This is a genomic window from Blastococcus deserti, assembly GCF_042682525.1.
Lineage (GTDB): Bacteria > Actinomycetota > Actinomycetes > Mycobacteriales > Geodermatophilaceae > Blastococcus_B > Blastococcus_B deserti.
The window spans coordinates 23374-80140 of the sequence record NZ_JBHUHP010000011.1; the positions used below are offsets into that span (position 1 = coordinate 23374).

54 protein-coding genes and 3 tRNA genes (1 of these 57 cut by a window edge) are annotated in these 56767 nt (G+C 73.4%); 22 read left to right on the forward strand and 35 right to left on the reverse strand.

Annotated features, from left to right (window positions below; all coding sequences use genetic code 11):
- Positions 1–612 precede the first annotated feature (612 nt).
- The 8 genes from ACFSHS_RS13105 to ACFSHS_RS13140 all read right to left on the reverse strand — a co-directional run bounded on the left by ACFSHS_RS13105 (position 613) and on the right by ACFSHS_RS13140 (position 5976).
- Positions 613–786 (reverse strand): hypothetical protein, encoded by a 174-nt coding sequence (locus ACFSHS_RS13105; protein WP_376876547.1) that lies wholly within the window; start codon positions 784–786, stop codon positions 613–615.
- A gap of 77 nt (positions 787–863) precedes the next feature.
- Complete coding sequence (locus tag ACFSHS_RS13110) at positions 864–1637, reverse strand: nitrilase-related carbon-nitrogen hydrolase (RefSeq protein ID WP_376876550.1); 774 nt, start codon at positions 1635–1637, stop codon at positions 864–866.
- The gene (locus ACFSHS_RS13115; protein WP_376876553.1) at positions 1634–2836 is read right to left on the reverse strand and encodes a pyridoxal phosphate-dependent aminotransferase; all 1203 of its coding nucleotides are present in this window, start codon (positions 2834–2836) and stop codon (positions 1634–1636) included. Before ACFSHS_RS13115 ends, ACFSHS_RS13110 begins: the two co-directional genes overlap by 4 nt.
- Before the next feature lie 111 nt (positions 2837–2947).
- Positions 2948–3163, reverse strand: coding sequence for an RNA-binding S4 domain-containing protein (locus tag ACFSHS_RS13120; protein WP_376876556.1), 216 nt, complete (start codon positions 3161–3163; stop codon positions 2948–2950).
- A 15-nt stretch (positions 3164–3178) separates the two neighbouring features.
- The gene (locus tag ACFSHS_RS13125) at positions 3179–3898 is read right to left on the reverse strand and encodes an MOSC domain-containing protein (protein ID WP_376876559.1); all 720 of its coding nucleotides are present in this window, start codon (positions 3896–3898) and stop codon (positions 3179–3181) included.
- Position 3899: 1 nt separating this feature from the next.
- Positions 3900–4823 carry an aldose epimerase family protein gene (locus ACFSHS_RS13130; protein WP_376876562.1) on the reverse strand — a complete coding sequence of 308 codons (924 nt, stop codon included), beginning with the start codon at positions 4821–4823 and terminating at the stop codon, positions 3900–3902.
- 95 nt (positions 4824–4918) lie between these two features.
- Positions 4919–5389: a GNAT family N-acetyltransferase gene (locus ACFSHS_RS13135; RefSeq protein WP_376876565.1), complete on the reverse strand. Its 471-nt coding sequence runs from the start codon at positions 5387–5389 to the stop codon at positions 4919–4921.
- Positions 5386–5976, reverse strand: coding sequence for a TetR/AcrR family transcriptional regulator (locus ACFSHS_RS13140; protein ID WP_376876568.1), 591 nt, complete (start codon positions 5974–5976; stop codon positions 5386–5388). Before ACFSHS_RS13140 ends, ACFSHS_RS13135 begins: the two co-directional genes overlap by 4 nt.
- Positions 5977–6066: 90 nt before the next feature.
- On the opposite strand from ACFSHS_RS13140, the gene ACFSHS_RS13145 reads away from it, so the two are divergent.
- From ACFSHS_RS13145 to ACFSHS_RS13155, 3 genes are all read left to right on the forward strand, one after another.
- On the forward strand, positions 6067–7230 hold the full coding sequence (locus ACFSHS_RS13145) for an acyl-CoA dehydrogenase family protein (RefSeq protein ID WP_376876571.1): 1164 nt from the start codon (positions 6067–6069) through the stop codon (positions 7228–7230).
- A 53-nt stretch (positions 7231–7283) separates the two neighbouring features.
- Positions 7284–7763, forward strand: coding sequence for a pyridoxamine 5'-phosphate oxidase family protein (locus tag ACFSHS_RS13150; protein ID WP_376876574.1), 480 nt, complete (start codon positions 7284–7286; stop codon positions 7761–7763).
- A gap of 99 nt (positions 7764–7862) precedes the next feature.
- Positions 7863–8324, forward strand: a complete 462-nt coding sequence (locus ACFSHS_RS13155) for a DUF1707 SHOCT-like domain-containing protein (RefSeq protein ID WP_376876577.1) — start codon at positions 7863–7865, stop codon at positions 8322–8324.
- 27 nt (positions 8325–8351) lie between these two features.
- Here the strand turns inward: ACFSHS_RS13155 and ACFSHS_RS13160 are convergent, their stop codons facing one another.
- Together ACFSHS_RS13160 and ACFSHS_RS13165 are read right to left on the reverse strand one after the other, a co-directional pair.
- A complete protein-coding gene (locus ACFSHS_RS13160) occupies positions 8352–8714 on the reverse strand; it encodes a hypothetical protein (protein WP_376876580.1) in 363 nt (120 codons plus the stop codon).
- A gap of 90 nt (positions 8715–8804) precedes the next feature.
- A tRNA-Leu gene (locus tag ACFSHS_RS13165) sits at positions 8805–8887 on the reverse strand.
- Positions 8888–9096: 209 nt separating this feature from the next.
- On the opposite strand from ACFSHS_RS13165, the gene ACFSHS_RS13170 reads away from it, so the two are divergent.
- The 7 genes from ACFSHS_RS13170 to pknB all read left to right on the forward strand — a co-directional run bounded on the left by ACFSHS_RS13170 (position 9097) and on the right by pknB (position 18387).
- Positions 9097–9924, forward strand: coding sequence for an FhaA domain-containing protein (locus tag ACFSHS_RS13170; RefSeq protein WP_376876583.1), 828 nt, complete (start codon positions 9097–9099; stop codon positions 9922–9924).
- A gap of 16 nt (positions 9925–9940) precedes the next feature.
- On the forward strand, positions 9941–10405 hold the full coding sequence (locus ACFSHS_RS13175; protein WP_376876586.1) for an FHA domain-containing protein FhaB/FipA: 465 nt from the start codon (positions 9941–9943) through the stop codon (positions 10403–10405).
- Between the two features lie 73 nt (positions 10406–10478).
- The gene (locus ACFSHS_RS13180; protein WP_376876589.1) at positions 10479–11909 is read left to right on the forward strand and encodes a protein phosphatase 2C domain-containing protein; all 1431 of its coding nucleotides are present in this window, start codon (positions 10479–10481) and stop codon (positions 11907–11909) included.
- Positions 11909–13321 (forward strand): FtsW/RodA/SpoVE family cell cycle protein, encoded by a 1413-nt coding sequence (locus ACFSHS_RS13185; protein WP_376876592.1) that lies wholly within the window; start codon positions 11909–11911, stop codon positions 13319–13321. Before ACFSHS_RS13180 ends, ACFSHS_RS13185 begins: the two co-directional genes overlap by 1 nt.
- Positions 13318–14763 (forward strand): peptidoglycan D,D-transpeptidase FtsI family protein, encoded by a 1446-nt coding sequence (locus tag ACFSHS_RS13190; protein WP_376876595.1) that lies wholly within the window; start codon positions 13318–13320, stop codon positions 14761–14763. Before ACFSHS_RS13185 ends, ACFSHS_RS13190 begins: the two co-directional genes overlap by 4 nt.
- Positions 14763–16487, forward strand: a complete 1725-nt coding sequence (locus ACFSHS_RS13195; RefSeq protein WP_376876598.1) for a serine/threonine protein kinase — start codon at positions 14763–14765, stop codon at positions 16485–16487. Before ACFSHS_RS13190 ends, ACFSHS_RS13195 begins: the two co-directional genes overlap by 1 nt.
- A 154-nt stretch (positions 16488–16641) precedes the next feature.
- On the forward strand, positions 16642–18387 hold the full coding sequence (pknB, locus tag ACFSHS_RS13200; RefSeq protein ID WP_376876601.1) for a Stk1 family PASTA domain-containing Ser/Thr kinase: 1746 nt from the start codon (positions 16642–16644) through the stop codon (positions 18385–18387).
- An 87-nt stretch (positions 18388–18474) separates the two neighbouring features.
- Here pknB and ACFSHS_RS13205 read toward each other — a convergent pair whose 3' ends face one another.
- Both ACFSHS_RS13205 and ACFSHS_RS13210 read right to left on the reverse strand, forming a co-directional pair.
- Positions 18475–19149, reverse strand: a complete 675-nt coding sequence (locus tag ACFSHS_RS13205; RefSeq protein WP_376876604.1) for an aminodeoxychorismate/anthranilate synthase component II — start codon at positions 19147–19149, stop codon at positions 18475–18477.
- 59 nt (positions 19150–19208) lie between these two features.
- Positions 19209–19988, reverse strand: coding sequence for a DUF881 domain-containing protein (locus ACFSHS_RS13210; protein WP_376876607.1), 780 nt, complete (start codon positions 19986–19988; stop codon positions 19209–19211).
- A gap of 130 nt (positions 19989–20118) precedes the next feature.
- Here ACFSHS_RS13210 and crgA point away from each other — a divergent pair, with 130 nt between their 5' ends.
- Positions 20119–20391 carry a cell division protein CrgA gene (gene crgA / locus ACFSHS_RS13215; RefSeq protein WP_376876610.1) on the forward strand — a complete coding sequence of 91 codons (273 nt, stop codon included), beginning with the start codon at positions 20119–20121 and terminating at the stop codon, positions 20389–20391.
- A 648-nt stretch (positions 20392–21039) separates the two neighbouring features.
- Here crgA and ACFSHS_RS13220 read toward each other — a convergent pair.
- Positions 21040–22197 carry a thiolase family protein gene (locus ACFSHS_RS13220; protein ID WP_376876613.1) on the reverse strand — a complete coding sequence of 386 codons (1158 nt, stop codon included), beginning with the start codon at positions 22195–22197 and terminating at the stop codon, positions 21040–21042.
- 93 nt (positions 22198–22290) lie between these two features.
- Between ACFSHS_RS13220 and ACFSHS_RS13225 the strand changes: the two genes are divergently transcribed.
- Positions 22291–22704, forward strand: coding sequence for a PH domain-containing protein (locus ACFSHS_RS13225; protein WP_376876616.1), 414 nt, complete (start codon positions 22291–22293; stop codon positions 22702–22704).
- Here ACFSHS_RS13225 and ACFSHS_RS13230 read toward each other — a convergent pair.
- Positions 22701–23462 carry a rhomboid family intramembrane serine protease gene (locus tag ACFSHS_RS13230; RefSeq protein ID WP_376876619.1) on the reverse strand — a complete coding sequence of 254 codons (762 nt, stop codon included), beginning with the start codon at positions 23460–23462 and terminating at the stop codon, positions 22701–22703. The two genes, ACFSHS_RS13225 and ACFSHS_RS13230, sit on opposite strands and share 4 nt — an antisense overlap.
- Before the next feature lie 149 nt (positions 23463–23611).
- Complete coding sequence (locus tag ACFSHS_RS13235) at positions 23612–24145, reverse strand: peptidylprolyl isomerase (RefSeq protein ID WP_376876622.1); 534 nt, start codon at positions 24143–24145, stop codon at positions 23612–23614.
- 116 nt (positions 24146–24261) lie between these two features.
- Between ACFSHS_RS13235 and ACFSHS_RS13240 the strand changes: the two genes are divergently transcribed.
- A complete protein-coding gene (locus tag ACFSHS_RS13240) occupies positions 24262–24882 on the forward strand; it encodes a carboxymuconolactone decarboxylase family protein (RefSeq protein ID WP_376876625.1) in 621 nt (206 codons plus the stop codon).
- A gap of 89 nt (positions 24883–24971) precedes the next feature.
- On the opposite strand, the gene ACFSHS_RS13245 is transcribed toward ACFSHS_RS13240, so the two are convergent.
- The 6 genes from ACFSHS_RS13245 to gyrB form a co-directional block, all read right to left on the reverse strand.
- Positions 24972–25044 (reverse strand) — tRNA-Ala (locus tag ACFSHS_RS13245).
- 25 nt (positions 25045–25069) lie between these two features.
- Positions 25070–25243, reverse strand: a complete 174-nt coding sequence (locus ACFSHS_RS13250; protein ID WP_376876628.1) for a DLW-39 family protein — start codon at positions 25241–25243, stop codon at positions 25070–25072.
- Positions 25244–25311: 68 nt separating this feature from the next.
- Positions 25312–25385, reverse strand: a tRNA-Ile gene (locus ACFSHS_RS13255).
- Between the two features lie 208 nt (positions 25386–25593).
- Positions 25594–26322, reverse strand: a complete 729-nt coding sequence (locus tag ACFSHS_RS13260; RefSeq protein ID WP_376876631.1) for a DUF3566 domain-containing protein — start codon at positions 26320–26322, stop codon at positions 25594–25596.
- Positions 26323–26400: 78 nt separating this feature from the next.
- The gene (gyrA, locus tag ACFSHS_RS13265) at positions 26401–28869 is read right to left on the reverse strand and encodes a DNA gyrase subunit A (RefSeq protein ID WP_376876634.1); all 2469 of its coding nucleotides are present in this window, start codon (positions 28867–28869) and stop codon (positions 26401–26403) included.
- Between the two features lie 138 nt (positions 28870–29007).
- A complete protein-coding gene (gene gyrB / locus ACFSHS_RS13270; protein ID WP_376876636.1) occupies positions 29008–31050 on the reverse strand; it encodes a DNA topoisomerase (ATP-hydrolyzing) subunit B in 2043 nt (680 codons plus the stop codon).
- Positions 31051–31363: 313 nt separating this feature from the next.
- Between gyrB and ACFSHS_RS13275 the strand changes: the two genes are divergently transcribed.
- A complete protein-coding gene (locus ACFSHS_RS13275) occupies positions 31364–32893 on the forward strand; it encodes an SDR family oxidoreductase (protein WP_376876638.1) in 1530 nt (509 codons plus the stop codon).
- A gap of 124 nt (positions 32894–33017) precedes the next feature.
- On the opposite strand, the gene ACFSHS_RS13280 is transcribed toward ACFSHS_RS13275, so the two are convergent.
- The 7 genes from ACFSHS_RS13280 to dnaA form a co-directional block, all read right to left on the reverse strand.
- Entirely contained in the window at positions 33018–34817 is a 1800-nt protein-coding gene (locus ACFSHS_RS13280; RefSeq protein WP_376876865.1) for an ABC transporter ATP-binding protein, read from the reverse strand.
- Entirely contained in the window at positions 34814–35737 is a 924-nt protein-coding gene (locus ACFSHS_RS13285) for a hypothetical protein (RefSeq protein WP_376876641.1), read from the reverse strand. Before ACFSHS_RS13285 ends, ACFSHS_RS13280 begins: the two co-directional genes overlap by 4 nt.
- Before the next feature lie 27 nt (positions 35738–35764).
- Positions 35765–36265: a DciA family protein gene (locus tag ACFSHS_RS13290; protein WP_376876644.1), complete on the reverse strand. Its 501-nt coding sequence runs from the start codon at positions 36263–36265 to the stop codon at positions 35765–35767.
- The gene (gene recF / locus ACFSHS_RS13295; RefSeq protein WP_376876647.1) at positions 36262–37425 is read right to left on the reverse strand and encodes a DNA replication/repair protein RecF; all 1164 of its coding nucleotides are present in this window, start codon (positions 37423–37425) and stop codon (positions 36262–36264) included. The genes ACFSHS_RS13290 and recF overlap by 4 nt, the downstream gene beginning before the upstream one ends.
- A 183-nt stretch (positions 37426–37608) precedes the next feature.
- Positions 37609–38541, reverse strand: coding sequence for a phosphogluconate dehydrogenase (NAD(+)-dependent, decarboxylating) (gene gnd / locus ACFSHS_RS13300; protein ID WP_376876650.1), 933 nt, complete (start codon positions 38539–38541; stop codon positions 37609–37611).
- A gap of 127 nt (positions 38542–38668) precedes the next feature.
- Complete coding sequence (gene dnaN, locus ACFSHS_RS13305) at positions 38669–39820, reverse strand: DNA polymerase III subunit beta (protein ID WP_376876653.1); 1152 nt, start codon at positions 39818–39820, stop codon at positions 38669–38671.
- A gap of 929 nt (positions 39821–40749) precedes the next feature.
- A complete protein-coding gene (dnaA, locus tag ACFSHS_RS13310) occupies positions 40750–42504 on the reverse strand; it encodes a chromosomal replication initiator protein DnaA (protein WP_376876656.1) in 1755 nt (584 codons plus the stop codon).
- A 691-nt stretch (positions 42505–43195) separates the two neighbouring features.
- Here dnaA and rpmH point away from each other — a divergent pair.
- The 8 genes from rpmH (at position 43196) to ACFSHS_RS13350 (ending at position 48785) form a co-directional block, all read left to right on the forward strand.
- Complete coding sequence (rpmH, locus tag ACFSHS_RS13315) at positions 43196–43333, forward strand: 50S ribosomal protein L34 (protein WP_040338882.1); 138 nt, start codon at positions 43196–43198, stop codon at positions 43331–43333.
- Position 43334: 1 nt separating this feature from the next.
- A complete protein-coding gene (rnpA, locus tag ACFSHS_RS13320) occupies positions 43335–43727 on the forward strand; it encodes a ribonuclease P protein component (protein WP_376876661.1) in 393 nt (130 codons plus the stop codon).
- Positions 43724–44080: a membrane protein insertion efficiency factor YidD gene (gene yidD / locus ACFSHS_RS13325; protein ID WP_376876664.1), complete on the forward strand. Its 357-nt coding sequence runs from the start codon at positions 43724–43726 to the stop codon at positions 44078–44080. Before rnpA ends, yidD begins: the two co-directional genes overlap by 4 nt.
- Positions 44073–45155, forward strand: coding sequence for a membrane protein insertase YidC (gene yidC / locus ACFSHS_RS13330; RefSeq protein WP_376876667.1), 1083 nt, complete (start codon positions 44073–44075; stop codon positions 45153–45155). The genes yidD and yidC overlap by 8 nt, the downstream gene beginning before the upstream one ends.
- Positions 45156–45240: 85 nt before the next feature.
- Positions 45241–45882 carry a Jag family protein gene (locus ACFSHS_RS13335; RefSeq protein WP_376876670.1) on the forward strand — a complete coding sequence of 214 codons (642 nt, stop codon included), beginning with the start codon at positions 45241–45243 and terminating at the stop codon, positions 45880–45882.
- Positions 45879–46556 (forward strand): 16S rRNA (guanine(527)-N(7))-methyltransferase RsmG, encoded by a 678-nt coding sequence (gene rsmG, locus ACFSHS_RS13340; protein WP_376876673.1) that lies wholly within the window; start codon positions 45879–45881, stop codon positions 46554–46556. Before ACFSHS_RS13335 ends, rsmG begins: the two co-directional genes overlap by 4 nt.
- Before the next feature lie 100 nt (positions 46557–46656).
- On the forward strand, positions 46657–47697 hold the full coding sequence (locus ACFSHS_RS13345) for a ParA family protein (protein WP_376876676.1): 1041 nt from the start codon (positions 46657–46659) through the stop codon (positions 47695–47697).
- Positions 47694–48785: a ParB/RepB/Spo0J family partition protein gene (locus ACFSHS_RS13350; RefSeq protein ID WP_376876679.1), complete on the forward strand. Its 1092-nt coding sequence runs from the start codon at positions 47694–47696 to the stop codon at positions 48783–48785. Before ACFSHS_RS13345 ends, ACFSHS_RS13350 begins: the two co-directional genes overlap by 4 nt.
- A gap of 74 nt (positions 48786–48859) precedes the next feature.
- Here ACFSHS_RS13350 and ACFSHS_RS13355 read toward each other — a convergent pair whose 3' ends face one another.
- From ACFSHS_RS13355 to murJ, 7 genes are all read right to left on the reverse strand, one after another.
- Entirely contained in the window at positions 48860–49858 is a 999-nt protein-coding gene (locus ACFSHS_RS13355) for a D-alanine--D-alanine ligase family protein (RefSeq protein ID WP_376876682.1), read from the reverse strand.
- Entirely contained in the window at positions 49855–51282 is a 1428-nt protein-coding gene (locus ACFSHS_RS13360; protein WP_458199722.1) for an aminotransferase-like domain-containing protein, read from the reverse strand. The genes ACFSHS_RS13355 and ACFSHS_RS13360 overlap by 4 nt, the downstream gene beginning before the upstream one ends.
- A gap of 193 nt (positions 51283–51475) precedes the next feature.
- A complete protein-coding gene (locus ACFSHS_RS13365; RefSeq protein WP_376876685.1) occupies positions 51476–52645 on the reverse strand; it encodes an N-acetylmuramoyl-L-alanine amidase in 1170 nt (389 codons plus the stop codon).
- 173 nt (positions 52646–52818) lie between these two features.
- Positions 52819–53145, reverse strand: coding sequence for a thioredoxin (gene trxA, locus ACFSHS_RS13370; RefSeq protein WP_135137463.1), 327 nt, complete (start codon positions 53143–53145; stop codon positions 52819–52821).
- A 139-nt stretch (positions 53146–53284) separates the two neighbouring features.
- Complete coding sequence (trxB, locus tag ACFSHS_RS13375; protein WP_458199721.1) at positions 53285–54298, reverse strand: thioredoxin-disulfide reductase; 1014 nt, start codon at positions 54296–54298, stop codon at positions 53285–53287.
- 48 nt (positions 54299–54346) lie between these two features.
- Positions 54347–56140, reverse strand: a complete 1794-nt coding sequence (locus tag ACFSHS_RS13380; RefSeq protein WP_376876689.1) for a protein kinase family protein — start codon at positions 56138–56140, stop codon at positions 54347–54349.
- A gap of 83 nt (positions 56141–56223) precedes the next feature.
- Positions 56224–56767, reverse strand: partial view of a murein biosynthesis integral membrane protein MurJ gene (murJ, locus tag ACFSHS_RS13385; RefSeq protein ID WP_376876692.1) — the 3' end only. Its footprint extends 1451 nt past the window's final position; only the last 544 of its 1995 coding nucleotides appear in the window; its start codon lies beyond the right edge, outside the window; the stop codon is at positions 56224–56226.

Here is a 56767-nt window from a genome sequence, read left to right on the forward strand (position 1 = left end):
CGCGAGGTGGGCGGTGGCCGGCCGGCTGGCCCCGGCGACTGTGGTCACCACGGGAACGCTAGGGCGCGGGCGGGACCCGGGGGAGTGGGGGTGCAGCCACCAGGGCGCCCAGCGACGCCGACGGGCTCACTGCCCCGGCCCGGCGCCCGGTGGATCAGTCGCGGCTCTCCCACGTGAAGCCGAACGTCACGGACCTGCCCGATGATGCCGGGTCGTTCCGGAGGGAGAGGCCGAACCGGAAGGCGCGGGCGTCCTCGGCCTTCTGCGGTGTCCACGTCCTGCGCCCGGTCGCGTACGACGAATGGGCAGCGGCGAAGGGGGTGTCTCCGGGACGGGCGCCGGCGCCGGGACCGAGGACGAGCGGCGGGGCCGGTCCGGCTCCTCGGGAGGGCCCGAACCGATCGGCACGTACTCGGCGAGCGCCTCGCTGGGCTCGACCAAGGCCGCCTGGGAGCCGGAGACCACGAGCAGGGCGACCAGGGTGAACGACAGGGCGAAGGCCGAAAGCTGGATGGCCAGCCCGTTGAGGTAGAACCGGAAGCGACGGCGCCTCCGAGGGGCCGGCGCCTGCACGGGCGGGATGGCACACATCCGGTCAGCCCCAGCTCACCGTCAGCTGGGGACGTTGGCCGCCGTCCCCTCACGGCTCGTGTACGGGCCGTCCACCTTCGTCCCGTTGTCCTCGGCCTGGTCGCGCAGCAGCAGCCCGTTGCTCCCGTGAGCCAGAGCTCGCCCGTAGCAGCGGCGCGTGGCGACGCCCGCCGTCCGGGGGCCTCCGATGCTCATGTGTGTGGGATCGGAGGGAACTGCTCGAAGCCTTGGCGTCTCAACCGAGCCCACCCCCGGAGGGGTGGTGCAGGCGCTCACCCCCGCCGGTCGGGAAGGAACTTCATCCGGTCCCGGGCGCCGGCCACCTCGGCCGGGTCCACGTCGGACAGCACGATCGTCTCGACGCCGGCGGCCGTGGCCAGCAGCTCCCCCATCGGGCTGACGATGCGGCTGTCACCGACGTGCTCGGTGCCGTCCCCGGCCGTCCCGACGCGGTTGCAGCCGACGACGTAGGCCTGGTTCTCGATGGCGCGTGCCTGCAGCAGCGTCTGCCAGTGCAGGCGGCGCGAGCCGGGCCAGTTCGCGGGCACCAGGTAGACGTCGGTCTCGGGCGCGGCCTGCCAGAAGACGTTCGCGAAGCGCAGGTCGTAGCAGACGAACGGGGTGACGCGCAGGCCGCCGATCTCCACCGTGACCGGCTTCTCCCCCGCCCGGAACCGCTCGTGCTCCCCGGCGTGCGTGAACGGGTGCAGCTTCCGGTAGCGGTGGGTGGTGCCGTCAGGACCGGCGAGCACGAAGGAGTTGTAGGGGAGCTCCTCCCCCGGTCCGCCGTCGCGGGCGATCTCGGGGCAGGTGCCCCCCACCCACACGCCGTGCTCGGCCGCCTGCCCGGCGAGGAAGCGGGCGGACGGCCCGTCCTCGGGCTCGCCGATCCCCGGCGTCATCGAGAATCCGGTGCTGAAGGTCTCGCTGAGCAGCACCAGCTCCGCGCCCGCGCCGGCCGCCCGGGCGACCTGGGGCGCGAGCCGCTCGAAGTTGGCCTCGCGGTCCTCCCAGACGATGTCGTGCTGCACCGCGGCGATCCTCATGCCGACTCCTTCCCACTCATCCCCGCGAGCCGCTCGACCGCTTCCGCGAGCACGGCGTCGCTCTTGCAGAACGCGAACCGGACCAGGTGCCGGCCGAGCGCAGCGTTCCCGGCCGAGTAGAAGACCACGGTCGGGATGGCCACGACGCCGGCTCGCTGGGGCAGCGAGCGGCAGAAGGCCAGCCCGTCGCCGTCCGGCCGCACCGGGCGGACGTCGACCGTGGCGAAGTACGTGGCCTCCGGGCTGATGACCGGCAGCCCCGCCTCGGCCAGCCCCCGCACCAGGACGTCGCGGCGGTACTGCAGGTCCTCGGCCGCCCGGGCGAAGTAGGCGTCGGGCAGGGTGAGCCCCGCGGCGACGGCGGGCTGGAACGGGCCGCCGTTGACGTAGGTGAGGAACTGCTTGGCGGTGCGGACGGCGGAGACCAGCGCGGCCGGTCCGCAGATCCAGCCGACCTTCCAGCCCGTGACGTTGAACGTCTTGCCGGCGCTGCCGACCACCAGTGTCCGGTCCCGCATGCCGGGCAGGGTCGCCAGGGAGACGTGGCGCGCGCCGTCGAAGACCAGGTGCTCGTAGACCTCGTCGGTCAGGACGAGCAGGTCGTGCGCGACGGCGAGGGACGCCAGCGTCGCCAGCTCCTCGGCGGTGAACACCTTCCCGGTCGGGTTGTGCGGCGTGTTCAGCAGCAGCAGCGTGGTGCGCGGCGTGACGGCCGCGGCGAGGTCTGCCCGGTCGAACGACCAGCGTCCGTGTCCGTCGGCCGGCGGCCGCAGGGGCACCGGACGCACGACGCCGCCGGCCATCGCCACGGCCGCCGCGTAGCTGTCGTACATCGGCTCGAACAGCACGACCTCGTCCCCGGGGTCCAGCAGCGCCAGCAGCGCGGCGGTGAGGGCCTCGGTCGCCCCCGCCGTCACGAGCACCTCGTCGGCCGGGTCGTACCCGAGGCCGGTGAACCGCTGGTGGTGATTGGCGATGGCGGCCCGCAGCTCGGGGATGCCGGGGCCCGGCGGGTACTGGTCGGCGGCGGTGCCGATGGCAGCGCGCGCGACCTCGAGCACCTCGGGCGGGCCCGGGTAGTCGGGGAAGCCCTGCCCGAGGTTCACCGAGCCGGTGGCGACGGCCAGCGCGCTCATCTCCGCGAAGACCGTCGTCCCGAACCCCTGGAGCCGGGACGAGAGGTAGGGGACGCCGGTCACGTCGACCATCCAAGCAGGAGCCCCGGGAGGCGCGGCACCGCGCCGGCCGATCGGCCGGATCGGGTTCCACGTGGAACCGGCGTCACGGGCGGGGCGGCAGGCCCGGGCGGATCAGCCGATCCGGACGTCCTCCATGCCCTCGACCGAGACGACGTCACCGCGCCGCAGCTGCCGGCCGCGGCGCTCCTCCGGCTCCCCGTTGACCCGGACGACGCCGGCGAAGAGCACGTCCTTCACCTGCGCGCCGGTCGGGACGGCGTCGACGAGCTTGAGCAGCTGTCCGAGCCGGATGCTGTCCTCGCCGGCGCGGATCGCGATGGTGCGCACGCGACCAGTGTCGCCTCAGGCCGGTACGAGGACGTCGCCGGTGCGCACGGTCCCCGCCCGCAGGACGGCGGCCCGTACCGCCAGCAACCCGTCGCGCTCGCGGTGGATGGTCTTGAGGACCGAGGTGTCGCGAGCGATGCCGCCGGGCTGCGGGCGGGTGGTCATGACGCACCGCGCGATGGGGACGCCGAACCGCAGCCGGACCGTGCCGAGTTCGGCCTCCTGCCCCTGGAGCCGTTCCTCGCCCTCGCCGTCCAGGACGACGTTGGCGCGGAACCGGCGGCGGTCCCAGGTGCCCAGCGTCCCCGTCGACACGAGGGAGAGCCGGATGCGCGGGCTGTCGTGGAAGGGACCGGGCGCGCCCTCCCACGGCAGCCACTCCGTGGGGTCGGGCACCTCCTCGTCCGCCGGGGTCTCGTAGGTCGGGGCCACGTCGCCCTGCTGGGTGGCGGCCCGCAGCTCCACCCGCCGGCCGAGCCAGCCGGAGAGCACCTCGTCATCGGTGGTGACCGTGCCGTCGGGGAGGACCACCTCCACGCCGCCGTCCGCGCGGATGCGGGCGGACCCGAACAACAGGCCCGGCACGCGCCGGGCGGTGAGCCCGAGGCCGGTGTCGCGGTCGAACAGCGCCCACCGCCGGTCACCGGCGATGCCCAGGGCATCGATCGTCGCCTCGCTCAGCCGCTCGCCCTGCAGCGACTTGACCGGATAGCGCCAGAGCTCGAGGACCCGCATCTCAGCGCGCCGTCCACGAGAGCGCCCAGGTGCCCGCCCACTCGTCGCCCGGCGCGAGGACGAGCAGGTCGACCCCGTCGGCGAGCGCGTTCGGCGGGCAGGTCATCGGCTCGACCGCCAGGCTGCGGCGGCGCCGCCCCGCGGGGAGCTGGTCGCCGCTGAAGACCTGCAGCCAGGGCCAGGTGCCGTCGACCGCCAGCTCCAGCTCCCCGGCGGGACCGCGCAGCCGGGTCCGGGCCCAGCCGTCGTCGTCGCGCACCAGGTCGGTGAACGCGTCGTCGAAGGAGCGGTCGCCGATGCGCCCGACGGCGCCGTCGACCGGTCTGCGTCCGCCGGTGGGCAGACCACCGTCGAGCTCCAGGGCGGTGCGGACCGGGAGGTGGAGCTCGGCCTGCTCGAGGTCGCCATCCGACGCCGCGCCCACCGAGAGGTAGGGGTGCATGCCGGCGCCCAACGGGGCGGGCTCCGTCCCGAGGTTGCGGACGCGGACGGTCACCGACAGGTGGTCGGGGGCCAGCGCGTAGTCGACGGCGCCCGCGAGGCGGAAGGGATAGCCGGGATGCGGCTCGACGGTCGTGGCGACGGTGGCCGTCCGGTCGCTCCCGTCGCCCTCGATCAGCGACCACGGTTGCCAGCAGACCAGCCCGTGGAGCGCGTTGGGCTGCTCCGGCGACTGGACGTCGAGCTGGAGGTCCCGGTCCTCCCACCTCCACCGCCCGTTGCGGACGCGGTTGGGCCAGGGCAGCAGCACCGAGCCGGGCCAGCCGTCGGCGACCGTGCCCGCGGGATAGGTGTCGAGGACCTCCCACGCACCCACGGCCAGCCGGCGCATGCCCCCGCCACGGAGGTCGACGGCCAGCTCCGCCTCGCCCGCGGACAGCAGCACCTCGATCGGCCCGGGCTCGGGCCAGGCGGACGGCGGCATCGGACCTCCCGGATCGCTCGTGCGTGTCACCTCATCACACCCGCGCGCCCATCCCGGTGGATCGGCACCGCTCCGGACGGGGCCGTCCCCGGGGGTCACCGCGCGTGGGCGTCCAGCAGCCGCTCGAAGAACAGCGAGTCCGCGGCGTCGGGGTCCCCGGCGTAGGCACCGAACGCCTCGATCGGCCGGTAGCCGGCGGAGCTGTAGAGCCCGACCGCCTCCGGCTGCATCGGGCCGGTCTCCAGCCGCAGCGTGGTCCAGCCACGGTCCCGGGCGGTGTCCTCCAGGGCGGCGAGCACCGCCCGGGAGATACCCCGGCCGCGGGCGGCCGGCACCACGTACATGCGCTTGACCTCGGCGACGCCGTCCCCGAGCGGGCGCAGCGCGCCGCAGCCGAGCGGGGTGCCGTCGTCGTCGCGTGCCACCACGACGACGCCGACGTCGGCCCCCGACGGCGGGGTGCCGGGCTCCTCCTGCCCCCCGTAGCGGGCCCGGATCTCGGCCTGCTGGTCGGCGGCCAGCCGCTGGACGTCGGCGTCGCCCCAGAACGCCGGCTCGACCTTCACAGCGTGATCCCGTGCAGCAGCAGGGCGGCGAGCTCCCGGTAGGCGGTGGCGTCGTCGAGGCCGGTGGCACGGGCGGTCTCCCCGCGGCCGATCCGCAGCATGAGGGTCGTGACCGTGTCGGCCACCAGCGCGGGGTGCACCTCGCGGAACCGTCCCTGCGCGACGCCCTCGGCGATCAGTTCCCGCACCCGGTCGGCCGCCAGCGCGGTGTTCCGCTCGTAGGTCTCCCGCCCCGGCCCGAAGGCGTCCAGGTCGCGGTGGAAGGCGGGGCCGGCCGGGGCGAGGGCCCGGGCGACGGCGCTCAGGTAGGCGGTGACCCGCCGGGCCGGGTCGGTCTCGCTCACCGTCTGCGCCTCCACGGCCGCCGTCGCCTTGCGGAAGAAGTGCCGGATCACCCGGGAGGCCAGCTGCTCCTTGGAGCCGGCGAGCGCGTAGAGCGTGCTCTTGGAGCAGTGCAGGCGGACGGCGAGGTCCTCGAGGGTGAAGCGCGCGAACCCCTCCGCCAGGAAGAGCTCCTCGAGCTGGTCGAGCAGTTCGGCCTGCCGACGGGTCAGTGCCGCGTCGATCGCCGGCGGCGTGCTGGTCATGCGCACCTCCTCCCGCCGGTCAGCATCGTCTAGAGACGCGGCACAGTACTACGGTACGGTCCGCAGTACTGTCCGCGACGAGGGAGCGCCGTGCCGGTCGACCGCGAACTGCCCACCCCGGAGGCCTCGGACCTCCTCGCCCTCACCCGCGAGCTGGCCGACGCCGAGCTCGCGCCGAAGGCGGCACGGTACGAGCGCGAGGAGCGTTTCCCCCGCGAGGTGTTCCGGCTCCTCGGCGACGCCGGGCTGCTCGGCCTGCCGTTCGGCGAGGACGTCGGCGGCGGTGGCCAGCCCTACGAGGTCTACCTGCAGGTCGTCGAGGAGCTCGCCGCGCGGTGGGCGAGCGTCGCCCTGGGCGTCAGCGTGCACACGCTCTCCTGCTTCCCGATCGACCGGTTCGGCACCGAGGCGCAGCGCCGCGACCTGCTGCCCGACATGGTCGGCGGGCAGCTGCTGGGCGCCTACTGCCTCTCCGAGGCGCACGCCGGCTCCGACCCGGCCGCCATGCGGGCGAGCGCCCGGGCCGGCGACGACGGCTGGCTGGCCAACGGCGAGAAGGCGTGGGTCACCCACGGCGGGCAGGCCGACTTCTACGCGACCTTCCTGCGGACGCCCGACGACGGCGAGCGAGCCATCTCCTGCTTCCACCTCACCCCCGACCTGCCGGGCTTCTCCCCGGCCAGGCCCGAGGAGAAGATGGGGCTCACCGGGTCGACGACGGCCGCGATCCGGCTCGACGACGTGCCGGTCCCGGCCGACCGGCTCGTCGGCGAGCGCGGGCGCGGGCTCGCCATCGCCCTGGCCGCGCTCGACTCGGGCCGGCTGGGGGTCAGCGCCGTCGCCGTCGGGCTCGCCCAGTCGGCCCTCGACCTCGCCGTCGGTTACGCCCGGGAACGCGAGGCGTTCGGCCGGCCGATCGTGGAGCACCAGGGCGTGGCGTTCCTGCTGGCCGACATGGCCGCCGCGGTCGAGTCGGCACGGGCGATGTACCTGGTGGCGGCGCGCCGGAAGGACGCCGGCAAGCCGTACTCGCGGCAGGCCAGCATCGCCAAGCTGGTGGCCACCGATGCGGCGATGAAGGTCACCACCGACGCCGTCCAGGTGCTCGGTGGCGCCGGCTACACGCGCGACCACCCCGCGGAGCGCTACATGCGCGAGGCGAAGGTCATGCAGATCTTCGAGGGCACCAACCAGATCCAGCGGATGGTGATCGGCAAGGCTCTGGCCCGGGAGGCGGCACCCGCGGTGGGATGACCCGGGGAAGCGACCGGGCCCCGTTCGTCGGTGGTCGGGTGCACAGTGCCGGCATGGCTTCCTTCGCCGACGTCGCCGCCGCGGAACCCGGGTTCGCCGAGCGGGTGCGCGCGGCCTTCGACGCGCACGGGCACAAGTTCCTGGCCACGCTGCGGGCCGACGGCTCGCCGCGCATCAGCGGCATCGAGATGCGGTTCGTGGCCGGTGAACCGTGGCTGGCCGGCATGCCGGGATCGGTGAAGTTCGCCGACCTCCGGCGCGATCCCCGCTTCGCCCTGCACAGCGGCAGCGACGAACCCGAGGCCTGGCGCGGCGACGCCAAGCTGTCCGGTCGGGCCACGGAGGTCGTCGAGGAGGGCGAACGGAGCCGGTTCGCCGCCGCGGCGGGCATCCCGCCGCAGCAGATGTCGTTCGTGCTGTTCCGCGTCGACCTCGACCAGGTGGTGCTGACCGCGCTGAACGACGAGAAGAACGCCCTCGTGATCTCGTCCTGGCGCCCGGGACGGGGACTGACGCGGACCACCCGGACCTGACGCGCGCCCGGCGGAACCCGGCGCTCACGGGAACGCAGGTCGGTGGACCCGCGGGACCCCGCGGACCACACTGGAGCCCCCCGCACGAGGAGAGCAGTGATGCCCGAGCCCCACCTGCGCGCGGCCGACGCCGATCGAGCGGCCGTCGCCGCCCTGCTGGGCGAGCACATGTCCGCCGGCCGGCTGACCGTGGAGGAGTACGACGAGCGGCTGGCGCGGGCGTACGCGGCCAGGACCTACGGCGAGCTCGACCAGCTCACCGCGGACCTCCCGGCGACCGTTCCCGCTCCCCGGCCCGCACCGCCGGCTGCCCGCGCGACGCCGTCACCGGTCGACACGCACGGCGGCTGGGACGCGGATCCGCACTCCTGGCGGTCGTGGCTGACCACGTCCCTGATCGTGGTGACGATCTGGGCCGCGACGTCACTGGCCAGCTGGGAGCTGCACTACTTCTGGCCGATCTGGGTCATCGGCCCCTGGGGTGCGGTGCTGCTCGCGCAGACGTTCACCCGAGGCCGCGGCGACGACGACGGACCGGAGCAGCGCCGGCTGCCCGGATGAGTCCGACCGGCGCCCGATCGGCAGCCCTCAGGCGGCCACGCGGTGGTGGTGGCAGCGTCCCTGGGAGGTGGCGCGGGCGGCGCAGGGCGTCCCGGCCTTCGTCCGTCCGCCGCTGTCCCCGCAGCGGGCCGGCGCCGCGGGACGCTCGGCGACCGGCGCGGCCGCCGCTCGCGGCGCGAACGGCAGGACGACGGCGTCACGTGCCGGGACCACGGCGGCCGGTGCAGTCGTGCGGGGCGCGCCGGTGAGGGACGCGCCGGTGACCGGTGCGGTGGTCGCGGGCGCCGTGGCGAGCGGCCGACGGCGCGCGGCGAGCCGGCGACGGGCGGCCGAGACGGTCAGTCCGGCGACGGCGGCGACGAGGGCGATGGCGACGGAACGGGAGCGCATGCTCCTGTCATCGGCAGTCGGCAGGCCGGAGGGAACGCGGGCCGCCTGCGGCGCTCCGCTCGGCACGACACCTCGTCCGCACGCTCTGGGTGGGCAAGGGGGGAGTTGAACCCCCACGTCCTCTCGGACACACGGACCTGAACCGTGCGCGTCTGCCATTCCGCCACTTGCCCTGGCGAGCGACGACACTAGCAGCCGGAAGCCGTGGCTCCGGCGGGGGGTGGGTCGTCGCCCCCGGAACACCGTTCCTCCGGAGGCTCCCCGGGCGCGTGCGGGGGCCTCGGCGAGTTGCTGGCGAGTTCCTGGCCGGTCGCGGGTGCGGGACCCGGCTACGATCACGGTTGGCACATCGGGACGAACAGGCGAGCGCAAAGGAGCGACTGTGGGCGTGCTGCAGCGCTTCGAGCGACGACTCGAGGGCATGGTGGGGCTCGCCTTCGCCCGCATCTTCAAGGGGAAGGTGCACCCGGCCGAGATCGCGAAGGCCCTCCAGCGCGAGGCCGACGAGCAGCGCTCGATCATGGGCGAGGGTCGCGTGCTGGTGCCGAACGTCTACGTGGTCAGCCTCGGGCGCACCGATTTCGAGCATCTCGGGCAGTGGTCGGACCAGCTGGCCGAGGAGCTCGCCGACATGGTGGCCGAGCACATCGACGACGAGGGCTACCAGGTCTTCGACAAGGTCACCGTGCGGCTCGAGGAGGACGCCGAACTCCCGACGGGCGTCTTCGAGGTCAGCTCGCACGTCGCCGACCCGGCCCGTCCGCCCGCGCGCGAGGACCTCGCCGTCGCCGCTCCTCCGCGCGGCGCGCCGGCACCCGGCCACCCGCCGCTGCCGCCCCTGCCCCCGCTGCGGGGCCGCGTCGCCACCGACACCGGCAAGCAGGGCCCCTCCATGGTCGGCCGGGCCGGCAACCGGACCGGCGTCACCCACGTGCTGGTCGTCGACGGCCCGGGGACCCGGCACGAGCTGTCCACCGGCCGCAACGTCATCGGCCGCGGCACCGAGGCCGACATCCGGCTCCCGGACACGGGGGTCAGCCGCAAGCACGTCGACGTCGTCCTCGACGGCGGCACCGCCACCGTCGAGGACCTGGGGTCCACGAACGGGACGCTGGTCAACGGCCGGCGGGTCACCCGCCAGGCTCTGGCCGACGGGGACGTCATCCGGATCGGGCACTCCGTGCTGGTCTACCGGCAGGAGACCCGGTGAGCGGGCTGATCGCTGCGTGAGCGAGATCGTCCTGCAGGTCTTCCGCTTCGGGTTCCTGCTGCTGCTCTGGCTGTTCATCTTCGCGGCCTTCCGGGTCGTGCGGGCGGACCTGTTCGGCGGCCGCGCGGGACGGGTGACCTCGGTTCCTCCCCGGGCCCCCGCGGTCACCCGCAGGAAGCGAGGCCACCGCGGACCCAAGACGCTGGTCGTGACCGCCGGCCCGCTGACCGGCACCAAGATCACGCTCGGTGACCAGCCGATCCTGATCGGCCGGGCCGACGACTCGACCCTCGTCCTCACCGACGACTTCGCCAGCTCGCGGCACGCGCGGCTGACCAACCGGGGCGGGCAGTGGTACGTGGAGGACCTCGGCTCGACCAACGGCACCTACCTCGACCAGCAGCGGGTGCAGGGTCCGCTCCTGGTCGGTCCCGGTCAGCCGATCCGCATCGGGCAGACTGCCCTGGAGCTGCGTACGTGAGCACGCGTGTCGGCTCCTCCCAGAGGACAGCATCCGGGCGCATGCGCCCCCCGAGCGCCGGCGAGGTGGACGCGTGAGCCTCGTTCTGCGCTATGCGGCGCGCTCGGACCGCGGGCTGATCCGCGGCAACAACCAGGACTCCGTCTACGCCGGGCCGCGGCTGCTCGCCGTGGCCGACGGCATGGGCGGGCACGCGGCCGGCGACGTCGCCAGCAAGGTGGTCATCGCCGCGCTGGAGCACCTGGACGACGACGCGCCGTCGGGGGACATGCTCCAGGCGCTCCGCCAGGCCGTCTTCGAGGGCAGCGAGCACCTGCGCGAGGTCATCCGCGAGTCGCCGCACCTCGAGGGCATGGGGACGACGCTGACGGCGATCCTCTTCGCCGGCGGCCGGCTGGCCCTCTGCCACGTCGGCGACTCCCGCGCCTACCTCATGCGCGACGGGCAGCTGTCGCAAATCACCCACGACGACACGTTCGTGCAGACCTTGATCGACGACGGCCGCATCACCGCGGAGGAGGCCAACAGCCACCCCCAGCGCTCCCTGCTGCTGCGCGCCCTCAACGGGCAGGACGTCGAGCCGGACCTCTCCATGCGCGAGGCCCGCGCCGGGGACCGGTACCTGCTGTGCTCCGACGGGCTCTCGGGCGTGGTCAGCGAGGAGACCCTCGCCGAGGCCCTCAAGGACCCCGACCCGCAGTCGACCGCCGACCGGCTGATCGAGCTGGCCCTGCGCAGCGGTGGCCCCGACAACATCACCGTCATCGTCGCCGACGTCGTCGAGGACAGCGGCGGCCGCGGCCGGGTGGACCCGGTCATCGACGGCGCCGCCGGTGACAACGTCGGCCAGCGGCAGGTCGACCCCCGCTCGGCCGCCGGCCGTGCGGCGCTCGCCGATCCGCAGCCCCCACCCCCGCCCCCACCCACACCGCCGACGGGCGGCGGCCCCCCCGCCCGCCGCCGCCCGCTACGACTTCTCCTTGTGGCGGTGGCAGCGCTCGTCGTGGTCGCGGCGGGAGCGGTCGGTACGTACGTGTGGGCCCTCGGCCACTGGTTCGTCGGTGTCGACGCCAGCGGCCCCGAGGAGCAGGTCGCCGTCTTCCGCGGTCTGGACGTGTCCATCGTCGGCTTCGACCTGTTCGAGCTGGACCGGGCGACGGACATGGCGCTCACCGACCTCACGCCCGCGGCCCGCAGCCGGGTCCGCGGCGGCATCACCGCCGACGACGCGGCCGACGCCGATCGCATCCTCCAGGCCCTGCGGGACCAGCGGCTGCCCCTGTGCCGGACCACCGGTTCCAGCCAGCCCTCACCCACCGCGTCGCCCACGCCGTCGCCCACCCCGTCGCCCTTCGCCCCGCCCCCCGTCGCACCGTCGCCCGAAGCCACGGCCGCCCCCGAGCCGACGCCATCCGTTCCCGACGGCGGCGATCCGGCACCGACCACGTCCGCCCGGCCGACGGCGTCGCCCGAGCCGGGTACGGACTGCCGGGAGGCCGACTGATGTCCGGTCCCACGACCGACCCCCGGGCGTCCGCGGTGGGGTCCGCCCCGCCCAAGCGGCGGGGCACCGAGGCCGCGCTGCTCGCCTTCGCGGTGCTGATCACCGTCGTCGCCCAGAGCATGGTCGACCTCACCATCACCGGCTCCCTGCGCCCGGAGATGGCCGCCTTCAGCGCCTGGATCACCGCCCTGTGGGTGGTGGCGCACCTGGTGATCCGGAAGTGGGCCCCGTACGCCGACCCCCTGCTCCTGCCCGCAGTGGCCCTGCTGGTGGGGCTGGGACTCACCTTCATCCACCGGCTCGACCTCGCCGCCGAGCAGGTCGACAGCACCGTCACCCGCGAGGACGCCCCGGTCCAGCTGGTCTGGGCGACGCTCGGGGTGGCCCTGTTCGTCGCGCTCCTGGTCGTGGTCCGCGACCACCGCACCCTCTCCCGGTACGCCTACACGCTGGCCCTGGGCGGGCTGGCGCTGCTGGCCCTGCCGGCGCTGCTCCCCGCCTCCCTGTCGGAGGTGAACGGGGCCAAGATCTGGATCCGCGTGGCCGGCTTCTCCATCCAGCCGGGGGAGTTCGCCAAGATCTGCCTCGTCGTCTTCTTCGCCGCCTACCTGGTCGACAAGCGCGACGTCCTGGCCCTGGCCAGCCGCCGGGTGGCCGGCATCGAGCTGCCTCGCGGCCGCGACCTGGGGCCCGTGCTGCTGGCCTGGGTGCTGTCGATCCTGGTGCTCGTCTTCGAGCGCGACCTGGGCAGCTCGCTGCTGCTGTTCGGCATCTTCGTGGTGATGCTGTACGTCGCCACCGAACGCTCCAGCTGGCTGCTGATCGGCGTCGGGCTCTTCGCGGGCGGCGCCTTCATCGCCTACCAGATCTTCGGTCACGTCCGCGCCCGCGTGGACACGTGGCTGGACCCGTTCGCCTACCAGGACGGCGCGGGCTACCAGCTGGTCCAGTCGCTGTTCGGCCTGGGCACCGGAGGCCTCTTCGGCGCGGGGCTCGGTGGCGGCCGGCCCGACCAGGTGCCCGTCGCCAAGAGCGACTTCATCGCCTCGGCGGTGGGCGAGGAGCTCGGGCTCTTCGGCCTGGTCGCCGTGATCCTGGTCTACCTGATCCTCGTCGAGCGCGGCCTGCGGACCTCGCTGGTCGTCCGCGACGCCTTCGGCAAGCTGCTGGCCGCGGGCCTGGCCTTCGCCGTCGCCTGGCAGGTCTTCGTCGTCCTCGGGGGCGTGACCGGGCTGCTGCCCCTGACGGGGCTGACGACGCCGTTCCTGGCGTACGGCGGCTCGTCGCTGGTGGCCAACTTCGTCCTGATCGCCCTGCTGGTGCGCATCAGCGACGCCGCCCGCCGTCCCGCCACCCCGCACGCCGCACCGCCGCGGCTGGGTGACGCGCCCACCGAGGTGGTGCAGCAGTGAACGCCCCGCTGCGCCGTGTCGCGATCAGCGTGCTGGTGCTGTTCACGCTGCTGATCGTCAACGTCAACTACATCCAGGTGGTGCGCTCCGACGAGCTGCGCAACAACCAGTCGAACACCCGGGTGCTGGCGGCGGAGTACGACCGGGAGCGCGGCGCGATCGTCGTCGCCGGCACCGCGATCGCCGAGTCGGTGCCGACGGACGGCCGGCTGAAGTACCTGCGCCAGTACCCGCAGGGCGAGTTGTACGCGGCGGTCACCGGGTACCACTCGCTGATCTACAACAACTCGCAGCTCGAGCACGCTCAGAACGACATCCTCTCCGGCTCGGACGGGCGGCTGGCCCTGCGCCGGCTGGCCGACCTCTTCACCGGGCGCGACCCGGCCGGCGGCGACGTCGTCCTGACGCTGGACCCGGCCGTCCAGGAGGCCGCGATGGCCGGTCTCGAGGGGGTCACCGGGGCCGTCGTCGCCCTGGACCCCACCACCGGCGCCATCCTGGGCATGGCCAGCACACCGAGCTACGACCCCACCCTGCTGTCCAGCCACGACCCGGCGGCGATCCGCGAGTACTGGGCGCAGCTGGAGGCGGCCGAGCGCGACCCGCGGCTCAACCGCGCCATCGGGGACAACTACCCGCCGGGCTCGCTGTTCAAGGTGATCGTGTCCGCCGCCGCCCTCGAGGACGGGCGCACGCCGGAGACCGTCGTGCCCGCTCCGCGGGAGCTCCCCCTGCCCAACAGCACGCGGACCATCCCCAACTTCGGTGGCACCGCCTGCGACCCCAGTGGGCAGCAGCCCCTGATCGAGGCCCTCACCATCTCCTGCAACACGGCGTTCGCCCAGCTCGGCATGGACCTCGGCGAGGACCGCGTCCGGGAGATGGCCGAGGCCTTCGGCATGGACGGCGAGAGGTTCGACATCCCGCTGCGCGTGGAGGGCAGCACGGTCGGCGACATCACCGACGAGGCCGCGCTCGCCCAGACCTCCATCGGGCAGCGGGACGTCCGCATGACCCCGCTGCAGGCCGCGCTGATCGCCGCGACGGTCGCCAACGACGGCGTGCAGATGAAGCCCTACCTGGTCGACGAGCTCCAGGCGCCCGACCTCACGGTGATCGACTCCACCCGGCCGGAGGAGTGGCGCGAGCCCGTCTCCGCCGACGTCGCCGACCAGCTGACCGAGATGATGGTCAGCGTCGTGGCCAACGGCTCCGGCCGGGCCGCCCGGATCCCGGGCGTCCAGGTCGCCGGCAAGACCGGGACGGCCCAGGTGAGCGAGGACGTCCCCGACCACACGTGGTTCATGGGGTTCGCACCCGCCGACGACCCGAAGATCGCCGTCGCGGTGTTCGTGGCGAACGGCGGCGGAACCGGTGGCGAGCGGTCCGCCCCGATCGCCCGCCAGGTGATGCAGGCCTACCTCGACGGGCTGGGGGGCTGATGGCGCTGTCCATCGGCAGCCTGCTGGCCGGCCGCTACGAGATCACAGCGCCGATCGCCGTCGGCGGCATGGGCGAGGTCTGGAAGGCCCGCGACCAGGTGCTGGACCGCATCGTCGCCGCGAAGGTGCTCAAGAGCGAGTTCACCGGCGACCCCAGCTTCCTCGCCCGGTTCCGCAACGAGGCCCGGCACACCGCGGCCCTGACGCACCCGAACATCGCCTCGGTCTACGACTACGGCGAGACCGTCGACGACACCGGCACCCAGAAGCTCGCCTTCCTCGTGATGGAGTTCGTGGAGGGGCAGCCGCTCGTCACGATCCTGCACGAGGAGGGCGCGCTCCCCGTCGACTGGACGCTGCACGTGCTCGGCCAGTCCGCCGACGGGCTCTCCGCGGCGCACCGGGCGGGCGTCGTGCACCGCGACATCAAGCCGGGCAACCTGATGGTGCGCCCCGACGGCGTGGTGAAGCTGACCGACTTCGGCATCGCCCAGGCACGCGACACCACCCCGCTGACCCGGACCGGCATGGTCGTCGGCACCGCCCAGTACCTCTCCCCCGAGCAGGCGCAGGGGATGGAGGTGACGGCCGCCTCCGACGTCTACTCGCTCGGGGTCGTCGGGTACGAGTGCCTGACCGGCTCACGCCCCTTCGACGGCGCCTCCCAGGTCGCCATCGCCCTGGCCCACATCAACCGCCCGCCGCCGCCGCTGCCGGCGCACATCCCGCCCGCCGTCCGGTTGCTCATCGAACGGGCCCTGGCCAAGGACCCCGCCGACCGGTTCCCCGACGGCGGCGCCTTCGCCGAGGCGATCCGCCGGGTGGCCTCGGGCGGCACGCTGGCACCGCTTGCCGGTCCGGCGACGGCGCCCACCCAGGTCGTGGCCGGCGGTGGGCTGGCCGACTCACGCACCCAGGTGATCGCCACGACCGGCGCCACCGCCGTCGCCGGAGCCGGCCTGGCGGGCCCCACGACCGGTCCCGGCGGCCCGACGCCGCCCCTGCAGGCGCCGCCGGCGGACGAGGAGGACTGGTACACCGAGGACGAGCCGGCTTCCGGCCGGCGCCGCAACCGCCGGACGTGGGCCTGGGTGGCCGCCGCCCTGGCGCTCGTCCTGCTGCTCGGCGGGGGCGCCTGGCTGCTGCTCGGGAGCGGCGACGACGAGGAGGGCGGCACCGCCGGGGGCACGACCGCTGCCACCCGCACCTCCGCGGGGCCGACGGCCATCCTGCTCGACCCGGCCGCGTACGTGGGCCGGCCGGCCGACGCCGTCCGGGCGGAGCTGGAGGGTGCCGGGCTCGTGGTCCTCGACGACCAGGTTGCCGACGAGGACCAGCTCGCCGCCGCGGGACAGCCCCTGGAGGCGGGGGACGTCGCTGCCCTCGACCCATCGGGCCGCGAGGTGGCGCCGGGCACCGAGGTGACCCTCTTCGTCGCCGAGGAGGCCTACCCGCCCGGCGGCGACGAGGAAGGCGAGGAGGACGCACCCACCACGTCGGCCGTTCCCACACCCTCGGCGGCCCCCACTCCCACCCCCTCGCCCACCACCACGGCGCAGACCACGGTCACCAGCTCCTCCGCGGCCTCCAGCTCCCCCACGACCGCCGGAGGGCAGCCGGGCGACGAGCCGGTGGAGCCGGCTGACCCGGGGGACACGGGCGACCCCGACGTGGACCCGCCGGCGGACGACAACGGGGCCGTCGGGCCCGATGAGGCGCAGTGACCTGGCTCCATCGCGGCTCCCGGGAATGGGCGCGCGGAACGGATAGGCTCGCCGCCGGCTCCCTGCCCGCCGGACACCCCGATCGCCGAGGTGCCGGCCCGCTCGCCGAGGCCCTCGCCCGGACGACGCAACGCCCCGCCCGAGAGGACCGTCGATGACCACGCCGCAGGTGCTCGGCGAGCGCTACGAGATCGGTGGCGTCCTCGGCCGCGGTGGCATGGCCGAGGTCCACCGTGGCCGCGACCTGCGGCTGGGCCGTGAGGTCGCCGTCAAGGTGCTGCGCAGCGACCTCGCCCGTGACCCGTCCTTCCAGGTGCGGTTCCGCCGCGAGGCGCAGGCCTCGGCCTCGCTGAACCACCCGGCCATCGTCGCGGTCTACGACACCGGCGAGGACCGGACCACCACGGGCGCGACCCCCTACATCGTCATGGAGTACGTCGAGGGCGAGACGCTGCGCGACGTCCTCCGCCGCGAGGGGCGGCTCTCCCCCGAGCGCGCGATGAGCCTGTCGGCCGACATCTGCGGTGCCCTGGACTTCAGCCACCGCAACGGCATCGTGCACCGGGACGTCAAGCCGGGGAACGTGATGATCACGCCCCAGGGCACGGTGAAGGTGATGGACTTCGGCATCGCGCGGGCGGTCTCGGACTCCGCGGCGACGATGACCTCCACCGCCGCGGTCATCGGCACGGCCCAGTACCTGTCGCCGGAGCAGGCGCGGGGCGAGAGCGTCGACGCCCGCTCCGACGTCTACTCGCTGGGCTGCATGCTCTACGAGCTCGTCACCGGCGCCCCACCGTTCATCGGGGACTCCCCGGTGGCCGTGGCGTACCAGCACGTGCGCGAGGACCCCAAGCTGCCCTCGTCCATCAACCCGGCGATCCCGCCGGAGCTGGACGCGATCCTGCTCAAGGCGATGAGCAAGAACCCCGCGAACCGGTACCAGTCGGCGGCGGAGATGCGCAACGATCTGCTCCGCGCGCTGGCCGGGCAGCGGGTCGAGGCCACGCCCGTCATGGGCGACGCCGAGAAGACCACGATCCTGTCGGCCGCCCGCGGCGGCGCCTACGACGACGACGGCTGGGACGACGACGAGCAGGCCGGCAAGCGCCGCAGACGCCGCATCATCGCCATCGTCTCGGTGCTGGCGGTGCTGCTGCTCGGTGGCGCGATCGCGGTCGCCGTCGCGCTGAGCCGCGACGACGCCCCGGAGGCCACGGTCCAGCAGGTCTCCGTCCCGCCGGTGGCGAACCTGGAGCAGGCCGCCGCCGAGCAGGCGATCACCGAGGCCGGCCTCCAGGTGGGCACGGTCACCACGGAGGCGAGCGCGACCGTCGCCGAGGGGCTGGTCATCCGCAGCAGCCCGGCCAGCGGCGCCCAGGTGGAGCAGGGTTCGGCGGTCGACCTCGTCGTCAGCGGCGGTCCCGACACCGTCAGCGTCCCGAACGTGGTGGGGCTGGACGAGGACCGCGCCCGGGCGACGCTGGAGCAAGCCGGCTTCACCAGCATCAACACCAGCCAGGTCGAGTCGCTGGAGGACGAGGGCACGGTCGTCGCGGTCTCGCCCGACGAGGGCGCGCAGGCCGCACCCACCGCCCCGATCAGGCTGCAGATCTCCACCGGCACGGTGCGGCTGCCGGACGTGGCCAACCGAGACGAGGCCGAGGCGCGCCGGACGCTCACCGAGGCGGGCTTCTCCAACGGCCAGATCGTCAACCAGAGCGTCGAGCGGGACGACGTCGCGGCCGGCACCGTCGTCGGCACCGAGCCGGGCGCGGGGACCGCGGTGGGCGCCGGCGAGGAGATCGTCCTGCTGATCGCCGTCCCGACGCCGCCGGAGCCGACACCCACGTCGACCGCGCCGACGTCGGCGACACCCTCGCCGTCCCCCACCGGCTGACGAACGCGCGGAGGGCCCCTTCCCGATCGGGAAGGGGCCCTCCGCGCGTTCCGGGGTGGCCGGTCGAGGCCGTGACGGCTGGCCGGTTCAGGCCGTGACGGCGTCCGCCAGCCGCCGCACGGCGGCCGAGGCGGCCTCGACGACCGCGGGGTCCGGCGCCAGCCCGCAGGTGGTCAGCCAGGTGGCCAGCATGCGGTGGCCGCCCTCGGTGAGCACCGACTCGGGGTGGAACTGCACCCCCTCGATCGGCAGCTCCCGGTGCCGCAGCGCCATGACGATGCCCGACGGGGTCGTGCCCGTGACCTCCAGCTCGGCGGGCACGGTCGACGGGTCGACGGCGAGGGAGTGGTAGCGGGTGGCCGTGAAGGGCGAGGGCAACCCCGCGAGCACGCCCTCACCATCGTGGACGACCTGGCTGGTCTTGCCGTGCAGCAGCTCCGGCGCGCGGACCACCTCCGCGCCGAACGCCTCGGCGATCGCCTGGTGCCCCAGGCACACCCCGAACACCGGCGTTCCGGCCCCAGCGGCGGCGCGCACCATCGGCACGGTCACGCCCGCCCCGGCCGGCGTCCCGGGGCCCGGCGACAACAGCACGCCCGCGACGTCGAGATCGGCGAGCTCGTCGACGGACACGGCGTCGTTGCGCCGGACGATGCAGCGCACTCCCAGCTGGCCCAGGTACTGGACCAGGTTGTAGACGAAGCTGTCGAAGTTGTCGACGACGAGGACCGGACGATCGACAGCGGTTCCTGCAACCGTCACTGCGTTCGAGCTCCCTCCGACGGCGTGCGGCCCGGCGGGCGGCAGCCCACGCTCGCCGGTCATCCGGCGGAGGCGTACTCCAGGTCCAGGGGCCCATCGTAGGCGGGCAGGCTGACCGAGGGTCGCTCGCGCACCGTGAAGGTGAGCCCGAAGGCGTCCACCGCCTGCTGGAACACCGCCACCTGGGGCGAGGCGGCCAGCTGCGCGCGCACCGCGGAGGCGTCGGCGATCGCCGCGACGACGAACGGTGGGGAGTAGGTGCGGCCCTGCAGGAGCAGGGTGTTCCCCACGCACCGGACGGCGCTGGTGGCGATGAGCCGCTGGTCCATGATCGCCACCCCGTCCGCCGCGGCCGCCCAGACGGCGTTGACCACGGCTTGCACGTCCGACTGGTGGATCACCAGGTCGTCGGGGCGTGCGTTGACCGGCAGGCTCCCGTCGGGACGGGCCGGGGCGTCGTCCAGGGTGATCACCACACCGGGGCCGGTCAGCGGCACCAGCGCCGCCGACATCGCGCCGGCCTCGGCGGCGCCGGCGGCGGCCGCGACGTCGCTGTTCCGGGTGGCGGCCTGCGCGGTGAGCCGCTCGACCTGACGCTGGAGCTCGCCGAGCTGGTCGGCCTGGTCGGCGATCACTGCGTTTCGCTGGTCGATGAGCTCGGAGAGCTCGGTGACCTCTCCCGCCCGGAGGTCCGTGCCCTGGGCGGTCCGGCCGGAGGTGGCGAACAGCAGGCCGGCCAGCAGGGCCACCACGGGCACCAGAGCGCCCCAGGGCGAGAGGCGGGAGCCTGCGGCGCGGGGCCGCCGGAGGATCGGCCCACGGAGCAGGGAGCGGCTCACGGGCACCTCCTCGGGGTGACGATGCAGGGGCGACGGCATGTGGTTCGGCACCTGCCCTCCCCCGGGAGCTTAGGCTGGGAGCAGTTGCGGCCGGAGGTGACAGCCCGGCCCCGGGAAGGGAGTCCGCACGGTGCCCAAGTCCAAGGTGCGCAAGAAGTCGGCCTACACGCCGCCGGAGGGCGTGCTGCAGTCCCGGTCCGCTCAGGCCCGCGTCGCACAGCCCAGCCCGCGGTGGTGGGCGCCGCTGATGGTCGCCCTGATGCTCCTCGGCTTGCTGTGGATCGTCGTCTACTACGTGGCCGGCGACCGCATCCCCTTCATGGTGTCCCTGTCGGCGTGGAACTTCGCGATCGGGTTCGGCGCCATGGTCGCCGGCCTCGTCATGTCGATGCGCTGGCGCTGACACGCCTGGCCCTCCCGCAGGGTCCCGCCCCCGCGCGTGCGAGAGGTGGGTGCAGGGGGGGTCCTTTCTCAGAGGCCCCTGTCCCCCTCCGGGGACGGGGGCCTCCGTCGTCGCGGGCCGGGCACGGAGCCTTCCGCCGCCGCGCCGCCACCCGGCCGACGCCGGCCGGTGAGCAGCCGGGCGGGGCTGGGGACACTGTGCACAGACGAATGCTTCGTCCACAGGTCGACATGGCGCTCCACCCCCAGGGTTGTCCACCGCGTGTGGAGAGACGGAACGGACCCGCACCGCGCTGACCTGCGGGGATGCCCTCCCTGAGACGTGTGTGACGGGAGCACCACCGGAGTAACTACACCTGTGTGAGTCTGTCCCCAGCTGTGTACCCAGCTGTGGATGTGTCGACATGCATCCACCGGGCGACAGGTGACCGCGGCCCGCCTCTACCCCTGCTGACCTGCGCGTACACGCGCGCCGGTGAGCGCGGGCGCGGAGGTCTTCCACAGCGGCCGGTACCGTTCCGTCCCCGGCGGGTCCCCGGCATCCACAGGCCCGGGAACGACGACGACCCCCGGCCGCGGGGCCGGGGGTCGTCGGGAGCGGGCGTCGCCCGTAGCCGGGCAGATCAGCCGATCAGATCAGCCGGGCAGATCAGCCGATCAGCTCGAGCACGGTGGCGTTGGCCATGCCGCCTCCCTCGCACATCGTCTGCAGGCCGTAGCGGATGCCCTGCGACTGCATCTGGTGCACGAGCGTGGTCATGATGCGCGCACCGGAGCCGCCCAGCGGGTGGCCGAGGGCGATGGCCCCACCGCGCGGGTTGAGCCGGGCCGGATCGGCGCCGATGTCGGCCAGCCACGCCATGGGCACCGGGGCGAAGGCCTCGTTCACCTCGTAGATCCCGATGTCCCCGATCCGCAGGCCGGAGCGGGCGAGCACCTTCTCCGTCGCGGGGATCGGCGCGGTGAGCATGATGACGGGGTCGTCGCCGGCCATGACCGTGGTGTGGATGCGGACCAGGGGCGTCAGGCCCAGCTCCCGGGCCTTGTCGCTGGTGGTGACAAGCAGCGCCGCGGCCCCGTCGGAGATCTGGCTCGCGTTGCCCGCGCTGATGACGCCGTCCTCCTTGAAGGGGGTCTTCAGCGCGGCGAGCTTCTCGAGGGTGCCACCGGGACGGATCCCCTCGTCGGCCCGGACGACCGTCCCGTCGGGCGTCGTCACCGGAGCGATCTCCTCGTCGAAGGCGCCGTCGGCCTGGGCCTTGGCGGCCTTCTCGTGCGAGGCGAGGGAGAACTCGTCGAGCTGGGTCCGGGAGAAGCCCCATCGCTCGGCGATCATCTCTGCACCGATGCCCTGGTTCGGGAAGACGCCGTCGTACCGCTCGAGGAAGCGGGGCCCCAGCGGCTTGCCCGCCGATCCGTCGCCGCGGGCGGCGCCCATCGGGACCCGGCTCATGGACTCGACGCCGCCGGCCACCACGACGTCGGCCTGGCCGCTGATCACGGTGGCCGCGGCGAAGGCGACCGCCTGCTGGGAGGAGCCGCACTGCCGGTCGATCGTGGTGCCCGGCACCGACTCGGGCCAGCCGGCGGCGAGGGCCGCGTTGCGGCCGATGTTGAACGTCTGCTCACCCACCTGGCTCACGCAGCCCCAGAAGACGTCGTCCACGACGCCGGGGTCGATGCCGGCACGCTCTGCCAGCGCGGTGAGGACGTGGGCGGAGAGGTCGACGGCGTGCACGCCGGACAGACCTCCGCCGCGCTTGCCCACCGGGGTGCGCACGGCGGCGCAGATGACGGCATCACGCATGGAGCATCTCCTCGTCGAGACGGTCGCGGCGTGGCCGGCCGGCCACGCCCCAGCCGATGGTATGGCTCACCGGATCGCTGGCAGGCTGGGGTGGTGCAGTGGTCACCCCGGGCCGGCGAGACGGCCGCGCTGGCGGTCCTGGGTGTCGGTCTGGCACTGGCCGTGCTGTTCCTCGACCCCGCCGGCCGCGTCCTCGTGGGGGCGGGCGCCGCGCTGCTGCTCGTCCTCGCGGCGCGGGACCTCCTGGCCCGGCCCCGCCTGACCGCGGGCCCGGACGGCGTCGACGTCCGGAACGTCACCGGGGGAACCCACCTGCCGTGGGCCCGGCTGCGGGTGCGCGTACGGGAGAGCCGGCGGCTCGGCGTCCGCAACCGCACGCTGGAGCTGGACACCGCGCCGGGTCCGGACGACGACGGCGTGCTGGTCGTCCTCGGTCGTCGCGACCTCGGTGCCGATCCGGAGGAGGTCGCCCGGGCGCTGCGCGCCCTCGACCCCACCCCGCGCTAGAGGCTGAGGACGGCGATCGTCGGCACGGTCAGCGCCACCAGCAGGAGGACGACGCCGAGCAGGGCGAGGCCGGGCAGCTGGAGGCCCTGCCGTCGGCGGGTCGCCACGAGGACGCCGGCCGCGAGCGCGCCGGCGACCAGCCCGCCGAGGTGCCCGAGCAGCGAGACCCCCGGCAGGAAGCTGATGAACACGTTGATCAGCAGCAACGTGAGGAGGCCGCGGACGTCCTGCCGTCGGGCCAGCATGAGCACGCCGAGGCCGCCGAGCAGGCCGTAGATGGCCGTGGAGGCACCGGCGACGTAGCCGCCCGGGGCGCCGAAGAGCTGGATCGCGGTGGCGCCGCCCAGAGCGGCCACCAGGTAGAGCCCCAGGAACCGCCACCGGCCCAGCTGGTGCTCCAGCTCGGAGCCGAAGAGCAGCAGGGCGAGCATGTTCATCGCCAGGTGCACCGGCCCGATGTGCAGGAAGGCTGCGGTGATCAGCCGCCACCACTCCCCGAGCTGCACCAGGAACGGCCGCTGCGCCAGGTCGCCGAACACCGGGGACAGGTAGTTGTCCAGGGGCGGGTTCCCGACGCTGACCGCCGAGACCGCCGTGACGACGAACATCGCGACGTTGGCCGCGATCAGGCTGAGGGTGACCGCACCCCAGCGGCGCCCCGCCACCCGCAACCCGCTGGTCCGCCGGGGCGCGCGGACGGAGGCGTTTCCCGCCCGGACGCACTCGGGGCACTGGAACCCCACCGCGGCGGGGATCATGCACTCCGGGCAGATCGGCCGGCCGCACCGCGTGCAGACGATGCCGGTCGGCCGGTCCGGGTGCCGGTAGCAGCAGGCGGGCCCCGTCCTCCCCACCCCTCGCTCGCTCGGGGCGGGCCCCGGGACGGGGCCGTCGTCGGCGTTCGGCGTCAGCTGCGCTGCACCTCGACGGATTCGATGACGACGTCCTCGACGGGCCGGTCGTTGCGGCCGGTCGTCACCTTGGAGATGCGGTCGACGACGTCCCGGCTGGCCTGGTCGGCGACCTCACCGAAGATGGTGTGCCGGCGGTTCAGGTGCGGGGTGGGGCCGACGGTGATGAAGAACTGGGAGCCGTTGGTGCCCGGGCCGGCGTTCGCCATGGCCAGCAGGTAGGGCCGGTCGAACTGCAGCTCGGGGTGGAACTCGTCGCCGAACTGGTAGCCGGGGCCGCCGTATCCCTGCCCGAGCGGGTCACCGCCCTGGATCATGAAGCCGTCGATGATGCGGTGGAAGATCGTGCCGTCGTAGAGCCGGTCGGTGGTCTTCTCACGGGTGGCCGGGTGCGTCCACTCGCGGCGGCCCTCGGCGAGGTCGGCGAAGTTCGCCACCGTCTTCGGCGCGTGGTCCGGGAAGAGGTCGACGGTGATGTCGCCGTGGTTGGTGTGCAGCACCGCGCGGCGGGCGGGGGTCGATTCAGTCACGGGCTCCACTCTGCCACCGATCCGGACGGCGCGACCGGTAGGTCCAGAGACCCTGCCGGTCGCCCGGCCCAGCCGCTACGTTCCGCGCACCGAGCCCGAGCAGCGGAGGACTCCCCATGGATGCCGACCGGACCGCGCCCGACGTCGGCTTCCTGCGCCCGGCCGCCCCGTCTCCCGGCGCCCAGCGGCTGTTCGCCGGGGACCGGGCGGAGGTCGGTCACGTCATGAACCTCTCCCACGCCTGGGCGCACCTGCCCGACGCCCACGAGGCCCTCTTCCGGCTCCTCGGTGAGGCGGCGGACGCCGCCGGGGTCTCGTTCCGGCAACGCGGCGTCCTCGTGGCGGCGGCGGCCGCGGCCCTGCGGGATCCGCACTGCGCGCTGGCGTGGGGCACCCGGCTCGCGGGCGAGACCGACCCCGAGACGGCCGCGGCCGTGCTCGAGGGGGACGACACGCCGCTCGATCCCACCGACCGGGCGCTGGCCCGCTGGGCGCGCAAGCTGGTCCACGACCCCAACGCGACTGATCCCGGGGACGTGCAGGCGTTGCGCGATGCCGGGTTCGACGACGCGCGCATCGCGGCGCTCACGCTCTACATCGCGCTGCGGATCGCGTTCTCGACGGTGAACGAGGCCCTGGGGGCCCGCCCCGACCGTGAGCTGTTCGACCGCGCGCCCGCCGCCGTCCGTGGCGCCGTGACGTTCGGTCGGCCCGTCGCCGGACGTCCGGAGGCATGACCCACGTCGGCAGCACGGGTCGTCCAGCTCCGTGGACCCCGGACCGACGTCGTCGCCGTCCGGCAGGAGCCGGTCCGGATGGTGCGGCGTGGAGACGAGGGGAATCGAACCCCTAACCCCCGCCTTGCAAAGGCGGTGCTCTGCCAATTGAGCTACGTCCCCCGGGGCTGCGCGCAGCCCGGGTGGTTCAGCGGTCGGTGGGTGTGCTGACGGCGCCGGGACCGCGGGTGGCCTCGTGCCACAGGTCCGCCTCAACCTTGCCACCGGAGCGCTTCCGCACCGCCGCAAGGGCACCGGCGGCGATGGCGGCCAGGGCCAGCTTCTTCAGCACGCGGAGTACCTCCTCGTCCGTTCGGCGCACCGCCGGGACGGTGACCGTTACGGCGTTCGGCGCCGGAGGCTTGTGCATCCGACGAACTGGCACACGGGTGGGCCTGGGAGGACTTGAACCTCCGGCCTCATCCTTATCAGGGATGCGCTCTAACCGCCTGAGCTACAGGCCCGTGAACCTCGCACAGCTTACCTTCCCCCGATTCCTGACCGGCGGGAGGGGGGAGCCTCACGCCGAGTGGGACCCGGAGGGTCACGCGCAGGCCCCCGGCCCCGTCCACGGGCTCGCCCCGAGCGTGCGAGGCAGGCGGCCTCGTCGCAGGGGCCCACCGCGAGCCTCCGAGTGGTGGGGGGCGACGGTGTCCTTCCAGAGGTTCTTTCTCAGTCGCGCTCGGAGAGCGTGAGCTCCAGGCCGCCCACCAGGTCGGAGCACAGGTTGTAGATGAACGTGCCCACCGTGCACAACGCCGTCATCAGCACGATGTTGATGGCGCCGATGACCGCCGCACCGCCGAACACCAGGCCCGGGGTGACGACGTCGCCGGTGTCCTCCGAACCCGACGCCGACCCGATCTGGCCGAACAGCGTGTTGACCGTGTCGAAGACGCCGAGGGAGTTGAGCACCCCGTAGAGGACGCCGACGGCCACCATCCAGATGAAGAACAAGGCGATCGACAAGACCAGCGAGATCTTCAGCGCGGACCAGGTGTCGATGTGCCGCAGCTGCAGCCGGGCGCGCCGGGGGCCCCGACCGCCCGGCCGCGAGGCGCCGCGGGCACGGCCCCGGCCGGATGCCGCGCCGCCGTCTGTCGGGCCCTTGGCCGTCTCCGGCGCGGCCGGCGCGCTCCCCGTGACCGGAGGCACGGGCGGGGCTCCGGGGGGCCCGCCGGTGGGCTGAGCGGCCGGCGCAGCCGCGGCAGGCGAACCCGCGACCGTGGCACCCGTGGGCGTGCTGCCGGTGGCCGGCGCCTGGGCGCGCTGGCTGCCCGTCGTCGGGATGGCCTGGGTGGCCGAGACCGGCGGGGACGAGCTCGCGGCCGCGCCGTCCGACGGGGTGGCCTCCCCGGCCGGGGCCTCGGTGCGCACCGAACCGTGCGTCCGGTCGCTCATGCCAGTCTCCCCAATTCCGGGCGGCGCAGGCCGCTCCCCAGCGGGACCTGACCGGTTCCGCTGCCATCTGCGCTCAGATTAGGCGTCGGGCTCGTCATTGTCCGTCGTACGGGCGATTGCCACGATGGACACGTCCTCCGGCAAGTTCATGAGCTTGACGCCCATCGTGGCGCGGTCCTTGTTGTGCCGCACGCCGTTGACCGGCGTCCGGATCACGCCGCCGCCCGAGGTGATCGCGTACAGCTCGTCGCCGAGGGTCACCGCCAGCGCGCCGACGAGAGCGCCCTTGCGCGCCTTCGGGTCGGCGGTGAGCACGCCCTTGCCGCCCCGGCCCTGGTTCGGGTAGTTCTCGATACCGGTGCGCTTGGCGTACCCGCGCTCGGTCGCCACCAGGACGTCGACGCCCTCCTGCACGACGATCATCGACAGCAGCCGGTCGTCGTCGGCCAGCGAGATGCCCCGGACACCCTCGGTCGCGCGCCCCATCGGCCGCAGTGCGGCGTCGTCGGCCTTGAACCGGATCGACATGGCCTTCCGGGTGACCAGGAGCAGGTCGGAGTCCGCGTCGATGAGCGCGGCACCGACGAGCTCGTCGTTCTCCCGCAGGTTGATCGCGATCACGCCGCCGCTGCGCGGGGAGTCGAAGTCGGTCAGGCGGGTCTTCTTCACCTGCCCGTTCGCGGTGGCCAGGACGAGGTACGGGGCCACCCCGTAGTCCTTGATCTGCATGACCTGGGCGATCCGCTCGTCGGGCTGGAACGCCAGGATGTTGGCCACGTGCGCCCCGCGGGCCGTGCGGTTGGCCTCCGGCAGCTCGTAGGCCTTCGCGCGGTAGACCCGGCCCTTGTTCGTGAAGAACAGGATCCAGTCGTGGGTGGACCCCACGAAGAAGTGGTCGACGATGTCGTCCTGCTTGAGGGCCGCACCCATCACGCCCTTGCCGCCGCGGCGCTGCGACCGGTAGAGGTCGCTCTTGGTCCGCTTGGCGTACCCGGTGCGGGTGATGGTGACGACGACCTCCTCCTCCGCGATGAGGTCCTCCATCGAGACGTCGCCCTCGTTCGCCACGAACTTGGTGCGGCGATCGTCGCCGTACTTCTCCACGATCTCGCCGAGCTCGTCGCGGATGATCTGCCGCTGCCGCTCGGGGGAGGCGAGGATGGCCTGCAGGTCGGCGATCCGGGCCTCGATCTCGGCCAGCTCGTCCATGATCCGCTGCCGCTCGAGGGCGGCCAGCCGGCGCAGCTGCAGGTCGAGGATCGAGACGGCCTGGATCTCGTCGACGTCGAGCAGCTCCATCAGACCGGTCCGGGCCTCGTCGGCCGACGGGCTGCTCCGGATCAGCGCGATGACCGCGTCGAGCTGGTCGAGCGCCTTGGCCCAGCCGCGCAGGATGTGCGCGCGCTCCTCGGCCTTGCGCAGCCGGTAGCGCGTGCGCCGCTGGATGACGTCGATCTGGTGGTTGACGTAGAGCCGGACCAGCTCGTCGAGCCGCAGCGTCCGCGGGACGCCGTCGACGATGGAGAGCATGTTGCAGCCGAAGGAGGTCTGCAGCTGGGTGTGCTTGTACAGGTTGTTGAGCACGACCTTGGCCACGGCGTCGCGGCGCAGGGTGATGACCAGCCGGCGGCCGACGCGGTCGCTGGACTCGTCGGCGATCTCGCTGATGCCCTGCAGGCGGCCGTCCTTGACGCCCTCGGCGATCGCCTCGGCCAGGTTGTCCGGGTTGACCTGGTACGGCAGCTCGGTGACGACGAGCTGCACCCGGCCCCTGGCGTCCTCCTCGACCGTGACGACGGCGCGCATGCGCACCGAGCCGCGTCCGGTGCGGTAGGCGTCCTCGATGCCCTCCCGTCCGACGATGAGGCCGTACGTCGGGAAGTCGGGGCCCTTGATCCGCTCCATGCAGGCGGTCAGTGCCTCTTCCGGCTCGGCGTCGGGGTGCTCGAGCATCCAGAAGACGGCGTCGGCCACCTCGCGGAGGTTGTGCGGCGGCATGTTGGTGGCCATGCCGACGGCGATGCCGGCAGACCCGTTGATGAGCAGGTTGGGGATGCGCCCCGGCAGGACCAGCGGCTCCTGGTTCTTGCCGTCGTAGTTGGGCTGGAAGTCGACGGTCTCCTCGTCGATGTTCGCCAGCATCTCCATGGCCAGCGGGGTCAGCCGCGCCTCGGTGTACCGCATCGCGGCGGCCGGGTCGTTGCCGGGCGAGCCGAAGTTGCCCTGCCCGTCGATCAGCGGGTAGCGCATCGACCACGGCTGCGCGAGCCGCACGAGCGCGTCGTAGATCGCGCCGTCGCCGTGGGGGTGGTAGTTACCCATGACCTCGCCGACGACGCGCGCGCACTTCACGTAGGCGCGGTCGGGGCGGAAGCCCTGGTCGTACATGGCGTAGAGGACCCGGCGGTGCACCGGCTTGAGGCCGTCGCGCACCTCCGGCAGCGCGCGGCCGACGATGACCGACATCGCGTAGTCGATGTAGCTGCGCTGCATCTCCTGCTGGAGGTCGACCGGCTCGACGCGGTCGCGGGGCGGGGTCTCGGTCACGTTCAGGTCTCCACAGGTCGGTGCACAGTCGGTGGACGAAGTTCCTGGTCAGACGGCCGCTCTACCGAGCCGGCCGGGGAGGGCCCCGTCCGGAGGCTCACCGCGAGCTCGCGAGCGGTGAGGAGGACGGGGCCTCTCTCAGACGTCGAGGAAGCGGACGTCCTTGGCGTTGCGGGTGATGAAGCTGCGGCGGGCCTCGACGTCCTCGCCCATCAGCACGCTGAACAGCTCGTCGGCGGTCGCGGCGTCCTCGAGGGTGACCTGCAGGAGGATGCGGGTCTCGGGGTTCATGGTGGTCTCCCACAGCTCGGTGGCGTTCATCTCGCCGAGGCCCTTGAACCGCTGGATCATCTCGTCGCGGACCTTGCGGCCCTCCTCCTTGCCGGCCTTGAGCAAGGCGTCGCGCTCGCGGTCGGAGTAGGCGTACTGGTCACCCCACTTGCCGCCCCACTTGATCTTGTACAGCGGCGGCTGGGCCAGGTAGACGTGGCCGGCCTCGACCAGCGGCCGCATGAAGCGGAACAGCAGGGTCAGCAGCAGCGTGCGGATGTGCTGGCCGTCGACGTCGGCGTCGGCCATCAGCACGATCTTGTGATAGCGCAGCTTGCTGAGGTCGAACTCGTCGTGGATGCCCGTGCCGAAGGCGGTGATCATCGACTGGACCTCGGTGTTCTTGAGGACCCGGTCGATGCGCGCCTTCTCGACGTTGATGATCTTGCCCCGGATGGGCAGGATCGCCTGGAACATCGAGTCACGGCCGGACTTGGCCGAGCCGCCGGCCGAGTCGCCCTCGACGATGTAGACCTCGGAGTTGCGCGGGTCGGTCGAGCGGCAGTCGGCGAGCTTGCCCGGCAGCGAGTTGTTGCTCAGCAGGTTCTTGCGGGCGAGCTTCCGGGCGTCCTGCGCCGCGCGCCGGGCCCGGGCCGCCGACGAGGCCTTGTTGATGATCGTCTTGGCCTCGGTCGGGTTGGCCTCGAACCAGTGCGCGATCTGCTCGTTGCAGACCTTCTGCACGAAACCCTTGACCTCGGTGTTGCCGAGCTTGGTCTTGGTCTGGCCCTCGAACTGCGGGTCGCCGATCTTCACCGAGACGATGGCCGCCAGGCCCTCGCGGATGTCCTCACCCGTGAGCTTTTCGTCCTTGGCCTTGAAGAGCTTCTTCTCCTCGGCGTACCGGTTCACGATCGAGGTCAGCGCGGTGCGGAAGCCCTCCTCGTGGGTGCCGCCCTCGTGCGTGTTGATCGTGTTGGCGAACGAGTACACCGACTCGGAGTACGCCTCGGACCACTGCATGGCGACGTCGACCGACATCCGCATGTCGTTCTTGCCGAGGCCCTCGGCGCCGAAGCTGATGATCGACCGGTGGATGGGGGACTTCTTCGCGTTGATGTGCGCGACGTAGTCCTCGAGGCCCCCGTCGTACTTGTACGTGATCTCGGTGGCCTCGAAGGCCTCGCTCTCGGCGCCCGGCTCGGGAGCGGCCTCGGCGAGGGTGATCTCCTCGGCCATGCCGGTCTCGACCTTGCTGTGCCCGGGGCGCTCGTCGCGCAGGACGATGGTCAGCCCCTTGTTGAGGAAGGCCATCTCCTGCAGCCGGCGGCTGATCGTGTCGAACGAGTACGTCGTCGTCTCGAAGATGTCGCCGTCGGCCCAGAAGGTGATCTGGGTGCCGCGCTTCTTCGTGGGGCCGACCTTCTCCAGCGGGCCCGGCTTGGCCAGGTCGTAGGACTGGTGCCACTCGGTGCCGTCACGCCAGATGCGGACGTCGAGCCGCTTGGACAGCGCGTTGACGACCGTGACGCCCACGCCGTGCAGGCCGCCGGACACCGCGTAGCTCTTGCCGTCGAACTTGCCGCCCGCGTGGAGGACGGTCATGACGACCTCGACGGTGGGGCGCTTCTCGACCGGGTGCATGTCCACGGGGATGCCGCGGCCGTTGTCCTCGACCCGGACGCCGCCGTCGGCCAGCAGGGTCACCCGCACGGTGTCGCAGTGACCGGCCAGGGCCTCGTCGACGGAGTTGTCCACGACCTCCCACACCATGTGGTGCAGGCCCCGCTCACCGGTGGAACCGATGTACATACCGGGGCGCTTGCGCACCGCCTCGAGACCCTCGAGGACGGTGATGGAACTGCCGGAGTAGGCGTTCTCCGGCGCACTGGTCTTCGGTCGAGCGACCACGTGGGGCCTTCCTTTCGCGCAACCGGCACGCGGCTCCCCGATACTGACGAGGAAGCGCGACGGCGCAGAACGGAACTGCGCTTCAGGGGCGCAGAACGACGCTGGGCCGGTTGCTGGCGGTTTCTGCTCTCCAGGATACCGGGTCCACCGACAGGAATGCCGCCGTCCACGCCCTCACGCCGTGTCTGAGCCCCTTCGGGCTCCTTTGCCACCACCGGTGCTGCCCCCAGGACGGACACGCCGTCCTCGGAGGGCTGGCGCCTCGATGCCCGGCCACCCGGCGGGACCTCCCCGGCGAACGGACACTCGGGTCATGCCCGCCCCTGGTCCCACCGGTCCCCCCGGCCCCGCGCCGGAGGCGCCGCTCACCTGTCTGGTCACCGGCGCCACCGGCTACATCGGCGGCCGGCTGGTCCCGGAGCTGCTGGCCGCGGGGCACCGGGTCCGGGTGCTCAGCCGTTCCCCCGAGCGGCTGCGGGACCGGCCCTGGGCCGGGCAGGTCGAGGTGGTCCCGGGCGACGCCGCGGACCGGGATCAGGTGGCCCGGGCGTGCGCGGGATCCGACGTCGTCTACTACCTGATCCACGCGCTGGGATCGGGCCCGGAGTTCGAGGCGACCGACCGGGTGACGGCCGGCGTCATGGCCCGGGCCGCACGGGAGGCCGGCGTCGGCCGGCTGGTCTACCTGGGCGCGCTCGAGCCGCGCGGCGAGCAGCTGTCCCCGCACCTGCGCTCCCGCACCGAGGTGGCCGAGATCCTGCTGGCCTCCGGCGTGCCCACGGCCGTGCTGCGCGCGGCGGTCGTCCTCGGCTCGGGATCGGCCTCGTTCGAGATGCTGCGCTATCTCACCGAGCGGCTGCCGGTGATGGTGACGCCCCGATGGGTGCACAGCCGCATCCAGCCGATCGCCGTCCGCGACGTCCTCCGCTACCTGGTCGGGTGCGCGCGGCTACCCGGGTCGGTGCACCGGGGCTTCGACATCGGCGGGCCCGACGTCATGACCTACGCCGAGATGATGCAGCGGTACGCAGCCGTCGCAGGTCTCCCCCGACGCCGGATCGTGCCGGTCCCGCTGTTCACGCCGTCGCTCTCCAGCCACTGGGTCGGCCTGGTCACCCCGGTTCCGGCCGGCATCGCCCGGCCGCTGGTGGAGTCCCTGCGCAACACCGTCGTCTGCCGTGAGCACGACATTGCCGAGTACGTCCCCGATCCACCCGAGGGGCTGCTCGGTTTCGACGAGGCCGTGCGGCTGGCCGTCGCCCGGGTCCGGCACTCCGCCGTCGCGACCCGATGGTCGGGCGCCTCCGTGCCCGGAGCTCCGTCGGACCCGCTGCCCAGCGACCCGCACTGGGCCGGCGGCAGCCTCTACGTCGACGAGCGGACCAGTACGACGACGGCGACGCCCGAGGCGCTGTGGCGGGTCGTGGAGGGCATCGGCGGGGAGCGTGGCTGGTACTCCTTCCCGCTGGCCTGGGAGGTGCGCGGGTGGCTGGACCGGCTGGTCGGCGGGGTCGGCCTGCGCCGAGGACGGCGGGACGCGCACGAGCTCTACGTCGGCGACGCCCTCGACTTCTGGCGCGTGGAGGAGCTGGCGGAGGGTCGCCTGCTGCGCCTGCGTGCGGAGATGCGGCTGCCCGGGCTCGCCTGGCTCGAGTTCCACGTGGAACACGACGACCCGGGGGACGGCGCCGGGAACACGCGCACCGTGCTGCGGCAGCGGGCGACCTTCGCCCCGCGCGGACTGGCCGGGCACGCCTACTGGTGGGCGGTCGCCGTCTTCCACGGCTTCGTCTTCGGCGGGATGCTGCGCGGTATCACCCGCGCGGCCGAGCAGCGGACCTGACACGGGCAGCGGCGGGCGCGGTCCCGGCCGTCCCGCAGGGCCCCCCGAGCCCCGTGACGTGCTGGAACGGCCCCGTTCCAGGCCCGCGCCGAGCTCGCGAGGGGCGGGGAGGGAGTGATCCTCTCTAGACGAGCAGCTGCGCGGTGGCCAGCTCCCGGTAGAGCGGGCTGCTCTCCACCAGCTCGTCGTGGGTCCCGCGGGCCACGACCCGCCCGCCGTCCAGCACGACGATCTCGTCGCTGTCGAGCACGGTGGACAGCCGGTGGGCGACCACCAGCAGGGCGCGGTCGGCCGCGGCCGCCGCGAGGGTGTCCCGGAGCAGGCCCTCGTTGCGCGCGTCCAGGCTCGCGGTCGGCTCGTCGAGCAGCAGCAGCTGCGGACGCGCCAGCAGCGACCGGGCGATGGCCAGCCGCTGCCGTTCGCCGCCGGACAGGAGGACGCCCTCGTCGCCCACCGGCACGTCGAGCCCGCGGGGGGAGCGCCGCACGACGTCGGTGAGCCCCACGTCGGCGAGGACCGCCCACAGCTCGGGATCGGTGGCCTCCGGGCGGGTGAGCAGGAGGTTGTCCCGCACGGTGCCGGCGAGCACGGGAGCCTCCTGCTCGACGTAGCCGAGCCGGGCGCGCAGGGCGGCCCGGGGCAGTTCCCGGACGTCGGTGCCCCGCCACCGGATGGTCCCGTCCGTGACGGGGTAGAACCCCTCGATCAGCGCGAGCACCGTCGACTTCCCCGCCCCGGAGGGACCTACCAGCGCGACGCGGCTGCCCTCGGGGACCTGCAGGGAGACCCCGCGGAGCACCTCGGTGCCGTCGGGATACGTGAACCAGACGTCGTCGAGCTCGAGCAGGGGCACCGGCCGGACCGGCACCGCAGGCGTCCCGACCGCCGCCGGTCGCTCCGGGCGCTGGTCGTCCTCGGGCGGCAGGCCGAGGATCTCCTGGATCCGCGCCAGCGCACCGAGCCCGGTCTGCAGCTGCGTCCACGCGGCGATCGCCTGACCCAGCGGCATGACCAGCAGGAACAGGTAGAGGATGAACGCGACGAGGTCGGCGACGCTGATCGAGCCCTGCGCGACGCGGTAGCCGCCGACGCCGAGGACGGCGAGGAACGCCCCCTGGACGGCGACCGATCCGGCGGGCGAGACCAGCGCCTCGAGCCGGGCCACCCGGACGCCGGAGCGGTAGGCCCGGACCGCGCTCTCGCCTACGGCGGTGACCTCGCGGGCGGTGGCGCCGCTGGCGCGGATGGTCCGCACCGCCGACAGGGCCCGTTCCACCGCCGCGGTCATGGCCCCGACCTCCTCCTGCGCCTCCCGGGAGAGCCGGCGCACCCCGCGCGAGGCCAGGACGGCGGTGGTCGCCCCGACCGCGACGGCGGCCACGGTGAGCAGCAGGAGCCAGGCGTCGACCAGCGCCATGGCGACCAGCGCGCCGATGCCGACCACCGCGGAGCCGGCCACCTCGACGATCCCGGACGTGACGGTGGCGCGCAGCAGCGTGGTGTCGGCACCGACGCGGGACATGAGGTCGCCGGTCCGCCGGCGGTCGTACTCCGCGACGGGCAGCCGCAGCAGGCGGTCGGCCAGCAATCGGCGGGTCGTCAGCACCACGCCCTCGGCGGTGCGCTGCAGCAGGTACTGCTGCGCCGCACCGAGCGCCGAGGCGGCGACCAGGACCACCACGAGCAGCGCGACGGCCGGCCCCAGGGGCCTCCCCGAGCCGACGACGTCGATGACGCGGCCGACCAGTGCCGGCTGGGCCAGGGCGCCGCCCGCGGCGACCAGCGACAGCGCGGCGGCCAGCGCGAGCGAGCGCCGGTGCGGCCGCAGCAGGGGCAGCAGCTCGCGCAGGCCGGCCGTCGGGGCCGGCGCGCCGGGCCCGACGGCCGCCGCCTGGTCACCGGTCAGGGGATCGCCCGGGATCAGATGCCGACGGCGAGCGCGGCGACGATCGCGGTGAGCAACCGCGTGTGGTGCTCGATCAGCTGCGGGCGGTGCCCGTCGGGCCGGACGGCGGCCACGTGGCCGGCGCCGGTCCAGAACTCGTCGCCGTCGTCGGTGCCGAGCAGCAGTCCCTGGACCGCGGGGTCCTGCGCGAGGCGGCGGACCTGCGGCCCGTCCTCGGCGGCGAGGAGCTGCCAGCGCCGGTCGAAGTCCGCGTTCCCGCTCACCACGGGCAGCAGGCCCCCGATGCGGTGTTTCCACAGCCGCGCCGGCGAGAGCCGGAGCGTCGGCACGCTGCCCAGCAGCGGAGCCGCGGTCACCGCGTACTTGGCTACCCACTCCCGGCCCCACGGGTAGACGACGTCGAAGGCGACGAGCTCCACCGCCCCTGCCCGGCCGCGCAGCACGCCCGCGGGACGGGCCTCCTTGCCGGGCCGCACGGGGCAGGTGGCCAGCAGGTCGGTCAGGACGGCGTCCTCGGGCCCACTGCCGTCGGAGACGGTCCAGCCGTGGTGGAGAGCCCAGCTCTGCGCCCCGAGCTGGTTTCCCTCGTAGGTGAAGGCCCGCTCCATCTCGGGGTCCCGGGCCCGCGCACGGGAACCGAACAGACCTCCCCGGGGGCGCTCCGGAGCAGCCGGTGGTGCCTGCGGCGGCGCCCACGAGGGATCGGCCCCGGGCGGCTGGCGGTCTCGATCCGGGGTGGTTGCCGGGAGGTCCCAGCCGGGCGGCTGCCACGGATCGCTGCCGGCGACCGGCTCGTCGTCCCGCGGCCGCTTGCGGCGGTCGGCGATGTTGGGCTCGTCGGCGCCCGGTCCGCCGCCACCGAGATGCCCCGGCTCCTGCCAGCCGCTGCCGTCGTCCGGGCCGCCTTCGAAACCGTTCCGGTCCCGCGGGGTGCTCATCGCTGCCCTTCCGTCATGGGGAAGCCCCTATCCGTACGTGTCGCGCGGTCCCCGCCCCCGCACCGAGCGCGGGCCCTTCTTCCAGCTGGGAGCCGTCGGTCCGACAACGCGCAACCGGGTCACGACGTCCCCGCCGACCTGGGCGCGCAGCTTGCCGAGGATGGAGGGCGCCAGCAGCCGCAGCTGGGTCGCCCACGCGGTCGACTCGGCGACCACCAGGAGCTCCCCCTCGGTCAGGGTCTCCGGCCGGCAGTGCTCGGCGATGTCCGCCCCGACGATCGCCGACCAGCGCCCGAACACCGAGCCGACCCGGGTGCGCTCGGACCAGTCCTGCTCGGTGACCAGCGACTCCACCAGCCGGCCGAGGGGTTGGGGGTCGTCGGCGCCGGGCCCGGCCCCCGTCCAGCTGCGCCGCGGGCCGGCGACGCGGCGGCGGGTGGGCGCCGGCCGGGCGGCAGAGGCCGCCCGCGCCGCCTCCAGCGCGGCGCGCGCGATGTCGCTGGGCCGCGCGGGCCGCTCCTCGCTCACGGAATGCCTCCCTCGCCGGCCGGGACGGCGTCCTTCACGACGACCGCGATGCCACCGCCCACCTCGACCCGGACCCCCCGCAGCTCCGGCGGCACGTCGTCGATCACCGCGGCGGTGATCAGTGTCTGCTCGGCCGAGCGGGCGACGGCCGCCAGGGCCGCGCGCCGCTCGGCGTCGAGGGTGGCGAACACGTCGTCCAGGATCAGGATGGGGTCCTCGCCGTCGCCCCTCAACAGGGCGAAGGTGGCGAGCTTGAGACCGAGGGCCAAGGACCAGGACTCGCCGTGGCTGGCGAACCCCTTCGCGGGGGCGGGCCCGAGCTGGATCACCAGGTCGTCGCGGTGCGGACCGACCAGCGTCATCCCGCGGTCGAGCTCGTCGCCCCGCCGCTCCGCGATCCGCTCGCGCATGGCGGCGGTCAGCTCCGCGGCCGCCGGAACGGCGGTCCCGTGCGGCACCGCGGTGCCGTCCCCCGCCGGCGGGACGGTCGAGGAGTAGCCCAGACCGGCCTGGGGCGCCCCCTCGCCCGCGACGTCCGCGTAGGCCCGCGCCAGGTGCGGCGCGAGATCGGCGATCAGCCGCAGCCGGGCGGCGAGCAGCTGCCCGCCCAGGTCGGTCAGGTGCCCGTCCCACACGTCGAGGGTCTCGATCGCCTTGCCCCGTGCCAGCCGCGCGGTCCTGAGCAGGGCGTTGCGCTGCTTGAGGACGCGGTCGTAATCGGCCCGCACCCCGGCCAGCCGGGGGGTGCGGGTCACCAGCAGCTCGTCGAGGAACCGGCGACGCTCGGTGGGGTCCCCGCGCACCAGGGCGAGGTCCTCGGGGGCGAACACCACGGTGCGCACCAGGCCGAGCAGTTCGCGGGGACGCGGCAGGGGTCCCCGGTTGACCCGGACCCGGTTGGCACGACCCGGGTTGATCTCGATCTCGACCAGCAGCTCGCGGTCGCCCCGGCGCAGCGCCGCACGCACGACCGCCTGGGTGTCCCCGTGCCGCACCAGCGGGGCGTCACCGGACACCCGGTGGCTGCTCATCGTCGCGAGGTAGCCGACCGCCTCGACCAGGTTCGTCTTGCCCTCGCCGTTGCGGCCCACGAAGACGGTGGGCCCGGGACCGAGGGCCAGGTCGACCCGTTCCCAGTTGCGGAACGACCCGAGCTGCAAGTGCCGGACGTACACGTCAGCGCCGAGGCGGTGAGGTGCTGGAATGGCCGCCCTCCAGGGTCCGCCCCGTCCCGGGGCCCGCCCCGAGCTCGCGAAGGGTCCGGAGGCCTCGGTGCAGGGTCCCGCCGCGAGCTGTCGAGTCGCGGAAGGCAGAGAGGTCCTTCCCGGGGTGTCCCAACGTGCTCACGCCGGCTTCTCGGCCTCCTGGGCCCGCACCGCCTGCACGGCGTGCCCGCCGAACTGGTTCCGCAGCGCGGCGACGGCCTTCATGGTGGGGGAGTCCTCCTGGCGGGAGGAGAAGCGCGCGAACAGGGACGCAGCGATCGTCGGCATGGGAACGGCGTTCTCGATGGCCTGCTCCACGGTCCACCGGCCTTCCCCCGAGTCCTCGGCGTACCCACGGATCTTCTCCAGGGCCGGGTCCTCCTGCAGCGCCCGGACCAGCAGGTCCAGCAGCCACGAGCGGATGACGGTGCCCTGGGTCCACGACGCGATGACGCCGGGGACGTCCTCGATCAGGTCCACGGCCGCCAGGAGCTCGTAGCCCTCACCGTAGGCCTGCATCAGCGCGTACTCGATGCCGTTGTGGACCATCTTGCTGAAGTGCCCCGCGCCGACCGGCCCGGCGTGCACGAACCCGGCGCCGGGCATCTCCTGGCCGGATTCGTCGACGGGCGCCGGCGGCCTGAGCGCGTCGAAGATCGGCTGGACCTTCGCGACGTCGTCCTTGGTGCCACCGACCATGAGGGCGTAGCCGTTCTCCAGGCCCCACACCCCGCCGGAGACGCCGGCGTCGATGTAGCCGATGCCCTTCTCGCGGCACATCACGTCGTGGATCTGGTCGTCGGTGTACTTGGAGTTGCCCCCGTCGACGATCACGTCGCCGGGCTCGAGCAGGCCGGCCAGCTCCTTCACCGTCGCCCGCGTCGCCTCCCCGGCCGGGACCATCACCCACACGACCCGCGGTGCGGCCAGGGCCTGGACCAGTGCGGGCAGGCTGTCGACGTCCCGCCTGCCCGGCGCACGGTCGTACCCGACGATCTCGTGACCGGCACGCCGCAGCCGCTCGGCCATGTTGCCGCCCATCTTGCCCAGCCCGATCAGCCCCAGCTGCACGACGGCGTCCCCTCTCAGCGTTCCTGCGAAGTCCGTGTCCGCGGTGCCCGGACGGCGCTGTCCTGACACCTCGGCCCCGTCCAGGGCACCGCCCCGAGCCTGCGAGGGGTGGGGACGGGGTGCTTTCTCAGCCGGGCAGCCGGACCGGCATGATCAGGTAGCGGTAGCTGCCGGTGCGCTCGGTCGGCTGACCGTCCTCGGCCGAGGGCTCGTCGACGCCCGAGAGCACCGCGGGCTTGAGCGGGCTGGTGAAGTCCATCCGGGCGCGCTCGGTGTGCACCGCGGCGAGGCCGTCCAGCAGGAACGTCGGGTTGAAGCCGATGGTCAGCGGCTCTCCCTCGAACTCGACGTCGCAACGCTCCTCGGCCTGGCTCTCCTCGTCGCTCCCGCCCGCGCGGAGGGTCACCTGTCCCGGGGTGAACTCGCAGCGCAGGGGCGTACCACGCTCGGCGACGAGGGCCACGCGCTTGGCGGCGTCGGTGAACAGGCCGACCGGCAGAGTGGCGTGTGCGTGCGACTCGGTCGGCATGATCGCCCGGTACTTGACGAACTCCGCGTCGAGGAGCCGGGTCGTGGTCTGCCGGTCCTTGCCGGACAGGCCCAGGATGCCCTCGCCGGAGCTGCCGGAGGACAGGGAGAGCACGATCTCCGGCCCGCTGGTGAGCGTCTTGGCGGCGTCGGCCAGGGTCCGCGCCGGCACGAGCACGGCCGCGGACACCCCTGAGCTCTCCGGCCGCCAGGCGAACTCGCGCACCGCCAGCCGGTAGCGGTCCGTCGCTGCCAGGGTGATCTGGTCGCCCTCGATCTCCAGCCGGACACCGGTGAGCATCGGGAGGGTGTCGTCCCGGCCCGCGGCGACGGCGACCTGACCGACCGCCTCGGCGAAGACGTCGCTGTCGACCAGGCCTGCCGACGACGGCATCGACGGCAGGGACGGGTAGTCCTCGACCGGGAGGGTCGGCAGGCTGAACCGCGCGTTGCCACAGGTGATCGCCAGCCGCGGCCCCTCGGCGGTGATGTCGACCGGGTGCGGCGGGAGCGCGCGGGTGATCTCGGCGAGCAGCCGGCCGGGCACGAGGACGCGACCGGCCTCGGTGGCCTGCACGTCCACCTCTGCACGGGCGGAGACTTCGTAGTCGAAGCCGGAGACCGAGAGCTGGTTGCCGTCGACCTCGAGCAGGATCCCGGCCAGGACGGGTACCGACGGCCGCGGCGGCAGGCTACGTGCCGTCCATGCGACGGCGTCGGCGAGCACCTCACGCGCCACCCGGAACTTCATCTCTCGACCCACCCCAGCTCTGCTGACCGTCCCTCTCGCGGGCACGGCTGTCCAAGTACCGCCGGCGGGACGCGGGTGCGCCCGGGTGCCGGTGCGGTGCTCATCGTGCCTGCTGCGGTCCCCCGGGGGGAAACCCCGGTCCCTCGATGAGCTGGTTACGCCTCTTCCTGCCCAGCCTTCCCAGGGCGCTTCCCTGCAGGTCCTGGAGCTCCCAGCAGGAGCGTCCCCACCCAGAGTGTGGTTCGAGAAATCATCGAGATAACTCCCTCATCCTCGTCATCACTGGTGTGGAAGCTGGGGATCGAGCCCCTTCGTGCTGCTCAGGGCCCGGATCGGCCTGTTGGCCCACTGTGCACGGTTCCCGCTGCCCTGTTGTCGACACGTGGACATCTCGACGGTTGTTCACCGCCGTCCGTGGTCGTCCACTCCCTGTCCCCGGTGACTCCCTGCTCGATCCCCAGGTCGTGCCCAGGCAGGCAGGCCGGGGACGGCGACCGTCGAGGCGTCCGCGCCGATCGGCGCATATACCTGCAGGTCAGGGGCGCGCGCAAGGGGTCGGCACGACCTGGGCTCGGCTCGAGCTGGACGCGGGTCAGGTGACCCGCCGTGACCTCCCGGGCACGAGATCTCCCCAACCTGTGCACATTCCTGGGGACAACTTCTCGATCTGTCGACCGTCGGCGCGGCGGGAAGCGCGTCCTGCCCGCCCGTGACGTGCTCCGACGCCGTGCACACAGTTCCCCACAGCTGTGGAGAAGTCGACACGTGGGGGGTGGTCGGCCGGCCGCGGGGTCTGCCCCGACCGCCCGCGGACCGGGCCCGGACGGTGACCCGGGGCCCGGGCACCGCGGCCGGAGGCCCCCGTTCGAGGACGGGAGCCTTCGGCTCGGCCCAGCGGGGGGACGGCCGTCGGTCGCGGTGCGGTCCCCTTACTGCCGGGCGCGGCTCTTGATGCGGGCGGTGAGCTCGGTGACCTGGGTGTAGGTGGCGCGGCGCTCGCTCATCAGGTTGGTGATCTTCTTGACCGCGTGCATGACCGTGGTGTGGTCCTTGCCGCCGAACGACGCCCCGATCCGCGGGAGGGACAGCTCGGTCAGCTCGCGGCACAGGTACATGGCGATCTGTCGGGCGTTGACCAGGGTGCGGCTGCGGTTGGTGCCCTGCAGCTCCTCCATCGTCACGGAGAAGTATTCGGCGGTGGCGGCCATGATGATCGCAGCGGTGATCTGCGGGCCCTGCTCGTCGCTGATCAGGTCCTTGAGCACGAGCTCGGCCAGCGGCAGGTCGACCTGCTGCTTGTTGAGGCTCGCGAACGCGGTCACGCGGATGAGGGCGCCCTCGAGCTCGCGGATGTTGGTCTGCACCTTGCTGGCGATGAACTCCAGCACCGCGTCGGGAACCTGCAGTCGCTCGCCCCAGGCCTTCTTCCGCAGGATCGCGATGCGGGTCTCCAGGTCCGGCGCCTGGACGTCGGTGATCAGGCCCCACTCGAACCGGGTGCGCAGCCGGTCCTCCAGCGTCGTGAGCTTCTTCGGCGGGCGGTCGGAAGTGATCACGATCTGCTTGCTGGCGTTGTGCAGCGTGTTGAACGTGTGGAAGAACTCCTCCTGGGTCCGCTCGGCCCGCTCCAGGAACTGGATGTCGTCGATCAGCAGGAAGTCGATGTCGCGGTAGCGCCGGCGGAAGTCCTCGGCGCGACCGGAGTGCACCAGGTTGATGAACTCGTTGGTGAACTCCTCGGTGCTGACGTAACGGACCTTGACGTTGGGGAACATCCGCGCTGCGTAGTGCCCGATCGCGTGCAGCAGATGGGTCTTGCCCAGGCCGGACTCGCCGTAGATGAACAGCGGGTTGTAGGCCCGAGCCGGCGCCTCGGCCACCGCCACGGCCGCCGCATGGGCGAACCGGTTGCTGTTGCCGATGACGAAACTGTCGAAGACGTACTTCGCGTTCAGTCCCGGGTCCAGGCCCGCGGGGCGTCCCGCCTCGGGACGACGTCCGCGTCCGCCGCCACCGGGGGTGACGGGCCGGGGGCGCTGCTCACCGGTGGGTGCGTCGAGGTCGAAGGGCAGGACGTCGGCCGGGCGCCCGTCGTCGGACCCACCCCAGTCACGCGGCGCCGGGTCGGCGCCCCACGTGGTCGCCCAGTCCTCGGGGGCCCCGCGGTCGACCGGCACCCGGTCGGCCGGTCGCAGTTCACGGATCCGGGAGTCGTCGCCGGTGGGCAGCTGGTCGGGGGCCTCCCGGTCCCAGGGAGCCGAGCCGACCGCATCGGTACGCACGCCGAAGGCGGTCCGACCGTCGTCGGCGCGGTCGCGGCTGGCGCGGTCCTCCTCGGCCCGCCGTGCCTCCAGGGCTGCTTCGGCGGCCGACCACGGGCGCCGGGTGGGCTCCTCCTCGCGCGTGGCGGCAGCCGGCTCCGGCGGCGCGTCCTCCAGCTGGACGGCGACGCGGATGTCGCGGCCGAACTGCTCGGACAGCGCCTCGGCCAGCACCCGGCGCATCCGGGACTCGAGGACCGTCTGGGTGAATTCGTTGGGAGCAGCGAGAACGGCGGTGTCCTCCACCAGCCCCAGCGGGCGGGTGAGGTTCAGCATCGCGTTCTGCTGAGGGGACAGGCTCGTCGCCAGCCGCTCGCGGATCTGGTCCCAGACGGTCGCCAGGTCCAGCGTGGCATCGGCCATGCCGATTCTTCCTCCCATGGTCACGACCCCGCGTCGTTCCCGGCTGCTCCGGCGCGTCCGGTGTCCCCCGGTCGCCGGCGCCTTCCGGCACCGGCCCGTGGTCCCCGGGGGCTACCCGCTGTGGATGCGCGGACGCACCGATTCCACACCGGTGTCCACAGGCTGTGCACGGCCGGCCACGCATGCTGCCGGGCCCCGCACCCGATTCGGCCCCGGTCCACATCGCTGCAGGTCGGAGGCCGGTTCTGACGGATGAACGGCTGGTTCGACGGCCGGTTGACCGACGGGGTCGGCCCGCGCGCCGTGACCCTGACGCCCGACGCGGAGCGACGGCGACGCTAACAGCCCCGTCCACAGCCCGGCAACGCTCGACCGGTCCGGCGGGCGCGTCGCCTCCGGCGTGCCGTCACCGACCGGGCACGTCCGGCGTGGAGGATCGGGAGTCGCGATCCGACCGGTACCCGGCACCGGCGGGTCCTCGGTTATGCTGGCGGAAGTCTGTGGACGGCTCCGCCCGCCGTCCCCGTCCGCCCGGTGCTCCCGTGCAGGCGGGGCCGGGGTGAGACCGTCGTGCAGTGACCAGCTTCCGGGGTCGTCGGGGCGCGGCACGTCGCCGTCCGTCCCGACCGCCCCGCGTGCGCCCACCCACCGGTGGGCGCGCACCGCCGATGTCGTGTCGTAGGAGTACCTCGTGAGCAAGCGCACGTTCCAGCCGAACAACCGCCGACGGTCCAAGACCCACGGCTTCCGGCTGCGGATGCGCACCCGCGCGGGCCGGGCGATCCTCGCCGGCCGCCGGCGCAAGGGTCGCGAGAAGCTCTCCGCCTGAGGTGCTGCCCGCGCAGGCACGCCTGCGCCGGCGTCCGGAGTTCACCGCGGTCGTCCGGTCCGGCAGGCGCGCCGGGCGGCCGACCATGGTGCTCCACTACCTCCCCGAACGGCCCGAGCAGTCGGGCGGTGGCCGCGTGCTCGACGGCGAGCTGCCGTCCGGTGCCCGGGCCGGTTTCGTGGTCGGGAAGTCGGTCGGCAACTCGGTCGTCCGTCACCGGGTGACCCGGCGTCTGCGCGCGGTGGTCCGCGAGGAGCTGCACCGCCTCCCGCCCACTGCGGACCTCGTCGTCCGCGCGCGGCCCGAGGCCTCGACCGCCTCGTCCGACGTGCTGCACCGCGACCTGGTGTCGGGGCTGGAACGGCTGCTCGGGAAGCCGGGCCGCGACTCATGACCAGGCGTGCGCTCCTCGCGGCCATCCGCTTCTACTCACGGGTGATCAGCCCCGCGCTGCCTCCGCGGTGCCGTTTCTACCCGACCTGCAGCGCCTACGCGGCCGAGGCGATCGAGCGGCACGGCGCCCTGCGCGGCACGTGGCTGGCGGTGCGCCGGCTGGTCAAGTGCGCGCCGTGGCACCCCGGCGGCGTCGATCTGGTCCCTGACCTCCGCGCGCGCTCCGGAACCGAAGAGGGCAGCCGCTCGTCCAGCACGGCGACGCCGCCGTCCGGACCGTCCGCCGCCCGACGACCCCACCGAGCCACCCCGCCGGACCTCCGCCGGGCGAACGAGGAGTCCTCCGTTGCTTGACTGGCTCTACACCGCCATCTCCTGGGTCATGGCCCGGTGGCACTCGCTGTGGAATGCCGTCTTCGGTGACCCGCCGGCCGAGTCGGGACTGGCCGGCCTCGCCTGGGTGCTGGCGATCGTGTTCCTGGTCGTGACGATCCGGCTGATCCTGTTCCCGCTGTTCGTCAAGCAGATCAAGTCGCAGCGCGCGATGCAGGAGCTCCAGCCGGAGATGGCCAAGCTCCGCAAGCAGTACGGCAGCGACCGGCAGGGCCTCAGCCAGGCCATGATGGCCCTGCAGAAGGAGCGCGGGGTCAACCCGCTGGCAGGCTGCCTGCCGATCCTCCCGCAGATCCCGGTCTTCCTGTCCTTGTTCCACGTCCTGCGTCGGCTGGCCCCCGGCAAGGAGGGCCTCTACAGCTGGTCCGACGAGCTGACCGACGAGGCCGCCAAGGCGAAGCTGTTCGGCGCGCCGATCTCCGCCTCGTTCGACATGAGCGGGTCCAAGGAGGACGCGATCCTCGCGATCGCCTCCTACGGCAACATCCGCGTCGTCGCCTTCGCGCTCATCGTGATCATGTGCTTCACGACCTTCTTCACGCAGAAGCAGATCATGGCGCGCTCGGGGCCGGTCGAGGGTCAGGCCGCCATGGTGCAGAAGACCCTGCTGTACGTCATGCCGGCCGGCCTGTTCGTCTCGGGCTTCTTCTTCCCGATCGGCGTCTTGCTCTACTGGATGACCAACAACCTGTGGACGCTGGGTCAGCAGTTCTTCATCCTGCGGAAGATGCCGCCGCCCGGGTCCGACGCCGCGAAGGCCAAGGCGGTCGCCGAGAAGCCCGCCATCGACCCGAAGGCGCTCGCCCCGAAGCCGGGCGCCAAGCCGGTTCGCCCCAAGGGTGGGCGCCCTGCGGCCCCAGCCACCCCGTCGGCCACGCCGGATGTGCCGGCCGGCCCCACCTCGGACGACGGCGGCTCACCGGCCACCGGCGGCTCGTCCGACGGCAAGCCCGCGAAGAAGACCGGCGGCTCCGCCGGGGGCGCCACCGCGGCCGGCCAGCAGCCGCCGAACCGGGGCAAGCGCAAGCGTCGCTGACCCGTCCCGGCGTCGTCATCGACGCCCGCCGGCCCTCCGACCACCGGGTTCGCCCGGCCGCCCGCACCGACTTGGGAGGAACCCCGTGAGTACTCCGCAGCAGCCCACCGACGGCGCCCAGCCGACCCTGCTCACCGCTGACGCCGCCGGCGAGGCCGACAGCGACGCCGACAGCACCGGAACGCGGACCGGGGGTGACCCGGCACGGCCGGACGCCGGCGCCGCCGGTGCCGGGGCACGCGGGACCGGTGAGGCGGACGGCGACGACGACCTCCTCGTGCGGGAGGGCGACGTCGCCGGCGACTACCTCGAGCGGCTGCTCGACATCCTCGACAAGGACGGCGACATCGACCTCGACGTGGAGGGCGACCGGGCCTCGGTCGCCATCGTCGGAGGAAAGCTGTCCGACCTCATCGGTCCCGACGGTGCCACCCTGGAAGCCCTCCAGGAGCTCACCCGCCTCGCCGTGGCACAGGCCACCGGGGTCCGCAGCCGCCTCATGCTGGACATCGGCGAGTTCCGCGCCCGGCGCCGGGCCGACCTGACGGCGCTGGCCGGCGAGACGGCTCGCCGGGTGGCCGCGAGCCGCCAGCCGGAGCGGCTCTCGCCCATGAACCCGTTCGAGCGCAAGGTCGTCCACGACGTCATCGCGTCGGTGCCGGGCGTGCGCAGCGAGTCCGAGGGCGAGGAGCCGAACCGTCGCGTCGTGGTCCTGCCCGACAAGTGAGCGACCCAGCCGCCCCGGTCCAGGAGGGTGCGCCGCCGCCCCCGCCGGTGGCGGAGCGGGTCTTCGGGGCCGCTCTGCCGCTGGCCGAGCAGTACGTCGCCCAGTTGGCCACCGACGGCGTCGTCCGCGGCCTGATCGGACCGCGCGAGGTCGCTCGCCTGTGGGAGCGGCACGTGCTCAACAGCGCGGCGGTGGCCGAGGCGGTTCCCGGGGGCGCCCGGGTGGTCGACGTCGGCAGCGGGGCGGGACTGCCCGGGATACCGCTGGGGCTCGCCCGTCCGGACATCTCGCTGACGCTGGTCGAGCCCATGGCCCGCCGCGTGGAATTCCTCGACCAGGCCGTCGCCGCGCTGGCCACCCCCGGCGGCCTGCCGTGGCGGGTGGTCCGCGGCCGCGCCGAGGAGCGATCCGTCGTCGCCGCGGTCGGCCCGGTCGACATCGTCACCGCGCGTGCCGTCGCGCCACTCCCCCGGCTCGTCGGCTGGTGTCGTGGGCTGCTGCGCCCGGGGGCCCAGCTCGTGGCGCTCGTCGGCGCGCGGGCGCTGGACGAGCTTCCCGCGATGCTTCCCCAGCTGGAGGCGGCCGGCATGCGGAACGTCCATCCGCGGGCCGTCGGCGCGGAGCTCGGCGACGCTGCCACTACCGTGGTGGTCATGACGCGTGGAGCCCGGTGACGGCGCTCCCGCATCCAGCGCCCGATCGCTGTTCCACGTGGAACAGATACAGCCACCCGACCGCGTTCCACGTGAAACGGATCGGCAGGAAGGACCCGCGATGACCGACCCGGGGGAGCGGCTGCGCAGCAGCCTCGCAGCCGACCAGTCGTCCCCGGCCTCCTCCGGTGGGATGGCCGACTTCGACAGCCCGATCGCGATGGAGGCTCTCCGCGCGACGCGTGTGCTGCACGCCGCCGACCAGGACCCGTTCCCCGCGCCCAGCCGCATCCGCGTCATCACCATCGCCAACCAGAAGGGCGGCGTGGGCAAGACGACGTCCACGGTGAACCTCGGTGTGGCCCTGGCGCTCTACGGCCTGCGCACCCTGGTCATCGACCTCGACCCGCAGGGCAACGCCAGCACCGCTCTCGGCGTGGATCACACGGTGGGCACCCCGTCGATCTACGACGCACTCGTGGGCGACAGCATGCTCTCGGAGGTCGTGCACCCGACGACGGCCAGCCCGAACCTCCTCTGCGTCCCGGCGACCATCGACCTCGCCGGAGCGGAGATCGAGCTGGTCTCCGTCGTGGCCCGCGAACACCGGCTCCGCCGTGCCATCGAGGCCTATGTGGCCGCGCTCCCCGCGGAGCGGCGACCGCACTACGTCCTGATCGACTGCCCGCCGTCCCTGGGCCTGCTGACCCTCAACGCCCTGGTGGCCGGCGACGAGGTGCTCATCCCGATCCAGTGCGAGTACTACGCACTGGAGGGCCTCGGGCAGCTGCTCAACAACATCGACCTGGTGCGCCAGCACCTCAACCCGGGCATCGCGGTCCGCACCATCCTGCTGACCATGTACGACGGCCGCACCAAGCTGGCCGACCAGGTGGCCGACGAGGTGCGCAACCACTTCGGTGACCTGGTCCTCCCGGCCGTGATCCCCCGCAACGTGCGGGTCTCCGAGGCTCCCGGATACGGACAGTCGGTGCTCACCTACGACCCGGGGTCTCGCGGGTCGACCAGCTACGTCGAGGCGGCGCGCCAGCTGGCCGAGCGTGGCGTCGACCTGCCCCCGATCGACCGCACGAGCGCCCCGGCCGGAACGGTGGCCCCGCCGGTCGCCGCCCAGCCCGTCAGTACGCAGGAGACTCCGTGAGCACGCCCTCCGGTCCGACCGTCAACAAGGGAGCGGCAATGTCGAAGCGCGGTGGCCTGGGCCGTGGCCTGGCGGCCCTCATCCCCACGAGCGCACCGCCGGCGGAGTCCCCCGCGGCGGCACCTGCGCCCGCGGCACCGGCCACGGCCTCGCCTGCCGGGAGCGCGTCGCCGGCCGGTTCCCCGGCCCCGACGGTGACCCTGGTCCCCGCTCCCCCGGCCGGCCCGTCGGCCGCCGAGCCCGTTGCGCCGGCCGACGGTGCCGTCGGTGTGCCCGGAGCCCAGTTGCGGGAGGTGTCGGTCGCCGATGTCGTCCCGAATCCGAAGCAGCCGCGGCAGGTCTTCGACGACGAGGCGCTGGAGGAGCTCACCCACAGCGTCAAGGAGTTCGGCCTCCTCCAGCCGATCGTCGTCCGGGAGAACGGCGGTGGCACCTACGAACTGATCATGGGCGAGCGCCGGCTGCGGGCGGCCCGGGCCGCCGGCCTCGAGACCGTGCCGGCGATCGTCCGCGACACGACCGACGACGCGATGCTGCGGGACGCGCTGCTGGAGAACATCCACCGGGTCCAGCTCAACCCCCTGGAGGAGGCCGCCGCCTACCAGCAGCTGCTGGAGGAGTTCGGGGCGACGCACGAGGAGCTGGCCAGCCGCATCGGCCGCAGCCGCTCGCAGGTCACCAACACCATCCGGCTGATGAAGCTGCCGGTGAAGGTGCAGACCCGCGTCGCCGCCGGCGTCATCTCCGCCGGCCACGCGCGCGCACTCCTCGGCCTGGCCGACGCCGACGCGCAGGACGCACTGGCCACCCGCATCGTCGCCGAGGGGATGTCCGTCCGCGCCACGGAGGAGGCGGTCGCGATGGCGGCCGCCGAGCAGCCCACCGCCAAGCGACGCACCCGCAACATCACCGCGCCCGGTGTCGAGGACCTGGCGGGCCGGCTCTCGGACGTCTTCGAGACGAAGGTGAAGGTGCAGATCGGGCGAGCCAAGGGACGCATCGTGGTCGAGTTCGGTTCGGTCGACGACCTGCAGCGGATCATCGGTCTCATGGCGCCCGAGATCACCGGACGGCGTCCGGACGCCTGAGAGGGCGACACTCCAACGAAGGCCCTGTTCCGTCACTGACGGAACAGGGCCTTCCTCTGTCGATGCGACTCGACTCAGCGCGCGACGGCCGCCCGGCGAGCCAGCAGCTGGGCGAGCACCTCGCCGAGCTCGTGACCAGCCGCCTCCACCGCCATCGGGAACATGGACGTCTCGGTGAGGCCCGGGGAGACGTTCACCTCGAGGAAGTGGACCTCCCCGTCCGGCGAGACGATCGCGTCGGTGCGCGAGAGGTCGGCCAGACCCAGGGCCCGGTGCACCCGCACCGCCTGCTCGGCCGCGCGGGCGGCGACATCCGCGGGCACCCGGGCGGGGACGTGGTACTCCGTGAGGCCGGGGGTGTACCGCGCCGTGTAGTCGAAGACGCCCGACGCCGGCGCGATCTCGACCGCCGGCAGCGCCTGCGGCCCCTCCCCCAGGTCGACGACGGAGATCGCCAGCTCGATGCCCTCGATGTAGCGCTCGACCATGACGGTGTCGCCGTAGGCGAAGCAGCTGACCATCGCGGCGGGCAGCTCCTCGACGTTGCTCACCTTCTGCACCCCGAGCGCCGAGCCGCCCGAGGCAGGCTTGACCATGAGGGGCAGGCCGAGCCGCACCACCATCAGGTCCAGCACCGCCCCGGCACCGAGCTCGCGGAAGGTGCTGTGCGGGAGGGCCACCCAGTCCGGCGTCGGGACCCCCGCCGAGCGCACGACGGACTTCGCCGCCGGCTTGTCCCATGCCAGCCGGCACGCCGCAGCCGGGGACCCGACGTAGGGGACGCCGGCCAGGTCGAGGACCGCGCGGAGGGCGCCGTCCTCGCCGGTCGCACCGTGCAGGGCGATGAACACCGCGTCCGCCGGTGCCGCCGCCAGCCCTGGCAGCAGGTCGGCGTCGGCGTCGCGGATCTCGGCGTCCAGTCCCGCCCGGGCCAGCTCCTCCACCACCTGGGTGCCCGAGGAGAGGCTCACCTCCCGCTCGAAGTTCAGGCCGCCGGCGAGCACGACGGCGCGCAGCGCGTTCCGCCTCTCCCCGACCGGTGCGGCTGCGGATGCGGGGGCGGTCTCGCTCATCGGCGGTCCTCGTAGGTGTCGCTGTTGGCCGGGCCGACGATCGTCGTCCCGGAGTCCAGCGCGTCGGGGCGGCCGATGGCGCGGAACGAGCCGGTGTCGACGGCGTCGAACGTGGAGTGCAGGTCCAGCTCGGCCTCGATGACGCGGGCCAGCCGGCGCACCCCCTCGCGGATCTGGTCCGGCTCGGGATAGCAGTAGGACAGCCGCATGTACTCCCGGCCGTTGCCGTCGGCGAAGAAGCCGATGCCCGGTACGTAGGCCACGTGCGCGTTCACGGCGCGGGGCTGCATGAGCTTGGCGTCCAGCCCGTGCGGCAGCTTGAGCCAGACGTAGAAGCCGCCGTCGGGCTGGGTCCAGACGGTCCCCGGTGGCATCAGGGCGGCCAGTGACTCCAGGGTGGCGTCCCGCCGCTCCCGGTACAGCTCGGCGAACAGCTTGATCTGCTCCCGCCACGGCTGGGTGTCGAGGTACCGGGCGACGGCGTACTGCGTGAGGGACGGGGGGCAGAGCACCTGCGCCTCGGTGGCGAGGACCAGCTTCTCCCGCACGGCCAGGGGCGCGAGGACCCAGCCGACGCGCAGCCCGGGCGAGAAGGTCTTCGAGAACGATCCCAGGTAGATGACGCGCCGGTTGTTGCGGGCCCTCAGGGCACGCATCGGCTCGCGGTCGAAGCCGAGGAGCCCGTACGGGTTGTCCTCGATGATCAGCAGGTCGTACTTCTCCGCGAGCGCCACGATGGCCTCGCGGCGCGGCTCCGAGAGCGTCACGCCGGCCGGGTTGTGGAAGTTGGGCACCGTGTAGAGGAACTTCACCCGGTCGCCGTTGGCGCGGCAGTCGAGGAGCGCCTCCTCCAGCGCCTCGGGGATCAGGCCGTCGTCGTCCATGGCGACGTGCCGAACGCGCGCCTGAGCGGCCTGGAAGACGCCCAGTGCGCCCACGTACGACGGTCCTTCGGCGAGGATCACGTCGCCGGGGTCGCAGAAGACCCGCGTGACGAGGTCGAGCCCCTGCTGGGAGCCGACCGTGACGACGACCTCGCTCGGCGATGCGTCGGTGATGCCCTCCAGGGCCATGACGTCGCAGATCCGCTCCCGCAGCCGCGGATCACCCTGGCCGGAGCCGTACTGCAGCGTCTGTGCTCCCATGCCGGACACGAGGTCGCCGATCATCGAGCCGACCGCGTCGAGGGGCAGGGCGGTGACGGCGGGCATCCCACCGGCCAGCGACACCACCTCGGGGCGGCTGACCACGGAGAAGAGCGCCCGGATCTCCGAGGTCTTCATGCCGTGCGTGCGTGCTGCGTACCGGTCGGCCAGAGGGTCCAGCCGCGGGTGCCGCGGCACGACGTGGGGATGGGCACCGTGCGTCAGGTGCGTCCCCGGCTGACCAGGACCGGCGGGCACGCCGGGCGGTGTGGTGGGCACCTTCCCGAGTGTAGGGAGGACAGGAGAGAGGAAGGGCAGCCGCCTCGCGGAAGTGGACCGGGAGAGCTCGGCGAACTGGTGGGGACAGCACGTGACCGCGGTGTCCTGCGGAGGCCGACGGTGGCGATCCTCCGGCCCACAGTGGCGAGGCCTCCGGCTCCGGATCCTCCGGCCGCCGCGGGGGCGGCTCCCGTCATCCCTTGGCAGGCAGGACGAACGTGCCCGTCGGCGGGTCGGCCTCGGCCGGCAGGAAGAGCCGCTGCACGGCGGCCAGGACGGCGGACGCGATGGCGCTGCGCACCCGGGCGTCGAGCAGCACCAGCCGGTCGACCGGGTGGGAGAGATATCCCGCGTCCAGCCGCACGGCGGGCATGCGGGTCATCCGCAGCAGGTCCCAGGTCTTGGCGTGCGAGCCCAGGTCCAGCAGACCGGTGCGGGCGACCACCTCACGCCGGGCCAGGTTGGCGAACTGCTCACCGGCCGTGGAGGAGGCGCCCGACCCGGTCCCGTAGTAGTAGCTGGCGACGCCGCGTGCGTGCTCGGAGGTGTGCGCGTCGACGTGCAGCGAGAGGAACAGGTCGGCCCGGGCGTCGTTGGCGAAGGCGGTGCGCTCGGCCGGTGAGGGGTTCTGGTCCCGCCCGCGGGTGAGGTACACCGTGGCTCCGGCCGCGGCGAGGCGGCCCTCGATGCGCGAGGCGAGGTCGAACACGAGGTCGGCCTCGGTCGTCTCGCCCGCCGTGAAGCCGGGCTCGTCGCCGCCGTGGCCGGGATCGACGACGATGCGCCGGCCGATCAGGTGCGGCCCGCTGTCGACGAACGAGGCGCTCTGCCGGAGCAGCTGGGGACGGCCGCCGGTCACCTTGCGCCCGAGCTGGCGCAGGGCCCGCAGGGTGGCCGGGCCGCAGGTGCCGTCGGGGGTGAGCCCGTAGTCGCGCTGGAAGGCCCGCAGCCCGGCCTCGGTCTCGGCCCCGAAGACGCCGTCCACCGGTCCGGCGTCGTATCCCAGTTCGTGCACCCGCTCCTGCAGACCGACGACGTCGTCGCCCCGGATGGGCCGTTCCGGGTCGTAGCGCAGGAGCCGGTCCCCCAGCGACCACCGCGCCTCGTTCAGCGCCCGGTAGGTCTCCTCACCGACCCGGCCGTCGACGGACAGGCCGCGGTTCTGCTGGAAGTGCCGGACGGCCAGCTCCGTGGCGGCGTCGAACACCGCCGCGTCCAGGGCGACGTCCGGGAGCGTGGCCATCGCATGGGGTGGCCGCGGCTCGGCGATGCCGTCGGTGTCCGGCAGCAGGCCGAGGCTGCGCAGCGCGGTCTGCACGTCGGCCACGGCGGCCCCGCGGTCACCGAGGCGCAGGATCTGCATTCGGCTGTCTGCTCCCATCGTGTCCCCGATTGTGGTCCCCGCGGCGGGAGCCGGCCCACCGGGGTCCACGCAACGGGAACGGGCCCGCCTGTCCACGTGGACAGGCGGGCCCGTACGGCTCCCTGCAGGATCCCCGCCGCGAGCCTGCGAGTGGCGGGCGGCAAGGGGTCTTCTCAGATGTAGTCGGCGAGGTCGCTCAGGATCGCGCCCTTGGGCTTGGCGCCGATGATGCTTTTCACCGGCTTGCCGCCCTGGAAGACGGTCATGGTCGGGATCGACATGACCTGGTAGTCGCGGGCGATCTGCGGGTTCTCGTCGATGTTGAGCTTGGCGATCGTCAGCTTGTCGCCGTGCTCGGCGGCGATCTCCTCGAGGACGGGGGCGACCATCTTGCAGGGGCCGCACCACTCCGCCCAGAAGTCGACGAGCACGGGCTTCTCGCTGCCCAGCACGTCGGTGGCGAAGCTGGTGTCGGTGACCGTCACGGTGTTGCCTGCCATCGGTCGTTCTTCCTCTCGGTCGACTGCTCGAAGTCCTGCCGGGTGTAACCGGCGCGGCCGTGGATCTATGCCTGGGATCCGGCCCCTCTGCGGGGCCCTGCCCCGAGCCTGCGAGGGTGGGGGCAGAGGGGTCCTTCTACTAGCGCTCGTCGAAGGTCTCGGCGAGCCACCGCTCGGCGTCGATCGCGGCGGCGGCGCCCGTGCCGGCGGACGTGATCGCCTGGCGGTAGATGTGGTCGACGACGTCGCCGCAGGCGAACACCCCGTCGATGTTCGTGCGGGTGGTCGGGTGCTCCACCTGGATGTAGCCCTCGTCGTCCAGCTTGAGCTGGCCGGCGAACAGCTCGCTGCGCGGGTCGTGCCCGATGGCCACGAACACGCCGGTCACCGGCATGGTCTCGGTCGTGCCGCTCTCTACGTCGGTGAGCTGCACGCCGTCGACGGTGGTCTCGCCGAGGACGTCGGTGACCTGCTTGCCCAGCGCCCAGCGAATCTTCTCGTTGTCCTGGGCGCGCTTCTGCATGATCTTCGAGGCCCGCAGTTCGTTGCGCCGGTGGACGACGGTGACGCTCTTGGCGAAGCGGGTCAGGAAGGTCGCCTCCTCCATCGCGGAGTCCCCGCCGCCGACGACGACGATGTCCTGGTCGCGGAAGAAGAAACCGTCACAGGTGGCGCAGGCGGAGACGCCGCGGCCGAGGAGGCGCTGCTCGTTCTCCAGGCCCAGGTACCGGTACTTCGACCCGGTGGCCACGATCACCGCGTGCGCGCGGTGCACCTCGTCGCCGACCTTGACGATCTTCGGCTCGGCGGTGAGGTCGACCTCGGTGACGTCGCGGGCGACCAGCTCGGCCCCGAAGCGCTCGGCCTGGGTTCGCATGTCGTCCATGAGCTGAGGGCCCTGGATGCCCTCGGGAAAGCCGGGGAAGTTCTCGACCTCGGTGGTCGTCATCAGCGCGCCGCCGAACTGCGAGCCCTCGAACACCAGGGGGTGCAGGTTGGCGCGGGCGGCGTAGATGGCAGCGGTGTATCCGGCCGGCCCGGACCCGATGATGATCAGGTCACGGATCCCGTCGTGCTCGGCCGGCGGGATCGCGGGGTTCCCGTCCGTCGTCACCGCGGGGCCGGGGGTCGGGTGGTTCGTCACGGGCGGCACAACGAGGATCGTAGGGGCGCCATTCCCCGCTCCGGCGCTGCCCTGCCGTCAGCCGGCCGCCTGGACGGTGACCTCGGCGACGTCCGCGGAGAAGCCGCCGTCGCTGGCCACCAGCCCGGTGATCCAGACGAGGACGTAGCGGGCCGAGACCGGCTCGTCGAAGGCGAGCTGGGTCTGCTGCTCCAGCGTTCCGTCGGCGGCGACGGAGAAGTCGTCGAGGTCGCCGTCGGGTGCGTTCCCGGTGCGGATCTCCACCGTCGCGCCGGGGGAGTTCGTGGTGACGGTGACGGCCGCGAGGTCCTGGGCCTGGCCCAGGTCCAGCAGCAGACCGACGCCGTCCTTGAGGTTCCCGAACGCCGGTGAGCCCCGGTACTGCAGGGTCGACCAGGAGGTCGCCGGGTCCCCGTCGAAGGCCTGGGGCACGTCGGGAGTGTTCTCCGGCTCACCGTCGCCGAACGGGTCGTACACGTCGCCGGAGCTGATCGCCACGTCCTGCCCGGCGGTGGCGGCGCCACCCTCGGGCTCCTCGGCGGGAGCGCTGACCGAGGGGGTGGACCCGGGGATCTCGTCGACGTCGCCGGCGACGGACAGCACCTTGTCGCCGATCCACCAGGCCAGTGCGACGACCACGAGCAGGGCGAGGAGCGGCAGGCCGAACACCACCAGCCGGTGCCTCCTGGCGCCGTCCTGGCCGATGTCGGTCTCGCCGGTGACCGGTTCCTCGTACTCGTCGTCGTACCCGGCACCGTCGTCGAGGACGCCGAACGGCTCGTCGTCGTAACGGGTCGGGGGCGCGGCGTGGGGGAAGCGGGCATCCCCCGATCCGGTATCGCCCGATCCGGTATCGCGGGACCCGGCATAGGCGCCGCTGGCAGGGGGGACGGACCCGGCGGCGATCGTGTCGCCGCCGAGGGCGCCGGGGGCCACCCCGGTGCCGGTGACCGGCCGCACGGGCGGGACCGGAGGCAGGGTGTGCGGGTCGAGGCGCACGGGGCCGACGTCGACCGCGCGGGTCGCCGCCACCTCGCCGGCGGACTGCTCCCCGGGGTGGTCGGAGGCCTGGTCGGGCCGCCGGTCGCGCAGCCGGCGCAGCCAGCCGCTGTCGGTCTCCTCGGCGCGGGCGGCGGGGCTGAGCGGGCCCGGGCGGGTGCGCTCGGCGAGCAGCGAGGCCATGGCCGCGACGCTCGACAGGCCCTGACCCGGCTCCGTGGACCGGGCCCGGCGGACCAGCGCCACCAGGTCGGAGGGGCCGGTCAGCCGCCGGGGCCCCGGGGCGGCCGGGTCCAGGCCGGTCAGGCAGGCCTCGAGCAGCGCGCCGAGGGCGGTGATGTCGCCGTCGATCGTCCCGGTCGCGGCGGGAACGGCGCGCAGGCCGACCAGGCCGTTGGGGCGGAGGACCACGTTGTCGGGGGTGAGGCCGCCGACCGCCAGGCCCACGCGGTGCGCCTCGGCCACGCCCTCGGCCAGGCGCCGCAGGACGGTGCGGACCTCGCGCTCGGGCATCGGGCCCCGCGCGAGCCGCTCGGCGAGGGTCTCACCGTCGATCCACTCGTTGACGACGTAGGCGGCGCCACCGGGCGCCTGCGGGTCACCGCTGCCCTCCGAGGCGTCGTAGACCATCGCCAGGGCCGGCGTGGCCAGGCCGCCGGCCGTGAGGGCGCGGCTGATCCAGGCGTGCGCGGCGGGGCCGGCCGGGGTGTGCACCCGGATGGCGACGTCGCGGTTGAGGACACGGTCCTTGGCGCGCCAGCACTGGATGACGCCGGTGGGAGTGGGCTCGTCGGGGCCGACCTGGTCGATGGGGCGGTACCGGTCGGGGAGACCGGTGGTCGTCGACGTCATCGACACTGTCGACCCCCTGTCCTGTCCCGACTGCCGGCGCGAGCGCTCCGGAGGCGACGGCGTCGCCTCCCGCGAAGGTCCGGTCATCCGCGTCCCGTCCGGGCCCTGACCGCAGCCAGGGGCTCCTTGATCTCCGGAACGCGGGCCAGCACGAGACCTGCCAGCGCCACGCCGCCGATGACTACGGTACCGAGGAGCACCTTCGCGAGCGAGCCTGCCGGTGACGTGCCGAGCAGGTCGTCGGTCACCTCCAGCGCTCCCCAGCCGGCCGCGCCCGCCACGGCGGAGGCGGCGAGCACGCGGGCCACCGGCCCGAACGTCTCCCGGGTGCGCAGCGCACCGAGCCGGCGGCGGAGCGCGACGTCCCCGATCAGCCAGCCGGCTACGTAGGTCACACTGGTGACGATCATCAGGCCGGCCACGACGCCACCGGGGGGCACGACGGCCGGCACCAGCAGCAGCAGGGGCACCCGCACCGCGACCATCCCGATCTGGATCAGGGTCGGCGTGCGGGCGTCCTTCATCGCGTAGAACACCCGCAGCTGCAGCAGGGTCACCGCCATGGGCAGCAGGCCGAAGGCGCCGACGGCCAGGGCGGTGCCGATGGCCTCGGCCTCGGCCGTCGAG

Coding starts and splice junctions, on each gene's coding strand:
- ACFSHS_RS13105 (WP_376876547.1), bottom strand. CDS start 786: ATGAGCATCGGAGGCCCCCGGACGGCGGGCGTCGCCACGCGCCGCTGC.
- ACFSHS_RS13110 (WP_376876550.1), bottom strand. CDS start 1,637: ATGAGGATCGCCGCGGTGCAGCACGACATCGTCTGGGAGGACCGCGAG.
- ACFSHS_RS13125 (WP_376876559.1), bottom strand. CDS start 3,898: ATGCGGGTCCTCGAGCTCTGGCGCTATCCGGTCAAGTCGCTGCAGGGC.
- ACFSHS_RS13130 (WP_376876562.1), bottom strand. CDS start 4,823: ATGCCGCCGTCCGCCTGGCCCGAGCCCGGGCCGATCGAGGTGCTGCTG.
- ACFSHS_RS13140 (WP_376876568.1), bottom strand. CDS start 5,976: ATGACCAGCACGCCGCCGGCGATCGACGCGGCACTGACCCGTCGGCAG.
- ACFSHS_RS13150 (WP_376876574.1), top strand. CDS start 7,284: ATGGCTTCCTTCGCCGACGTCGCCGCCGCGGAACCCGGGTTCGCCGAG.
- ACFSHS_RS13155 (WP_376876577.1), top strand. CDS start 7,863: ATGCCCGAGCCCCACCTGCGCGCGGCCGACGCCGATCGAGCGGCCGTC.
- ACFSHS_RS13160 (WP_376876580.1), bottom strand. CDS start 8,714: ATGCGCTCCCGTTCCGTCGCCATCGCCCTCGTCGCCGCCGTCGCCGGA.
- ACFSHS_RS13185 (WP_376876592.1), top strand. CDS start 11,909: ATGTCCGGTCCCACGACCGACCCCCGGGCGTCCGCGGTGGGGTCCGCC.
- ACFSHS_RS13195 (WP_376876598.1), top strand. CDS start 14,763: ATGGCGCTGTCCATCGGCAGCCTGCTGGCCGGCCGCTACGAGATCACA.
- pknB (WP_376876601.1), top strand. CDS start 16,642: ATGACCACGCCGCAGGTGCTCGGCGAGCGCTACGAGATCGGTGGCGTC.
- ACFSHS_RS13220 (WP_376876613.1), bottom strand. CDS start 22,197: ATGCGTGATGCCGTCATCTGCGCCGCCGTGCGCACCCCGGTGGGCAAG.
- ACFSHS_RS13230 (WP_376876619.1), bottom strand. CDS start 23,462: ATGATCCCCGCCGCGGTGGGGTTCCAGTGCCCCGAGTGCGTCCGGGCG.
- ACFSHS_RS13240 (WP_376876625.1), top strand. CDS start 24,262: ATGGATGCCGACCGGACCGCGCCCGACGTCGGCTTCCTGCGCCCGGCC.
- ACFSHS_RS13260 (WP_376876631.1), bottom strand. CDS start 26,322: ATGAGCGACCGGACGCACGGTTCGGTGCGCACCGAGGCCCCGGCCGGG.
- ACFSHS_RS13275 (WP_376876638.1), top strand. CDS start 31,364: ATGCCCGCCCCTGGTCCCACCGGTCCCCCCGGCCCCGCGCCGGAGGCG.
- ACFSHS_RS13285 (WP_376876641.1), bottom strand. CDS start 35,737: ATGAGCACCCCGCGGGACCGGAACGGTTTCGAAGGCGGCCCGGACGAC.
- dnaN (WP_376876653.1), bottom strand. CDS start 39,820: ATGAAGTTCCGGGTGGCGCGTGAGGTGCTCGCCGACGCCGTCGCATGG.
- dnaA (WP_376876656.1), bottom strand. CDS start 42,504: ATGGCCGATGCCACGCTGGACCTGGCGACCGTCTGGGACCAGATCCGC.
- yidD (WP_376876664.1), top strand. CDS start 43,724: ATGACCAGGCGTGCGCTCCTCGCGGCCATCCGCTTCTACTCACGGGTG.
- ACFSHS_RS13345 (WP_376876676.1), top strand. CDS start 46,657: ATGACCGACCCGGGGGAGCGGCTGCGCAGCAGCCTCGCAGCCGACCAG.
- ACFSHS_RS13355 (WP_376876682.1), bottom strand. CDS start 49,858: ATGAGCGAGACCGCCCCCGCATCCGCAGCCGCACCGGTCGGGGAGAGG.
- ACFSHS_RS13365 (WP_376876685.1), bottom strand. CDS start 52,645: ATGCAGATCCTGCGCCTCGGTGACCGCGGGGCCGCCGTGGCCGACGTG.
- trxA (WP_135137463.1), bottom strand. CDS start 53,145: ATGGCAGGCAACACCGTGACGGTCACCGACACCAGCTTCGCCACCGAC.
- ACFSHS_RS13380 (WP_376876689.1), bottom strand. CDS start 56,140: ATGACGTCGACGACCACCGGTCTCCCCGACCGGTACCGCCCCATCGAC.